Genomic DNA, 57,671 nt, shown 5'->3' with positions numbered 1-57,671 from the left:
TCTTATATAACTTTATCCACTCAATTTTCTGGGGTAAAGAGGCAACACAAAACCCTTGGCAAGCAAATACTTTGGAATGGACAACCCCGGTTGAACGTATCCACGGAAACTGGCCCGGCGAAATACCAAGTGTATACCGTTGGCCATATGATTATAGCAAGCCGGGAGCAGAAGAGGATTTTATATCACAAATTACCCCGCTTTCACAAACCATGAGCTCAAACTTACCGCACGATTTTGAAGATAATCCTGCAGGTTTAGAGGCCCATGCAAAATGGACAAGCGAACAAAAAGCAAGCGAAGAAGTAAAATAATATCAATTTACCGATCTGATCTTTTAGGGTATCTGTACCTGGTGTAAGTTGTGAGTGATGAGTTTTGAGTGGTGAGTTTAAAAGAACTTTTACTCAAAAATCAACACTCAGAACTCAAAACTGAAGGAAACAGGTACCCTAATTTGTTAGAAATATTTAGATGAGCAACCCACAGTCAAAAAACAGATTCAGAAAGACCAATCTTATAAGTATTGCGCTGCTTTTTGTTTTGATATTGGCAGGCGGTGTGGTACGCAGTACAGGTTCGGGAATGGGGTGCCCTGACTGGCCTAAATGCTTTGGGCGATATATACCGCCTACCTCGGCGGCTGATCTGCCCACTAATTACAAAGAAAAGTACGTTGCCGGTCGTCTGGCTAAAAACCAGCGCTTTGCCAAAATATTGGACGTATTTGGGTACAGCGATCTGGCCCGCCGCCTGCGCGAAGATAAATCGATATTAATTCCCGAAGAATTTAACGTGGCCCGCACCTGGACAGAATATGTTAACCGTTTAATAGGCGCCATATCGGGCATATTTTTATTGCTCACTGCTATCTACTCTTTCAGTTATGCTGGTGCCAATAAACTGATCCCTTTTTTAAGTGTGTTTAATTTGGTGCTGATAGGTTTTCAGGCCTGGTTAGGATCAATAGTGGTATCAACCAATTTGGTGGCATGGATCATTACTGTGCACTTGCTATTAGCGCTGGCTATATTGGCTATTTGCATAACCACATATCATTTGGCAAAAGTTTACGGCAGGCCACGGTTAAATGTCAACCCTATAACACATATTGTTACGGTTTTGGCATTGATAATAACTATCCTGCAAATTACTTTTGGTACCGAAGTACGCGAGAAGATAGACGCCGTATCAACCCGTTTACAAGGCGGCTACCGTGGCGATTGGATAAGGTACGCAGGCGATATATTTACGCAGCATCGCGATGTGGCTGCTTTTGTACTGGTGATCAACTTACTATTATTCGGGTTAATGCGCAGGGCATTTAACAGGCACTCGTTACAGCAGCAAATAATGAGCTTTAGCTTTTTAATGATAATGCTGCAAATAGTTACCGGCATGCTATTATCATACTTAGCTGTGCCGCCGTATGCGCAAGCATTGCATATACTATTGGCCAGCCTTGTATTTGGCGCACAGTTTTATTTGATGCTGAATTTATACCGGTCGGTTAATATACATGGGGGGACGCAACGATGAAGTGGGCTGATTTTTCAAAACTGATCAAATTCAGGCTGACGTTTTTGGTAGTATTTTCAGCGTCGATATCTTTTATCATAGCGGTAAAAGCAAACGGGGGCAACACCTGGGGCTCATTATATAGCACCACCATGTGGATGAATTGGCTTAAGCTGGTTGCCGGTGGCTTTTTAGTGACCGCTGCGGCCAACTGTTTTAACGAAGTTATTGAGGTTGACCTGGACAAGCTGATGAAGCGCACTATGGACCGCCCAATGCCTGCCGGGCGCATGACAACCGGCCAGGGCCTCGTGTTAGGTTTAGGTATGGGCATGGCGGGCACTTATATTTTAGGTACATTAAATATCCTTACCGGGTTGCTATCGGTATTGTCTATTTTATTATACGCGTTTGCTTATACACCGTTAAAGCGTAAAACGCCGGTATCGGTATTTGTAGGTGCTATACCCGGCGCGTTACCTGCGCTTATTGGTTATGTCGCCGGGCAGCCGCACGGCCGTATTGATGAGATAGCGTTGATATTATTCTCCATACAGTTTGTGTGGCAGTTTGTGCATTTCTGGGCAATAGCCTGGGTTTTGGATGATGATTATAAACTGGCCGGTTTTAGGTTGTTACCAACCCAAAACCGCGACAGGGCAAGCGCGGTTATTACCGTTATATTTGCTGTGATATTAGTGCCGGTTAGTTTGCTGCCAACTATTTATGGTTATGGCGGTTATTACGTTGGCGGTGTATCGCTAATATGCAGCCTTATATTTTTATACCAGTCAATAGGTTTATTGCGCACGCTGCAAATTGCAGCAGCACGTAAGCTGATGTTTGGATCGTTTTTTTACCTGCCGGTAGTGCAGTTAATGTTTTTATTTGATTTTATAGCGAAGTGATGATGGCGCGGACACAACAAGAAGATAAAGTAAACCTGGGAGCAAAGAAGTTTGTGATGTGGATCTTCATATTTACGTCGTTTATGCTTTTTGCGGCTTTAACCAGCGGCTTTATTGTTTATAGCGGTGGTAGCGGGCATGGTTTAAATATAACGTTGCCGCTATCGTTCAGGTACAGCACAATAGTATTAATAGCCAGCAGTGTTACTTTGTTCCTGGCAGCAAGGGCCGCTAAGCGGTTAAACCTGGCTAAGCAACAGTTAATGTTATGGGTTACTATGGGCCTTGGTGTTGTGTTTTTAATATTGCAGGTTTATGGCTGGTATTACATGGCCTATAAAATGCATATATATTTGGTTGATCCAAATGCAACCCGGTCGTTTGTTTATGTAATGACCTTTCTTCATTTGCTACACATTATTGGCGGTATTGCATGGCTGATAAGCGCTTTAAGCGGTAGCATAAAACGAATACCACAGGTAAAGAATTTATATAGAATGGAAATGACATCTATTTTTTGGCATTTCTTAGATATTATATGGATTTATCTGTATGTTTTTTTACTTTTGAACCAATAAATTAATAACGCTATAGCTAACTACAAATGAGCGCAACAGTATCTAAAATTGATGAACTAAAAACAACACCATGGTCGGGCGGAAGATCTCCGTTTAATGTAGAGTATGGTAAAATGATGATGTGGTTTTTCCTCCTGTCGGATGCATTTACCTTTTCTTCGTTATTGATCTCTTACGGCGCCTTACGTTTTAGCGCACCAACCTGGCCTTCACCGTCATTGGTGTTCCAATCGGTACCTGGTACATCAATAGAGCATGGCGCGCCGCTTGTATTTGTGGGCTTAATGACTTTTATCCTCATCATGAGTTCTGTTACCATGGTATTGGCTGTAGAGGCCGGCCATCGCAACGCAAAAAAAGAAGTTGTATGGTGGATGATAGGCACCATTATTGGTGGCTTTATGTTCCTGGGTTGCCAGGCGTTAGAGTGGAACCACTTACACCACGAAGGCTTTTGGTGGTCGGCAATACCTAATGCAGAGACATTACAGGAGTTTTTTGAGAAGGGTATACCATTGGCGCAGCAACAAATGACATCGCACCAGTTTGCTAATTTGTTCTTTACAATCACAGGTTTCCACGGTTTCCACGTATTTAGCGGGGTAATCATTAATATCATTATAACCATTAACGTGCTTGCAGGTACTTACGAGAAACGCGGCAGTTATTTGATGATAGAAAAAGTAGGCCTTTACTGGCACTTTGTAGATTTGGTATGGGTATTTGTATTTACCTTCTTTTATTTAGTTTGATCATTTTAACCTGATATATATTATGTCATCAGAACCAACAGAAGTTCATCACGCCGAAGGCGAACACGGCGAGACAATGACCCGCAAAAGAATATGGAAAGTGTTTTTCATATTATTAGCTATTACCTGTGTAGAGTTTTTTATAGCGCTTTACATGGTACCTAATGGCCACATGGGTATAAACATTGCTAACCCGGTTTATATTATTTTAACGTTGTTTAAAGCGTTTTATATTGTTGCTTTTTTCATGCACTTAAAGTTTGAAAAAGTAGGCCTGGTATATGCTATTTTAGTGCCTATTCTTTTCATCATCGGATTGATCCTGGTATTGACTAACGAGAGTCACCACTGGATTAACCTGAGGATGTAATGAAGAATTTAAGCCTCGTAAAAAAAATATTAATCCTGGTAATGATATTAGCATTACCGGGATTTTTATATTATCTGCTTACCGCCAAGGGCAAAAACAGGTATAAACCCCTGTCGTATTTTGGCCCTAAAAAACTATCCGGCACCAGTCATAAGTTTCATGGCGAGGTTATCCCGGATACTACTTACCACCAACTGCCCGATTTTAAATTAGTTGACCAAAACGGTGCTATTGTTACCGGTAAAAGCTTTGATGATAAAATATTTGTAGCCAGTTTTTTCTATACGCATTGTCCGTCGGTTTGTAATACGATAAATAAAAACGTTAACGCGCTGCTGTCAGATTACGCTACGAATAAGATGATCTGTTTTGCGTCGATAACTGTCGATCCGGAGCGTGATTCGGTACCGGTATTAAAGAACTACTCTAAGCAGTATAACCCCCCCGCCATAAAATGGTTGTTCTTAACCGGCGATACCTCGGTGATCTACCCGCTGGCCCGCAAAGGTTTTTTGGTAGATGCTGTTAAAGTAAGTAACGATGATTTTATCTACAGCGATAAGCTGATACTGATAGACCAGGAAAAACACATCAGGGGATATTACTCGGGCACATCAGCCAAAGATATCACCAAACTGAATGATGAAATAAAAGTGCTGATAGCCGAAGAGTTAAGAAAAAAAGATAAACCACTGTATTAGTGGTTGAAGATTAGAGATTAAAAATTAGTTAAGAAAAACTAAAATGACCGATAAATTTATTTTTCGTTTTGTAGCCGTTGTAACCGTAGTTGTAATATTGCTGGTTGTATTGCTTAACCGCCACATGATACCCGGGCCTGCCGTAGCGCCTGCATTTACGCCATACCTGCCCATGCTTAACGCCATACTTAATGGCACCTGCACGGTGCTTTTACTAACGTCGCTATACTTTATTAAGCAGGGTAATATTGCAGTTCATAAAAGATTGAATATTCTTACCTTCTGCCTTTCGGCATTATTCCTTGTATCCTACGTATTATTTCATTACTTAATGCGCAATGAAACCGTTTACGGCGATGTAAATGGCGATGGCAAAGTATTAGGTGATGAGATAACCCAATACGGTACAATGCGCAAAGTTTACCTTGCTATTTTAACACCACATATCATACTTGCAGCAGGGGTTTTACCGTTAATACTATTGAGCTTTTACCGCGGCTTGCAAATGCAGGTAGAGAAACATCGCAAACTGGTGCGCTGGGCTTTCCCGATATGGCTGTTTGTTACCGCCAGCGGGGTAGTAGTGTATTTGATGATAAAACCGTTTTATCATTTTTAATCAGCCCCACCCAACCCTCCCCGGTAGGGAGGGCTTTAAAAAAGCGATTAAAGTCTCCCCTACCGGGGGAGATTTAGAGGGGGCTAATATTTTTTGTTAATTTTGGACCGATGAAGATCTACAGGTTATTATTAATTGTTTTTACCGTTGGCATACTGGCTTGCAGTGTTGTGCCGGTTAACGCGCAATGCGCCATGTGTACTACGTCGGTCGAGTCGAACGCTAAGAATGGTAATAAAACAACTAAAGGATTAAATAACGGTATTATGTATTTATTGGCTGCCCCATATCTGGCGGTAGCTGTAGTAGGATATATCTGGTACAAAAAATATCGCCGCAAAAACGTCGACCTTAACATGCGCGACGAGAAACTTCACTTAAATTAAAAAACACTAAGGGCCGCTAAGGCCCTGTTTTATATCATGGCTAAAACATCCAAAACATGGGCAATGTTACATGCCAAATGCCCGCGCTGCCGCAGGGGCAATATGTTTACCGGTAAAGTTTATAGCCTTACCAGCAACCGTATCAATTTAAATTGCCCAAGTTGTAACTTGTATTTCGAGATTGAACCGGGGTATTTTTATGCAGCCATGTATGTTAGTTACGCGCTTAATGTAGGCACATCATTCGCACTGGCTGCGTTAACCTATATTATTACAAACAACACCACATCGCCATGGTTATATTGCGGTGTTATTATAGGCGGATGTTTTATATTTGCCCCTATAATTTTCAGGGCGTCGCGCGTATTGTTGCTATACTGGCTATCGCCCAAAATACATTATAAGCCCAATTTAGATGTAGATGATACAACGGCAAACACTTAACTTTTTAAAAGAGCTTATTGATAACAATAACCGCGAATGGTTCATGGCCAATAAAGCCACCTATGATGCCGCCCGCGAAAACGTTATCGCCTTTACTAACGATTTGCTTAAATTGATGCACAAGGTTGATCCGGCATTGTCGCCCGAGCTGGATGGCAAGAAATGCGTGATGCGTATCTACCGCGATATCAGGTTCAGTAAAAACAAAACACCCTATAAAATTAACTTTGGCATAAGCCTGCCAACAACGGGCACCAAGCTGGGCGGCGCCGAGTATTATATGCAGATCCAACCCGGCGGCAAATCATTTATTGCCGGTGGTTACTGGATGCCCGAGGCTGCGCACTTAAAAGCCATCCGCCAGGAAATAGATTATAACGCACATGAGCTGAAGTCGGTTATTGATAAGCCGGAGTTTGTTAAACTATTTGGCGATTTCCGCGAGCAGGACAAGCTAAAAACCCTGCCCCGTGATTATGCTGCCGATAACGAAAATATTGAACTGTTAAAGCTTAAAAGCTTTATAGCCTGGCATCCGTTAACTGATAAAGAAATAACCAGCAGTAAGCTTGCCGAAAATATAGCGCAACTATGCAGCAGGATCTATCCGCTAAATGTATTTTTGCGCAACGCGATTGTATAACCTATAATCCCTATATAATGAAGATTAAATATTTATTAGTAGCCGCTGTTTTAATAATGAGCATGCAATCGTGCGTGGTGCTATCCACAAAAAAATATAAAGCCATGCTAACCCAGCGCGACTCGTTATTTACCCGCAACAGCAGCCTTGAGGCACAGATAGCGCAATTGCAGGCAGACACCGCGCGCTTGCACCGCGAAATTGCCGGCTTAAAAGGTAATATAGAAGATCAAAAAGGAAGCCTTGCGGCTTTGAAGGCGAGCTACGACGCTTTAAACGGAAGGTATGATGCTTTAAATAATAACCTTACATCAACCAACTCAAAAGTTAACCAGCTGTCAAGCGATCTGCAAAAGCGCGAGAAACGTTTAAAAGAGGTAGAAGATATTTTGCGTAAACGCGATGAGGCTACAAATGCCCTGAAAGATAAATTACAGAAGGCGCTACTTGGTTTCCAGCAAAACGGCTTATCGGTTGATATCAGGAACGGGAAGGTATATGTTTCGTTAACCGATAAATTGCTTTTCCCATCGGGCAGTATTGTTATTGACGAACGCGGTAAAGCGGCTTTAAAGCAGCTGGCTGTTGTAATGAATAAAGAGGCTGATATTAATATGGCTGTTGAGGGCCATACGGATGATAAAAGGATAAGGAACCTTGGCCAGATAAAAGATAACTGGGACCTGAGCGTACTGCGTGCAACATCAGTTACCCGTTACTTAACCGAGGTTGAAAAAATTGATCCTAAACGCCTTACGGCCACCGGTAAAAGCGAGTACCAGCCAATTGACCCAGCCAATACCGACGATGCCCGCACAAAGAACCGCCGCATTGAAATTGTGCTTAGCCCTAAATTGGATGAACTGTATAATTTGATAACGAAGTAAGCCCCACCCAACCCTCCCCGGAAGGGAGGGCTTTAATAATTATATTTTTTTAAGTCTCCCCTACCGGGGGAGATTTAGAGGGGGCTAAAAAGGGCTCACAAAATCTGCAAACGCCGGTAGTAATTCATCCTTTGGCGATATGATAGCATCCTGCTCTGCAATGCCCCAGTTTATAGCCAGGGTAGGGTCGTTCCATTTTACGCCAACCTCGCATTCTTTACTGTAGTAGTCATTTACTTTATATACAAAAATAGTATTGTCTTCTAACGTAGCAAAGCCGTGCAGAAAGCCAGCGGGTATAAAAAACTGCAACTGGTTCTCGCCGCTTAATTCGATAGTTTCATACTGGCCATAGGTGGGCGAACCTTTGCGCGCATCAACCGCGACATCTAAAACGCGGCCCTGTATAACACGTACCAGTTTGGCTTGTGCATGTGGTGCAGACTGGGCATGCAGCCCCCGGGTTGCCCCTTTATGTGAGAAAGATTGGTTATCCTGTACAAAGTCAGTATCTATACCTGCTGCTGCAAATTTTGCTTTGCTGTAACTTTCAAAAAAATATCCACGGCCATCGTTAAATACTTGCGGTTCAATTATTAACAATCCTTTAATGCTTGTTTCTGTGATCTTCATTTTTAGTTTACTGTTTGCATCAAAGTATTAAATAACACAAATTGATTCTCGAATTTTTGCTGATGTATAACCTGTAATTCCTGCAAATGTTTATCGTTAAACAAATTGTATTTTTCGCGGTCGTCTGTTAAGTATTGAATACAATAAGTAACACCCTCGTTAGGCGAGTCGAGCACATTCAATATTTTGTAAGAGTTGAAATGCCCGGTTTTCATTACCCTGGGTATGTATTCAGTCTGCATCCAGTTTAACCATTGTTTATGGATGCCTTCGTCCACAATAATGGTTTCATTATAAATTATCATGCGGCAAAAGTACAAATTAAGCTGATAGGATTTCGCAACTTTAATCAGGAGGCAGTGTCGCCACGTAGTTTTCTGAACCTTTTACGCGCCTCGTTAATATAAAGGCTGCCAGCATAATCGGTGATGATTTTTTGGTAGTAAGTTTTGGCTTGCTCCTTATCATTAAGCTGGTTTTCATAAATATCGCCTAACATAAAAACAGCGTCATCTGCCCAAAGGTCTGAAGGGTGATCGGTAATTATTTTTTTAAGATAAGTAACAGCGTCAGGATATGCCTTTTGTTGAATGGCTATACGCGCTTTTGCCATTGATATATCATCGCTTAGCTGATTGTCTGGAAATTTAGTATTGATACTGTCCAGTATGGCTATTGCTTTTTCTTGTTGTTGGGCAAATATTTGCAGATCGGCACGGGCATACATTTTTAGCGCCTTACCGGTGGTGTCGGCAACTATATTATCGCCAATTAAAAGCGAGAGGTTAAGCGCGTCATTAGCTATCAGCTGGGTTGTTGCCGCCTTTAAAACATCAAGCTGGCCCTTTGCCCACATAAAATCGCCGGTGTAGTAAGCAAACCTGGCGTTCCTGAATTTAGCGTCCTGTCCTACAGGCGTGTTAACAAAATCTTTCTCAACCTGGCTGTACAGCAATGTAGCTTCCCATGGCTGGTTATTTAATAAATATATATCACCCAAATCAAGTTTACAGGCGGCCAACAATGCCGGGCGGATCTGCGGAACCTTTAAAGCATCCTCCAATACTTTTTGTGCATCGTTGAGCTTATGCAGCTTAAAAGTTTGCAGGTTGGCCAGTTTTTGCATAGCAAAGGCAGTGGTAGTATTTTGGCCAAATTCTGTTAACAGGTCTTGGTAGTTTTTCTCCAGCTCAATTAAATCGGCCTGTACATATTTGCCGGCGGTAACCTTTGAGTTTTTTGTGTTTATCAGTTCAATTTTTGATGATATATAGTAGGGGCCTTCCTTGCCTTTGCTTATTAAATATTCATAGCCATGTATAGCAGCATCATAAGCCTCGTTAAAAACAAGCGTGCGGCATAGTTCGTAAATATCGCTGCCATCATTATCGGTTCTGCGGCTTAGCGCCAGTGCCTGGTTAAGAGCCTGGTCAAAATCTTTTTGTTGTAAAAACTGCCAGGTTAATAAATTAACAAAAATGGTTTGCTGCGGATCTTTTTGGATCCGTTTTAACAGGGCTATCCGCAGCATATCGTAATCTGCATCGCCATCATATAAAGTTGACAGCACGTTTTCTGCCTGGCTTAAGTACAGCGGATTTTTTGGCAGGATATTTAAATATTCTTCTGTTAAAGCGGGCTTATCTCTTTTAAAGCGGTAAAGCGTTATCAGTTCGTACGAGAACAGGTCGTCATTATTTAATAGTTTGCGCCCCTGCACAAATGTTTTAATAGCATAATTAGCATTGCTACCCTGGTAAAATTGTGCGGCAAGCATAGCAACGGCGTTCTGATCCGCCGGCATTTTTTTGATCAGGTCATCGTATAATGCGTTGGCTTTCTCCGTTTCACCATGTTGTGTATAGACAGCGCCCAGGGTAATAACATAGTCGGCCGCGGCAGGGTGCCTGCGAATCATTTTTTTTGCCGTGCTTTCGGCCTCGTCAAATTTTTTAAGCGCTAAAAGGGTGCCGATATAATTATTAAAGTAAGCGTCATTATCCTGCTTAAAAAGCTTTTGATATATTTCCAACGCCTTTTGATGTTCGCCGTTGCTGCTATATTGTCTAGCCAGAAGCAGTTCATCTGTCTGTGCAAACGCTGTGGTGATGCCGGTAATAACAAAAAGACAAACTATTAATATCCGCTTCATACGATAAAAATAAATAATTAAAAGTTAAGGATGGCCTATGTTGCCTATTATTTACATAACGTATATGCAGGGTAAAATTGTAGTGACATTTTTAAAAAGCTAACTTATTTACCTAATTTAACCTGATTATAAATACCCCAGTTGTATATTTAGAATGGTGCGGATACTCAAGAATTTAATTTTAATTTTTTTAATTGTTGCGTTTTATTCTTGTAATGAAAACAAAACAACGCAGATACCTATTAACGAATTTTTTAAAACACCCCAAAAGGTTGCCTTCAAAATATCGCCTGACGGCAAGTACATTTCATATTTAAAAAAGTATAACAATAAGCAAAATATCTTCATTAAATCGTTGGCCGACGGCAAGGAAGTAATGGCAACATCGTTTACTGATTTTTCTGTACGTGGCGATTATAACTGGACCTACGAAAACCAAATAGTTTTTGGCCCGGATAGCAAGGACGACCAGCGTTTGCTGGTGTTAGATATACATACGTTAAAAACTAAAACTATCCTGGCAGCAGGAAAGGCCAGCATACATGTTTTAAACAAAAACAAGCATACACCCGATATTATAACCATTAGCATGAATAAGCGCGATTCGGCAAATTTTGACGTTTATCGTTTAAACATTAAAAACGGCGACTTAAAAACATACCTGGTAAATCCGGGTAATATCACCGAGTTTTTTGTAGATGCTGATGGTAAAATACGATTAATAAAAGCTGCCGATGGTGTGGATGAAACCATACTATATCGTGCAAACGACAGGTCGGCTTTTAAGGCTATTATTAAAAACAACTTCAGAAATTATGTAAGGCCGGTAGCTTTTACCGGTGTAAAGAAAAATTTCTATGCCCTGTCAAACGTGGGGCGAGACAAAACTGCTTTTGTAGAGATAAATGCAGAAGATGGTAAAGAAGGGCGAGTTATTTATGCTAATAATACCACCGATGTTAGGAGTGTTGATTATTCGAGAAGTAAAAACCGCCTTGAGTCTGTAGCGTGGGAAGAAGCCAAAATACAACGCCAGTTTTTTGATGCCGATACTAAAGCGCTTTACCAAAACCTGTATAATTTGCTTAAAGGGTATGAAATAAATATTAGCGACAGAGATACAGCCGAGGATAAATTTATTGTGCAGCCGTTTACAGATCGTAGCCCAACCGGTACCTATCTTTATGAACGATCTGCCAATAAATTAACTAAACTAACAGAAAATTCAAGTATCGATCCCGCAAAGTTATGTGCCAAAAAGCCTATTAGCTATACTACCAATGATGGCTTTGTTATAAATGGATATTTAACTTTACCGTTGGGCGATAATCAAACCAATTTACCGGTGATAGTAATGCCGCATGCCGGCCTGTTTGGCATGCGCGACTCATGGAACTATAGTCCTGACGTGCAGTTTTTCGCAAACCGTGGATACGCCGTTTTGCAGGTTAATTACCGTGGATCGTCTGGTTATGGGAAAGTGTTTTATAGTGCCGGCTTTAAAGAGGTTGGCGGTAAAATACAAGAGGATATAACAGACGGTGTAAACTGGCTTATTGCCAACAAAATTGCTAACCCTAAAAAGATAGCCATGTACGGCCGTGGTTTTGGCGGGTTTTCGGCACTGTATGCAGCGTCTTTCAACCCCAAGCTGTACAGCTGTGTCATTGTGCAAAACGGCGTTATTAACTTGTTAACCTATATACAAACTGCTCCGGCATATTACCGGCCACAGCGGCAAAAAATGTACGCTACCATTGGCGATCCGGAAAAAGATCTTAGCTTGTTAAGGGCAATATCGCCGGTTAACCATCCTGATAAACCTAAAGCACCCATATTTTTCTTGCAGGATGCGAATGACTCGCGTGCAAATATTGTCGAGTTAAACCATTACATTCGTGAGTTACAGAAACGAAATATTTCGGTTAAATACTCTTTATATAAAAACGAACGCGGCTCTGTTAGTAGCGAAAACAGGCGAAAGCAAAATTATGCTGATATTGAAAAATTCCTTGAAATCAATATGCATTTTAAACCTTAATCCCTTAAGGTGATGAAAGGTCATACTACAATATATCGTAAAAATTCTTCGCTAATAATTGCTTTACTTACGCTGGTATCGGCTACGCTTATTGTGGGCATTGTGGTGGCTTATAAGTTGACGGTGCAAAATGTAGATAATGATTTTGCTGCCAAAAAGAACAACGTGGTCGATCAAACAGTTATTGGCCCTTACAATGATTTTTACCACAATAAAATATTCGAAATAAACTCATATTCGGGCTTGCTTGATTCTGCCTCAGCTGCAAACTACGCCGATTCCGTGTTTCGTAACTTTGACTTTGTTACTAAAATAGTTTTTTACCAGGTAGTTGTTGGCAATCAGGGCAGGCTCCCCGTTGCCGATAAGGGTTTGGCTATCTCATCAAAAGCGACCGTTGAATTCTTCCCCAAAAAAAGCACGTTAAAAAAACAGGCCAACGACAGCGAGGTAAACGCCAGTGATTTTAAACAAATGGCCGACAAGCTAAGAAACTATGTAGCAAAGTATGATACCGTAAAAGGGCCGGGGCCCGATCAGCCGGGCGTATTTTATAATACCAGGCCGGGTAAGATCAGTTTCTTAAATACCCCATCAAACGGCGATTTTAAAATATACCATGATCTTCAAAAAAACAGCTCACTACAGTCGTTTTATAAACAGAACATGATGACATTTTATTTGGATGCTTATAAGATCAGGATAAAAAATGTACACCCCGAATTATATAGTTCAGTATCCATAAAACAGGTAGCCTACGATCCGGCGGATATAGATCATAGTAAGATCATTACCGATGAGGTTGCACTACCCGGTGCGTTCTCTGATTACAAATTGTATTTTAGTTCGCCCCGCGAGCATTTAAAGGGCGAGATCGTCCGCCGGTTTTTGCCTATAGGTGGTATTATATTGTTAATCTACTCTGTTTTTATGCTGATAGGCTGGCTCATTTACCGCAACCTTAGCGTTAACTTAAAGATGTTTAAGCTGCAGTATGATTTCATTAACAACTTTACGCACGAGTTTAAAACACCGGTAAGTGTTATTAAAATTGCAGGCTCAAACCTTAAAGGCGATAACGAACTAACCGACCGCCAGCGTAAACATTACGGTAAGATCCTGGACGAAGAGGCTGATAAGCTAAACGAGTTGATGAACAAGCTGCTTTCGTTTACGCAGCTGGAAAATAAATCTATCACCATAAAAAAAGACAAGATAAAAATTGAGCCTTTTGTAAAGGGATATATTGATACCTTTAAAATAAAATATCCGCAGTTTAAGCTTGATTATGCTGTGGATAATGAGGCGAAGATTCTTTATACAGATACGGTATTATTGGGCAGTGTTTTCCAAAACCTGATAGAGAATGCTTACAAATATTCGCACCACGACCGAAAAGAGCTTTTTATAAATATTACGCTCGAAAAACGTAATATTATATTTTCGTTTATTGATAAGGGTATAGGGATCCCCAAAAACGAATTGAGTAATATATTCAAGAAATTTTATAGATTAGAGAACCAATATAATCAAAACGGAAGCGTGGGCCTGGGCCTGGCATTTTGCAAAGAACTGGTTAATTTTATGGACGGCGACATAGTTGTTAAAAGTAGGGTTGACGTAGGTTCTGAGTTTATTGTTACGCTGCCATATGCAAATTAAATTATGAATAAAGAGATAAAAATAGCGCTTGTTGAAGATGACGAAAACCTGCGTTTTTTGGTTGCTGAGCGTTTAGGATCAGAAGGATATAAAGTGCTTGAAGCCACTAACGGTGATGATGCCGAGACCTTGATATTGGCCGAACAACCCGACATTGTGTTGTTAGACTGGATGCTGCCCGGCAAACAAGGTGCCGAGGTTTGTACCAGCATCCGCGCTAAAGGGTTTGACGGTATTGTTATAATGACCACTGCCAAACAACAGGATATTGATAAAATAGAGGCTTATGGCTTTGGTGTTTCTGACTATGTAACCAAGCCGTTTAATATGGATGTGGTGGTTGCGTTAATAGAGAATAAGATAAAATTCGCGCTAAACAACGAAAAATCAGAGACGTATGCGTTTGCCAATATGGAGCATCACCCCAACACGCATTTACTGATACGTGATGGCCGAAAAATTGAGCTGACGATATTAGAGAACCGCATACTATTATACTTTCTTAAAAACAAAAACAAGGTTATTAACCGCGAGGAGTTGATGATGGAAGTATGGGGCTACAATGCCGACGTTAATACCCGCACACTGGATATGCACATTGTGCGCCTCCGCAAAAAAATAGAAACAAACCCGGATTATCCGCAGTACTTACAAACTGTAAGGGGCATTGGGTATAAATTTGCATACGTGGTGTAAGAAAAAAAATCGAGGGGTGTCACCCTGAACCCGTCGAACGGTGAGCGTAAAGGCCTTTGCCCGCGTGCTTCGACAGGCTCAGCATGACCCCCTTTTTATTTGCTGAAAACAGCCGACACCACAAACTCCCAAAAAAAAGTTTTCTCAGTAATAACGGAATAATCGTGTTGTTTAAACTGCTGCTCAATGTGCGGGAGGACTGAAGTTTCTATCCCGCATATCGCGCGAAAAAATAAAAACATACTTTTCAATAGTACATTTTGCCACCATCTGCCGGTTAGCTGGAAATCAGTATTCAGCCATAGTCCGCCTGTTTTAAGCTGATGATGTAAGTGGCCAAATACTTTTTGTAATGTTTCTTCTTTAAAATTATCGAACAGGAAGGGGGTGATAACAACGTCGAATTTTTCGGTAAAAATAACGTCCTCAACAGCTTGATTAATATAAGTCACCCTATTATCTCCATAGTTTCTGCTTTTTGATAATGCCATCATTTTTGAAGAGATCTCCACATACGTGATAGTTAGCCCGGTAGGATGGACGCGGGCCAGCTCTTCCAGTATCCAACCCGTACCGCCGCCAACAATCAATACGCTTGAATTGGGCGGCACATAAGGCAACAGGTAAACCTGCGCGTTAACTAACGCCTTGCCATATATTAGTCTTGATAAGCGATCATAGAACCAGGCCGAATTATCGTAGTTAGATGGCATGTTTAATACTGTTAAACACTACCAGCATCACATACTGCAATATCAATACCCCATCAAGGTAAAAAAAGTAGTAATATTCGTTACGTTTCCATTTGGACTTGAAGATGAGCCAGCCGGCCAGTATCGCGGTTAATGTCAGCGCGAAGAAATTAGCATTAAAGCCGTTGTTTCGGTACAAAAATAGCAACACAATATAACCCGCTAATAATATCTGACAAAACAGGTAGGCTCGTTTTTCGCCTATTGCAACAGGTACGGTTTTAAGGCCCGATTCGCGGTCCTCAAACAGATCGCGGATATCAAACGGAACAGTTAATGCTGCAATGAATAAAAAACGCTTAGCAAGCAGGATAGTGGTGTCACGCAGCGTAATGTTGGTTAGGTGCATGTCTTGCGCCTCCAATACGGGTAACAAAACACTGCTCATGGTCCACACCAGGGTTATTAAAAATTGTTTAAGCCCGGGTATATTACGCAGGCCAAATTTTTGATCGCCGAGAGAGAACAATGGTAAGCTATAGGCAAAGGATATTGCTGCCAGGAATATAAGCAGTATCCTTGACTCCATGGATATTAAAAAGAATAATGGAATTAAGGATAGTATAGCTACAATAGTAACCGTAACCATCAGTCTGTGGTGAGCAAAGAACCAGCGTATGCGCCGGTTTTCAGACTTTTCGGGATTTTTGGGTTTGGTTAATAAAATAGAAAAATTATAAATGGCGACAGTCGACACAAATAATAAAGCACATATCGTGTACAAGGGCCGGGAGCCTATCAGGTAAAAAACAACCAATCCCTGCGCCACCGCGCATAAGGCCATAAAAATATTGCTAAACAGCAAAAAATCAAAAACAGGCTGTAATAGTTTTTTCATTTATGATAAACTGCCCACCTATAACTGTCAAGCTTTTTGTAGTAAAGGATCATGAGCAGATCGAAGTGTAAATATCGTAATCTCCGGCAATATTCCAACCCTGCCGGGGATGCCTAAAAATCCATAACCTACATTTACGTACAATTGCTGGGCTCCCTGGCGGTACAATCCGGCCCATTCCTTGTAAATATATTCAACCGGGCTCCACTGAAAATGCTCGGCACGCACACCAAACTGCATCCCGTGTGTATGGCCGGAAAACATGCAGTCTATCTGCGGATATTTCTTCAGTACTTCGGCCTGCCAATGGGATGGATCATGCGATAAGAGTAATTTTACAGGTAGCTCATCAGTGCCTTTAACTGTAGCTTCCATACGGCCATATTTAGGGAAACGGGATAGCTCTCCCCAGTTTTCGCACCCCAGTATGCCTATCTCTTCGCCATTTACTCTTATACGCCGATGCTCGTTCAACAATAAATCCCATCCCATGTTTTTATGAGTGGCTATCAGGTCATCGTGGTTTTTTTTCTTCGCTGCCGGGTTGGGCCACCACGAATAATCCCCATAGTCATGATTGCCGAAAACCGAAAATACACCCAGTGGCGCCTGTATTTTGCTAAATACATCCTGATAGTCGCGCATTTCCGACGCGATGTCATTCACCAGATCACCGGTAAAAAAAATGATATCCGGCTTTTCGCGCAGCAGCATATCAACGCCCCCTTTTACGGCTGTTTTATTATAAAAACTCCCAGAGTGGATATCAGATACCTGCCCAAGTTTAATACCGTCAAAAGCTTTAGGCAGATTGGGCAGGTACAGGGTTTGATAACGCACCCGGTAATCATAAGTACCTGCTACCATACCTATACCTATGGATGCCAGCGGAACAGCCCCCGCTATTAAACCCGCCTGCATTAAAAACTTAGAACGCGGGATGATATCCGAACCGGCTGCCGTTACTTTATTGGCGGATGTTACCGGTTTTTTCCTCAGGCGGATAACGAACCTGCGTACGTCATCGGCCACCACAAAAAATAAGAAAGTAAACTTAATAACCGACAGTACAAAAAATGATAAGAGCACACCTGCACGTACGCCAACCGGTAGTTTAAAGTATATACAAGCTATAGTAGCAAGTATAAGCCCCAGCGAAAATACAATATATAACCGCCTGACGATCTTTTGGATGTGCGCTGCACGCTTTTTAAAGGCAGCGGCAAACCCACCGGCCAAATACAGATCTACCGTAAAAATAACGGCGCCTACTAAAATAATTGTAAATAATTGCCCGTGCATCTATCAGCTATCGTTAGTAACGATCGTCATCTATATCCAGATCGTCATCATCAGGCTGCAAATTAAACAAACTATTAAACATATCAGAAAATGCGAAACCATTATCCAAAAATCCTTTGCTTAGTTGTGAGAACTCGGCAAGTCCATGCAGCACAAACTCCATTAAAATTAGTTGCTGGCTCTCTACCAAACGCGGGTGGATTTTTTTTACCAACTCTTTTAACCCGGTAACCGAGTTCAATACTTTTTTATACTCGGCAAGCGGCAGGTCATCTAAAACAGATAGCGTATTGCCCTCACTAAACCAGTTTATGATCTCGGCATATGGGTTTGGCGCTTTGGCTTTCTTAGCTTTCTCCGGGTCGGGGAAAAATTTAAGCAATAATGTTTTTATGGCTTTGCCGATAAGGATATTGGCAACTTTTGCAGGGCCTTCCAGTTCGCCCTCATAAACCAACTCTATCTTGCCGGTGATAGCAGGGATAACACCCAAAAAGTCGGCGATACGTACAAAAGTTCTGTCCTCGTGGTTAATGATCATCCGGCGTTCGGCATTGCTGATCAGGTTCTCATAGGCCGATATGGTTAAACGTGCAGATACACCTGATTTTTTATCGATATATTCAGAATTACGTGCCTCAAAAGCAATTTGCTCTACCAGGTCCTTTACCAAACCATCGGCTTCTATAGTAACGCGTTGATCTTGTGTAAGCGATGCTTCCTGTTGGGTGATCTTACGCGAGATCTCTACCGAGCGTGGGTAATGTGTTAATATCTGGCTTTCTATCCGGTCTTTTAACGGTGTAACTATCGATCCGCGATTGGTATAATCTTCGGGGTTGGCCGTAAATACAAACTGTATATCCAACGGTAAGCGCAGTTTAAAACCACGGATCTGGATATCACGTTCCTGTAGGATATTGAATAGCGATACCTGGATCCGCGCCTGCAGATCGGGCAGCTCATTGATAACAAATATGCCCCTGTGCGCACGCGGGATCAACCCAAAGTGGATAACTCGCTCGTCCGAATATGTTAGCTTCATGGTAGCAGCTTTAATTGGGTCAACATCGCCAATTAAGTCGGCAACGGTAACATCGGGCGTAGCCAGTTTTTCGGTATAACGCTCGCTGCGGTGGATCCAGGCAATAGGGGTATCATCGCCTTTTTCCTGCACTATATTATGCCCGAACCATGAAATAGGGTTCAACGGATCATCAAACAATTCAGATCCTTCAATATATGGCACATACTCGTCCAGTAAATTAACCAGCAAACGTGCAATACGTGTTTTAGCCTGACCGCGTAGGCCCAGCAATAAAATATTGTGGCGTGATAAGATGGCAGTTTGCAGGTCAGGGATTACCGTATCCTCGAACCCGATAATGCCTTCAAAGCCACCCTCTTCTTTTTTCTTAAGCTGGGTAATTAAATTTCTTCTTAACTCATCCTTAACCGATTCGCTTTTATAGCCCGATTGCTTAAGCTGGCCAAGGGTTTTTATATCTGTTTTATTCATGGTTGTGATTTCACTGATTGGGTGATATTGATTTCACCGATTTTTATATGTTATTATCCTCCCCCTTTAGGGGGCCGGGGGGCTACCTTACATTCTTCCTTCTGTTGCGTGCGTAATCCTCAAAAATATATTCGCCTAAATTGTTTAGGGAGCTATAAAATGCTTTGCCGCCGTTGGTCTCCGTAAACTGCCTTACAAACTGCTGCAGGTAAGGGTCCTTGGCTATCATAAATGTGGTGATAGGTATTTTAAGGCGCTTGCATTGCGCGGCCATGTTAAGCGTTTTGTTAACCACTTTACGGTCCAGCCCAATGCTGTTTTTATAGTACTTGGTGCCTTCCTTTAAACAGGTGGGCTTACCATCGGTAATCATAAAGATCTGCTTGTTGGTTGTTTTACGGCGACGTAGCAAGTCGGTAGCTAACTCTAAACCCGCATAGGTATTGGTATGGAAAGGGCCAACCTGTAAATAGGGCAGGTCCTGCAAGGTAATGGGCCAGGCATCGTTACCAAAAACCACAATATCCAGCGTATCCTTAGGATACTTGGTGCGGATCAGTTCGGCCAGCGCCATAGCTACCTTTTTGGCCGGCGTTATCCTGTCCTCGCCATATAATATCATGGAGTGCGATATGTCGATCATCAGCACGGTAGAAGTCAGGGTTTTATAATCCATTTCCTCTACTTCCAGGTCGCGCTCGGTCATCATAAAATCGCCTATGCCGTGGTTAACCTGAGCGTTGTGGATAGATTGGGTCATGTCTATCTGGTCAAGGCTATCGCCAAATTCAAACTCACGGCGTTCCGAGTTGCGCTCGTCGCCCTGCCCGCTTTGCGGCGAGCGGTGGTTGCCTTTGCCCGATTTTTTAAGCTTACCAAAGATCTCTTCTAAAGCCGACTGGCGGATGCTCTGCTCCGTCTTAGCCGTGATATTAAAATTACCGCTTTGGTTATCTTCGTTCAGGTAGCCTTTTTGTTTAAGCTCGTCAATAAAATCGCCCATGCCGTAATCGTCATTGGTAAGTTTATATTGCTTGTCCAGCTCATTTAGCCAGGCCAGGGCTTCGCCGGCATCGCCCGCGGTATAGTTGAGCAATTCCAGGAATAACTTTAATAATTCTTCAAATCCGCCTTTTGGAATTTGGTTGGGGGTAAACTTCGAAAATCCGAAACCACGCATATTTTGCCTTTCAGTTATAAAATAACGTATTATTTTGCGCAAAAGTTTGATGCAGGCCAGTATTAGTTTGAATTGTTAGGCTGATATGACAAAGGGAAGAGAGATTAGTGATTGGAGGTTTGAGATTAGTTAATGATGATCGCCTGCTATGCTTGTTTCACGAAAATGCGAAACAAATGAAACAAGTGAAACAGGATTTTGAATTAACTTATTAAAAATCAATATATTAAGAAAAATGGGTGAAACAAAATGAAACAACTTTTACGTTAGTACATTTGAGTATGATTTCGCGGGTTTAATTTGATAATCAAGCGATTATAGAAAGACTGCTTTTGCAATTTGAAACCGGGTTTTTGTTTCAATTTTTCATCAGGATGAAACAAGATTTTAATAAGAATAAACTTAAAGGGCTTATACAAAACCGAACGATACGCTGTTCGGTTTTGATACAAGACCTGATTGTAAATTAAATTTAAGTAATTGATTATTAGTTATTTAAATTGATGGCATGGAATTTTGTTAACGATAACATCAATCATCAAAAATATGTTTAAAAACTATTTTAAAATTGGGTGGCGTAACCTTAAAAAACATAAGGTACATTCGTTTATAAATATTGCCGGGTTGGCAGTAGGTATGGCCGTTTCTATGCTAATAGGCTTATGGATATGGGACGAGGTATCGTTTGACCATGTTTTTAAAAACCACGACCGTATCGCGCAGGTAAAGCAACATTTAACCAACAATGGCGAAATGCAAACCTGGGAACAGGTGCCTTATCCGCTGGCGCAGGAACTGCGCAAAAGCTATGGCAGCGATTTTAAATATGTAGTGATGACAGCCGGTTTCGGCGACCATATTTTGGCCATCGACAATAAAAAAATAACCATTAAAGGGGGCTTTATGGAAACACAAGGCCCGGATATGCTTACGCTGGAAATACTGAAAGGGTCAAAAAATGGACTGAAAGATCCGTCATCCATTTTAGTTTCGGCAGCTACCGCTAAGGCTTGTTTTGGTGATGCCGACCCGATAAATAAAACACTTAAAATAGATAACAGTATTAATGCCAAAATAGCCGGTGTTTATAAAGACCTGCCGCAAAACTCCACGTTTTCCGATATGGGATTTACCGGATCATGGGAAATGTATTATAATAATACCGAATGGGTACGCACTATGGGCGAACCATGGCGGCCCAACGCTTTTGGCTTGTATGTGCAACTTGCAGATAAGGCCGACCTGGCAGCCGTATCGTTTAAAATCCGCGATGTAAAGCTGCGTAAACTTAATGCCCAGTTGGCTAAAAAGAAACCTGCGCTTTTTTTACAAGCAATGAACGACTGGCATTTATATAACGAATTTAAGGATGGTAAAAACACAGGCGGGCGGATCCAATATGTTTGGATGTTTGGCATTATAGGTGTTTTTGTGTTACTGCTGGCCTGTATTAATTTTATGAACCTGAGTACTGCCCGGTCAGAAAAACGTGCCCGCGAGGTAGGTATCCGCAAAGCGGTAGGCTCATTACGCAGCCAGCTTGTTTACCAGTTCTTCAGCGAGTCGTTAATATATGTGGCCGTTTCATTTGCATTGGCTTTGCTGTTGGTGGTTTTAAGCATGCCCTATTTTAACGAGGTGGCCAATAAAAAAATGGAGATACTTTGGCAATCGCCGGTTTTTTGGTTATTAAGTATCGGCTTTAGCTTAATAACCGGGCTAATTGCCGGCAGTTACCCGGCGTTTTACCTATCGTCGTTCGAGCCGGTTAAGGTACTTAAGGGGTCATTCAGGGTTGGCAGGTTTGCAGCAATACCCCGCAAGGTGCTGGTTGTAGTACAGTTTACGGTTTCAACCGTGCTTATCATTGGCACTATAGTAGTATTTGGGCAAATCCAATATGCAAAAAACCGGCCCCTCGGTTATGATCGGGACGGATTGGTTGCCATAACCTTACGCACCCCTCAAATTAATAGCCATTATGATGCTGTAAAAGATGAACTGATGAAAACCGGCGCAGTTACCGGGACAGGCATAGGAGATGTAGCCCCTATAGAATATAGCGGCAGTACCAGCGGAATTGAATGGAAAGGTAAGGACCCTAATCTTAGCGTGGATTTTACCAAAGCGGGCGTATCTGTTGGGTATGCTAAAACAGCCGGCTGGAAATTTAAACAAGGGCGTGATTTTTTGCCCGAATTTAAAACAGACTCGAGCGCGCTCATAATGAACGAAGCCGCTATTAAGTTTATGGGACTGAAAAAGCCTGTTGGTGAAACCATCCATTGGTTTGGCCAACCTATGACTATTATTGGTGTTATAAAAGATGTAGTTGCCGATTCGCCTTACGGCCAGGTAAAGCCGGCTTTTTACTATTTTAACCGCGGCGCGGCAGGCAACCTGCTGGTAAAAGTAAACCCAAGAGTAAGCATGGCCCATGCACTTGAAGCTATAGCCCCGGTCTTTAAAAAGTTTGACCCCGAGCAGCCATTTGAGTACAGGATAGTCGATGATCTGTATGCCCAAAAATTTGGTAACGAACAAAGGATAGGTAAACTGGCAGCTTTTTTTGCCAGCCTGGCGATATTGATCAGTTGCCTGGGCCTGTTTGGCATGGCATCGTTTATGACCGAGCAGCGTGTAAAAGAAATAGGCGTGCGCAAAGTATTAGGCGCATCAGTATTTAATTTATGGAGATTATTGTCGAGCGATTTTTTGGGACTGGTGGCTATATCGTTATTAATTGCCAGCCCTGTGGCCTGGTACCTGATGCATAACTGGTTACAGCATTTTGATTACCGCTCAAGCATATCAATATGGGTGTTTGTTGTAACAGGAGCAGGTGCCTTAATAATAACCCTGGTAACGGTTAGTTTTCAAACAATAAACGCATCGTTGGCAAACCCTGTAAAAAGTTTGAAGTCTGAATAGCGTGTTAGCTCCCCTGTCGGCGTCGACTCACCCGGTCGGCGCTTCGCTGGACCTGCCCTCTCTTCCGCAAGCGGGAAAGAGGGCTATTTATCTGGTAATTTACCCTCTTTCCGCCGAAGGCGAAGAGAGGGTCGACAAGCGTAGCGATGTCGGGGTGAGTCGACGCGGACAGGTATTTACTATTTTCTTGCTACCTTTAACCTATGTACGAAGACATCCTGCTAAACAACAATACCGCCCTCCACAACTTTGAATTATTTGTTGACGGGCACCGCGCGTTTATAGACTATAAACAACACGGCGATAAATATTTCCTGATCCACACAGAGGTACCGCCCGAACTGGAAGGCAAGGGCGTTGCCGGCGCGCTGGTTGAAAAAACATTTAAATACCTGGAAGCAAATAACTTTAAAATGGTGCCTTATTGCGCCTATATTAAAACCTATTTAAAACGCCACCCCGAATGGGAGCGGTTGATGGAATGATTATTTCTTCATCAATTCCATCAACCCTTCAACATACAGCGGATTAGCGCCGCGCTTGCTGGCAACAAATGCACCTACCGCGCAGGCTCTTTCTAAAATCTGTGGCATTGGTAATTTATTTAACAACCCAACAATAAAAGTAGCCAGGAACGCGTCGCCGGCACCAACGGTGTCAACTACGTCAACTGTAAAACCCGGGTGCTCATAAAATTCATGATCGTGCCATACAATGGCGCCGTTATCACCGCGGGTTACGCAGATGGTTTGCGCATGATATTTACGGCGGAACTCGTTGATCTTATCTTTCAGGTCGCCTTTTTTAGTGCTGATCAACAAGTTTGCTTCTTCTTCGTTCATCTTTACCACGGTGGCCCTTGCTGCCAGGTTTTGTATGGTCGACAGGGTATAATGCGGCGCCCGCAGGTTAACATCAAACACCCTTAAGGCAGATGTCTCATCCAGCAGGTTAAGTAAAGTATCGCGGCTGGTTGCTTCACGGCAAACCAAACTACCGAAAACAATGGCGGTCGCCGTTTTAGCACATTTAATAAGTTCGGGTTTGGGTTTAATATTATCCCATGATACGGGTTGCGGTATAATATAAGTAGCCTGTTGGTTTTCGTCCAGTTGCACAGTAACCTCACAGGTAGGTAATTTGTCGCCTGTTTGGATCAATTCGCTGTACAGGCGGTTATCCTTTAAAAAATTTATTAATGCTTTGCCCGATGCATCGGTACCTACGCGGCTTGCAAATACAGCCTGCGCGCCTTGCTGGGCCAGGTGGAAAGCCACATTCATGGTTGCGCCGCCGGCTACTTTCTCATCGCCAAACGCATCCCATAAAACTTCGCCGAAACATAGTATAGTTTTCTTCATATAAAGGTCGAACTAAAAAGCCCAAAGCTATAATGTTTTTTTGGCATTAACATTAACTTAATGTTATGATTATTCAGGCAGCACAATAGCCTTTTAATTTATATATTAGGGTTATGAAAAAGCATCTGCTCATTTGCCTGTTTATTTTCTCCCCAAACCGCGGTGACCTTGAGGGAGCTGGTGGTAAGTGGGTGATAGTTTGTGACCATACGAGTTAAGAACAATAATGGGATTATCTAAAAGACCATCACCACTTAAAGTAGTATTAATCGGTTTCGGATTGTATATACTGGTGGAGTTTATCATGGTTATTATCCCTGCTATCAGGAATGGGTTTGATTCGTCGCACACACCCTTGCCGGAGCACACCACTTTACTTACATATTCTGTACAAAGCAAATTACCGCAGGCTTTTGTTTATAAAAGCAAAATTCAAGGGGCGCAGTCAAACTATGTTTTTGCTGACGGTTTCCATTTTACGATTTATCAAGTTGCTTTGAAAATCAATCAACCACTGAGCCGGATATTAAAGCTAAACGACAAAGAACCAAATAGAACTTACGAGGTTTTTAGCCCCTATCAGGAAAGTGAGTTTTTAAAAATGACCAAATCTACAAGTGCGGTAGATAGCGTCTCGGCAGTGTACTTCAGATATAATGGGCAATTAATAAAAAGTTTTGTCCAGAACGATAGCCTGGCTTATTATCATTTAAAATATAACAAGTTCTCTATATCGTATGATGATGCCGGCAATGATGTTTGGAGTATTGCAAAGCAGTCTTATCAACCGTCAATCAGCGTAGCTTTTATAAAAAAGGAAAAGACGTTGTATGTAGTTATGTTATACAGGACCGAAAATGAAAATCTCGACTTCCCGGCAGATAAGCTGTATAATATGCTAAAAAAGTAGTTGTAATCACCTGGGCTCACTATTAGCCAGCGCCCTATCGGCACGTTTAACTGCCAGGCGCTCACGATACCGGGCATATTTGCCTTTAAACGCCATCTTAAATAAACTATCCAAACCACCCTTTATGGCAAGGTTGTATACACTGGCCGCTTTACGCGTTAGCGAACTATCCCATGCCCGCAGGCTTAATGAATAGCCTCCGTCTAAATATTTCATCCAATGCCAATAGCCGGTTGGCATAAACAGGGTATCGCCATGTTCTAAAAATACTTCAATGCCTTCAACACCGTCAAGCGCGGGAAATTTTTTAACATCCGGGTTGGCTACATCATAATCCTCGAGCGCATAGGTTGCATTGGGCAGGCAGTAAAGGCGGCGCTTCCATTTATTTTCAAAAAGGATAACGTGCTTGCGGCCATGGAAATGGGTATGGAAAATATGCGGCAAATCAATATCATAATGCAAAAACGTAACCGAATCTGAACCGCCAAAAAACATGGCCGGCATGCTTTCTAAAAAGCCGCCCATCAGGTCTTTGGGTAAATCAATATCATTAAGTAGTTGGGGCGCCTGTTTAAATATATTGAAAAAGAAAATACGAAGCTCGGTAGGCTGGCTCATTATCAAATCTATATACTCGTCAAAAGGCATCTCGGCCGCGGCCGAATTGATGGGTTTTGATGGGTCGGCTTTGGCATTATCATATAAGGGGACAACCTGCTTGCCCACAACTTGCTTTAAATATTCGGGTGTCCATTTTTGGCGGGCGGGCCAATTGGTGGTAAGGCCTTTAATAACCAACGGCCGGCGGGCGTCTAAGTAATTCTTTTTAAAATCAGCAGGGGTTATAGAATCAACAGTATTAATAGGGCGCAGTTTAAAGCTCATAGCTGAATTTTAATGGGATCGCGAACTAATGGTGTCGCGTTACCCTAAACCAACAAATAAGCAAAACAAATGCAAACTCTGCGTTAAGCTATTATTAAATATAAAACGTTGTTGCGGCTGATAATTCTTTGACGCAAAAAAACCCGGCGCTGCGCAACCGGGTTTTCCCATTTTGTGAGATAGATTTAAATAATTATGACTACGGTTTCAATTCTGCCAACGAACTACGGCAAATTGCTTACCGCCAAATCATAAGGTCTTTATTTAGGCATTAATACCGTATTTATTACATGTATTACGCCATTGCTTTGGTTAACGTCGGCAATGGTTATCCATGATTTGCCTCCTTTTTCATCAACCAGGTATAATTTTTTACCTTGGGCTTTTACCCAAAATTTACCACCTTGTACGGTTGTTAATTCGGTTTTGCCCATGCCGGTTTTTACTTTCGCCCACAAATCGGCAGCGCTCAATTTACCAGCCACAACGTGGTACGTTAAGATTTTTGTAAGCGTTGCTTTGTTCTCTGGTTTCACCAGGGTTTCTACCGTGCCTTTTGGTAACTTGTTAAATGCTTCGTTAGTTGGAGCAAATACAGTAAACGGACCGGCAGATGATAACGTCTCTACCAAACCTGCAGCTTTAACAGCGGCAACAAGCGTGGTGTGGTCTTTAGAGTTTACAGCGTTCTCAACAATGTTTTTTGTTGGATACATGGCAGCACCGCCAACCATTTTGGTTTGGGCATAAGTGTTAGGAGCAATTGCAATAGCCACTAAAGCAAGTGCCGAGATAATTAATTTTTTCATGTTTTTGATTGTTGTTATTTGGGAGGAGATACGGTAGCCCACCGCACCCGGTTTTAAGTTTATTAGAGCCGCAGGTGCTAACAGTTTAAAAACCGAAATGCCTGAGTGTGCGTAGGTACGCCACTTTTAAAAAGCTTATTTTTCGTCCCCTCAGGGTCTCTCGGCGAGGACCCTGAGGTTGCACTTAGGTCCTCAGGGTCCTTTTCAAGAGACCCTGAGGGGACATCGGAATTATTTTAAAAGTCTCCCCTACCGGGGGAGATTTAGAGGGGGCTAAAAAAGAGTTCGGCAGCAATATGGTCGGCATATAATTTGCCGGTTTGGGTGAGATTGATTTTGCTGTCTTTTTTTTCGATCCAGCCCTTGTCCAGGAATGGTTGGGCTTCTTTTAATAGCAGGGCCGCCGTACCGCCGGCGATGTTATTTAAATGATCAATATCTAAACCCCAGCTGGTGCGCAGCGAGGTCATGATATATTCATTCAGCCGGTTAGTTTCTGTTAAAACTTCTGTCTCGGCCGGCAATTCATTGTTATAAATGGCTTGGATGTATTTTGCGTTGTTGGCAATGTTCCACTGCCGGGCCCCGCCATTGTAGGAGTGTGCCGATGGGCCTATCCCCAAATAACTTACACCACGCCAGTAATTAGAATTATGCCTGCTGTAATGGCCGGGCTTACAAAAGTTCGAGATCTCATAATGCTCAAAACCTTTCTCCTGCATAGCGTCCATCAACAGGTTAAACTGTTCGGCGCTTTGCTGCTCGTTCATGGCGGGCTGTTTTTTGTTGCGGATAAACGATGCAAGGGCAGTTTGCGGCTCAACCGTCATGGAGTAGGCTGATACATGGGGCACATCCAACTCAAAAACTTTATTGACGTTATGCTTCCACTTTTGTTCGGTAAGCAGCGGGTAGCCATAGATCAGGTCGACGGTAATGTTCTCAAACCCGCTATCCTGCGCGCGTTTTACTGATGCCTCGGCTTCGTTGGCGCGATGCACGCGGTTCATCCATTGCAGATCATCATCAAAAAAAGATTGGATGCCTATGCTAAAACGATTGATGGACGTTTGGCGCAAGGCTTGCAGTTTGGCTTGGTCCAGGTCGTCAGGGTTAGCTTCGAGGGTAATTTCGGCATCGGTTGCTACAGTATGTAAACCCGTGATGGTATCTAAAAGCAGGTTGATCTCGCTTGCTTCCAGTATTGAAGGTGTGCCACCGCCAAAGTAAATAGTTTCGATAGTTTGATTTTGCAGGTAGTTTTTTTGCAGCTGTATTTCTTTTACCAAAGCCTGCAGCATATCGTCTTTATACTTTAACGAAGTGCTGAAATGGAAATCGCAGTAATGGCAGGCTTGTTTGCAAAAGGGAATATGTAGGTAGATGCCGGCCAAAATGTAAAGTTTATATGAAGTTTAAGATCGGTAAATATTATACCATTTCGTGCCTGGCAATATACAGATCGTATTCCATTTGCATACTCAACCAATGGCTGGCGCTTATTTCTAAAAGCTTTTCAATCTTTAGGGCAAGCTTGGCTGATATATGCCTTTTACCAGCAAATATTTCGCTTAAATGGTGTGGTAAAATATCCAACTCTTTAGCTGCATCTTTCTTTAACAGGCCTCTCTCTTCAATTTCTTCCAGCAAAAATCCACCGGGATGAAAGGCCTCTATTTCAATTTCATTGCCATTATGATCTAATACTTGATTAACCATAGTAATGTACACGCCCCCTGGCGCATGTTATGAGTAATGATTGGAAATTTCTTCAATAGAAATAACTTCAAAATTACCCTGTTTATCTATTCCGAATATGACACGATAAGCAATATTCAATCTAATGGAATATTTATCTTCATATCGTTTTTCTTTCAATTTTTCAAAATGAAGGCTTTTGTTATTTCTTAAGTCTTGCGTATTCCTTGCATTCTTTATTTGAAATATACGTTTCTTGTAAGCCTTAATAACTTCATCAGAAAACTTTTGCTTTCCCAATAGTGCCTGATCTTTTGCCAGTTCTTCTAAGTAACTGTCTTTAAAGTTTATTGTCATTTCAAAAAATTTAAGCCCCTTCCTTGAAAGAGCAGGTTTGCAAACCGTTATGCTACGTTAGATAGCCAGCTTTAATTAGTAATTTCATTTTTGTCATCGCATCCAATTTTGATTAAAGGTTCAATTGTAATAGGTTATTAGTGTAAAGGTAAAATAAGTTTTTGAAATAACCAAATTTTGGTAATATTAATCATGAACTCTTTGCGGCGCGCCGCCTTTTATTCTTTATATTTCTATTGGTACCGTATTAATTGTAGCCAAAAAGTATCTCTCAATTTCGTTTACCGCATTTTCAAGCCCCTTCTCATTCCTTATCTTTTGACCCATGATAGCCACCTGATCCTTAACCTCCCTTGTTTGAACTTTCGTTATCGCCGAAAGTAACCTATTCGCATCGAGTTTTTTGACCGGGATATGAACTCCCAAATTTCTCCGTTCTACAATCTTCCCCCAGGTTGGCTGATCAGTATAAAATGAAATAATAATTACCGGCAAATTGTGGCGTAACATAGCTGCCAGCGTGCCTGCACCACCATGAAATACGCCCGCCTTACATTTTGGTAAAACCGCCCCATGGTTTACATATTTTGTTACGAATAGGTTTTTATGTTCGGGCAGGTTTTTAAACAATGACCAGCCTGTACAAAATAGGATCCGTTCATCGGTCTCATTTAAAATAGAATTTAAAATGTTTGTAAACTTTTCAATATTGCCTACCCCATTACTCCCAAATCCCATGTATATAGGTTTATCTCCCTGCTGTAACCACTCGTCTAATCCGTGTGGGTTTTCCTCCGGGAAATCATTCGGTTTTTGTCTTTCGGGAACTGTTAAAAAGCCGGTTATTTTATGACTGTCGTCCCAGTCTTTGGGTTGCGGTATCAGGCTTGGGCTTAGGCAATGCAAATCAAGTGGTTTTTGTCTGCCAACATAAGCTAAAAGATTTTCTTTTAAAATTGGCAGGCCTAATTCCTGCCTGAACCCATTTACTTCACTCTTTAAAAATCTCCAGAAAAACAGGTGTGCCAGCTTATAAGTCAGTTTGTTATACAAAGGGAAATTCAGGAAATCAAAGTCGCCCAATGGAAATTCAGTAGTCGGGATCACCGGGGGCATAAAATAAGTAAACGCAAGTTTCTTGTTTTGTTTTTCGGCAATTGCACTTGTAATTGGAACTGTAGCGGCATTTGCTATAATGAAATCCACCTTGCTAATCCCCTCGATAAAACTTTTGCGTAGCGGTACCCTTATTTCATGCATTAAGCTAAAAAAACACTTCATCAGCTTAATGGTGTTCGCCGTTTGTAGCAGGCCCTGCCCCTCGGCCGCATTCATTCCTTCCTCGGCATTACCATACAACGGATGGAAGGTAATGCCAAAACTCTCTACTAATTCTTTAAAATTTTCAGGGGCCGCTATCAGTACCTGGTGCCCATTTTCCATAAGCCCCAATGCCAAAGCTATATATGGCTGTACGTCGCCCCGCGTTCCGTAGGTGAAAATTCCTATATTCAATTGTGATTCAAATTTAGTAAGAATGTGAGATAGTTTCAAAAGCAAGCGTGTCCTTTTCAAAAAGCACTCTGATGTTGCTTTCCATAGGATATCCATTTGTAAAATATCCTCTGTAAATAACGGTGTCCTTCTTTGTGTTTTTTACATGCAATATATAATGTCCGTCAATCTTCGGATTTTTTTTAAAGCATAACGGTTTTGTTTGGGACGCATTACAATCAGCACTAATCACTACCGAGTCTGTACCGTTTGATACCGTTAAATTCGATTGGGTAGCTGATTTGTTAATGAAAATGAAATTAACCGCAGCGTCACAGTTAAGGTTTTTCTTATTGGCACAGCCAATTAACAATAACAACGCGCACAGGGTAATTAATTTCATAATGGTTTAGTTTAAATTTAGATAGCCACTATGGTAATTAGTTACAAATGCTAAAACCGCCCCACAAAACCGCCACCTGGCGCTAACTTTATAGTCAGCGTGCTATTAGGCCCCAGTGTTTGCTCTTTGCGATTAATAGCGGTGTTAATATCCTTATCATCATATATTAAAGTCGCTTTTACAGATTTTTTCAAAAAACTTAGCGGAATCTTTATTTCCTGTTCGGTATCACCATTCATAACCCCCACCCACCAGGTAGTACCTTTACGACGGGCATAAGCAACTACTTCGCCCATTTTGGTAACGGGCAAAACGCGTGTTTCATCCCAAACGGTAGGCACTTGCTGGAACAGGTCGAACATCGGGCTTTCCAGGTAAAACTTATACTGATCAGAAAAGTGAGTAATTGGCGACAGGTATACAATAGCCTGCGCAAACTCATGCGCCCAGGTAAATTTGGTGGATGTAAGTTGCTCGGGATCCAGCATCACCGGGGTAATATCCGCCGCGCCGGCCATCAGCCGGGTAAACGGCAGCGATACATCCTGCTCAAAAGGTTCTACCCGTTTATACCTGGTCATGTGCCATTCATTACCGCGCACGGCTTCGCGGGTAATATCGTTAGGATAAGTGCGGCGTAACCCGGTGGGCTTAACGCTTCCATGGAAGTTTACCATTAATTTCAGTTCGGCACAATCCTGCAAGGCACCCATGTACCATTGCATAATATCGGTAGTAGCCTGCGGGATAAAGTCTATTTTAATGCCTGTTGCGCCCAGCGCTTTTATCTTTTCCAAATAAACCCGTCGTTTTTCGCCTTCGCGCATTTCCTTCGAGTCTACCCAAACAATTGATTTTACGCCAACGCTTTTGCCGTAAGCAATTACTTCGCCAAGCAATGCCCATTGGTCTTTACCCGGGGTGCTCCAGGTACGCCAGCCATCATCAACCAGGTAATATTCCCATTTTAATTTTGCTGCCGCGTCATACCAGTTTTTCTGGTCCTCGTAAACCGGGCTGCCAACGCTCCACCATTGCCACATGCAACGGCCGGGTGCTACCCAGCTAAAGTCCTGGCCTTTGGCAGGCGGGGGGCAAAGGTTCATTAACAAGTCAGAGTTTATTAAGCCGGTTAAATTGTTAGCGATGATGGTTGTCCGCCAAGGCGATACCTTTTCGCCGTTGTAAGTGCCGTTTAAAAATTCCGGCCTGTTATCTGCCCGCTCCTTAATATCCCATCCCTTTTTTGCAAAAGGGAAGTAAGCCTTAAAAGCATTACCGTTTCGCATAAAACACATGTCCGAAAAATTCTCACAATCGGCTTCAGAGATAGAAAGATAATGCCCGGCAACCTGCATCGTGATCGGCCCCATAAGCGTACTATCCTGCGGAACATCGTCAAGTCCGGTCACCTTGCTCAAAGCCTCATAGGAAGCATCGTACCCCGACCATGCTACCTTGCTTGTTTTTGCAGGCAGGTTCCAGGTGGTAGTTTCGCCATTTATCTTTTTTGAGCCTGCAGGCAGGACATACCTAATGCCAATGCCATCGTTATAAACCCTAACTATCAGCTTAAATATTTTACCCGAGGTTTCAACCGGGATGGACGCTTCGTTAGCTTTACTTGTAGCTACGCTATGGTTGCCTGGTAAAGTATAGCTGTCATTAATTTTAGTAATTATAGGTGCCCACCTTAGTTTAGCGCCGCTGCCCAGGTCAATATCATCTATGGTTATCCCCAATGGCGATGGTGCCAATAGCTGTACGTTTTTACTGGTAACAGTATAGGTAAGGCGGCCATCGGGTGCAATGTATACTTTTACGATAAGCTGTTTATCGGGGCTGGTTATACTGATGTAAGTAGCAGCAAAAGCTGTATTTGCGCCTGTAATTAAACATAGGGCGGTAATAATAACTTTAAACAGTTTCATCATTTGTGGGCTCGTTAAGATGTATATAATGTAGGTTATGCTAATTGCAAGGTGCTCAAATATAATGTATTTGCGAAAGGTAATTGATAAGTAGCCAGTGCCTAACGCATTAAAATTCGAATTGGCTTAAGGAGGCTCCGCCGGAGCCTTTGATTATAATGTCTAAACCACCGCCTTTGGCGGTAGGTTAGGGGTGGAGGCTATGCTAGAACCATAAGCTCAGTTTCTGAAGCGACTATGATTGTTTAGGTGAGATTGCTCACAGGACATTTAAAGCCACCACCTTAGGTGGTGGTTTTTTACTTCTGTTGGTTGTGCTATAAACAGGCGACTCCTCCGGGGTCAACGCTACAATAGAAAAGCTCCGGAGGAGCTACCTGTTTGTAGAAACAGAGTTCAAAAATTCTCTTAGGCTCCAGCGGAGCCCCCTGTTATGTGCTTGATTTTGAAAGCGATTTTCCCGCTTCCTCCCGGTTTTAATTTTTCACCCCTTAATTATTAAAACCGATATCTTATCTTTCCAAAACCAAAATAAACGTACGTTAATGAAAAAATATAGCCTGTTCCTATCTATACTCTTGGCGGGTATCAGCCTAAAAGCCCAAAAGCTTGGCGTACAATACGATCCCACTATCCAAAGCACTAAAAACCTGCAATACTGGCGGCCCAAAGGCAATTTATTTGTGGGCGATTGTATGCCTTTTTATCGCAATGGCGTATTCTCTATGTACTGGTTGTTAGACTCGGCACACCATGCCAGCCTAGGCGGCTTGGGCGGCCACCAATGGGCGCTAAGCACAACTACCGACCTTAAAACATGGAAACAGCAACCTGTTGTTTTAGGTATCGATGAACCCTGGGAAAAGTCTATCTGCACCGGTTCTGTCGTTTATTATAAAAATAAATATTATGCTTTTTACGCCACCCGTTTAATTAACGACGGCAAAGTAAACGAACAGCTAAGCTATGCCATAAGTAATGACGGTATCCACTTTGATAAGCAAAAACCCAACCCGTTCTATACCTCGGCACCGGGCTACAGCAAGCGCGATTTTAGGGACCCTAAAGTTTTTGTGGATGAAAAAACCGGCGAGTTCCACCTGTTTGTATCCAGCTGGAAAGAAAACCCAACCCTGCGCCATGCCGGCGGGGCGCTGGTACACATGGTATCAACAGACTTAAAGAACTGGACCGTACTTGAACCGGTGCTAACCGGACAGGGATCAGTACCCGAGTGCGCTGATTACTTTTTGTGGAACGGTTGGTACTATTTGGTTTATGGCGATAACGGTGATACCTATTATGTGCAATCGCGCCATCCATACGGCCCATGGCAGGAGCCTGAATACCAGGCGCTGAATGAGTCGTGGACAAATGTGGCAAAAACGGCAGCGTTTAAAAATGGCCGCCGAATTGAAGGCGCATGGATACCCTGGCGTAATCAGGCCAGGGACAACGAAGGCGAGCGCTTTGGCGGCAATATGATATTTAGAGAGCTAACCCAGGGAGTTGATGGTACATTGTCGACCAGGTTCCCTGCTGAGATGATCCCCGAAACCGGCGCGCCGTTAAAGCTGAGCATTAAAACCGATGTTGACAGTAAGCTTGACGCGATGAAGGATTTAGTGGTCAATACCGTAAGTGGTGTAGGTTCTGCCCATTTAGAAAACGTACCGGTAAACTGCCGCATAACGCTGGAAATTGATCCAGCCACATCAATAGCCGAGTACGGTTTGTATTTACGTGCCGACCAGGACGCCGATCGGGCTTATCGCCTTAACTTTTCGCCAAATGATAAAACAGTTTGGCTGGGTAACACAGGTATAAGGGCAGTTGATGGATTGGATAAACCGGTTAAGGTAGATATCATCATGAAAGACGACCTGATAGATGTATCCATTGGCGGCAAGCGCTGTATAGTTAACCGCGTGCCCGAACAAAAGGGCGGTTACTTGTGGTTTTACGCCAAACATGGCAATGTTAAATTTAAATCGATAAAGATCAGTCCGCTTAAAGAAGATTAACCAATTATGTTATTAGGTTTTGACATAGGAGGCACTAAATGTGCCGTAGTTATAGGCAGCGCCCCAGGCGACGGGCCAATGGAAATTATTGATAAAGTGATAGTGCCTACTACGCAGCCACCTTATGAAATGATAGAGGCGCTATTTACAGCTGCCGAAGAATTACTGGCAAAACACAAGGTCTTAAATGCCGGTCTGCGTGGTATCGGCATTAGCTGTGGCGGCCCGTTAAATAGTAAAAAAGGGTTGATATTATCGCCGCCTAATTTACCGGGCTGGGATAACATCCCGATGGTTGAAATGACCGAAGCCCGTTTCGGTAAAAAGGCATTACTGCAAAATGATGCAAATGCCTGCGCCGTTGCCGAGTGGAAATATGGTGCCGGCAAAGGGTATGAAAACGTAATATTTTTAACCTTCGGCACCGGAATGGGGGCAGGGCTGATCTTAAACGGACGTCTTTATTCGGGTACAACAGATTTTGCCGGCGAGGTTGGCCATTTACGTTTATCGGATATGGGGCCGGTGGGTTTTGGCAAGGCGGGCTCGTTTGAGGGTTGGTGTAGTGGTGGGGGCATTGCCCAATTGGCGCAGATAAAAGTACGCGAGCGTTTACAGATGGGCGAAAAGGTGTCGTTTTGCAACAGCCCGGATGATCTGCCCAAGCTTACCGCCAAAGTTGTTGCCGAAGCAGCGCACACCGGCGACGAGCTGGCCATAGCAATTTATAATACCTGTGCCGAATACCTGGGCAGGGGATTGTCCTTACTGATAGATATCCTTAATCCCGAGGTAATTATAATGGGCAGTATTTATGGACGCGCCAGGTCTTTGCTTGATGCCAGGATGATGCAGGTGATTGAGCGTGAAACTTATATTGGTTCGCGCAGTGTCTGCAAAATCGTCCCCGCCGGATTAGGCGAAAATATCGGCGACATGGCAGCGCTAAGTTTAGCAATAATGAGTGCGCAATAATGTGTGTTAAAAACGGTAAATAACCGGTAAAAAACGGTGTTTATATGGGTGTTATTTGTGTGAAAACAGGTGGTTTTTTGGGTGTTTTACGTTGTATATACAGGTGTTAAAATTAACTATTTGTTAATCCCGTTTTTTTATCAAAATGTAGTAGTTTTATCGCCATGAAAATCAAACTTAAATTATTGCTTTTAGCTGCTTTTTTATTATCTGCCTGTAATGTGTTCGCCCAGGAAAGGTATACCCATTCGCATAATGATTATGCCAATAATACTCCTTTTTACAAGGCTTTTAATAATGGGTACAACTCGATAGAGGCTGATATATTTTTGGTTGACGGCGAGCTATTGGTATCGCATAGCGATAAATATCTTTTCCCCGAGCGTACGTTAAAAGGCATGTATCTTGACCCTATTTTATATGCATTACGCAGGGACACAACCCGCCGGCTATGCTTGTTAGTTGATATTAAAGCTGATTATGCTAAAGTATTACCCAAGCTTGAAAAAGAGTTAACCCCGCTACAGCCTTACTTAATGAGCAGAGATAACCCAAAGGGACGATTGAAGATTTTAATAAGCGGCAACAGGCCGCAAGGTGCTGATTTTCACAAATACGCATCAATATTTTGGTTTGATGATGACCTGGTGTACCCGCATGCACCTGCCCAATGGGCAAGGATAGGGCAGGTGAGCCTTAATTTTGAAAAATGGTCTAAATGGAAAGGTGTTGGCACCATACCCGAAGCCGACAGAAGAAGATTACAAAAAACGGTAGACAGCGTACACACCAACACCGGCAAGCTGGTAAGGTTTTGGGGCGCACCAGATACCCCTGAGGCTTGGGAAACCCAGCTTAATTTTGGCGCAGATATTATTGGTACCGATAAAATTGAACAGTTAGCCGCTTATCTTGAAAAGAAAGCATTACGCAAACCCGTTACTGCAGCTATTCCCAATAAGCAATAGAAATAGATTTTTAGCTATCAGCATAAAACAACCAATAATTCGGGTATTTTTGCAATAGTATTAACCTGGTCGTTTATAATGCGTTTTATTGTAATTTGTTTCTTGTTTGTAGTTACCGGCTGTTTGGCGGGGTATGCGCAAGAAGATACTCCACTACGCCCGGCACCGCGCATTATAACCCCGGCGCAGCCCGGTAGCATGCAGGTGCTTGATTCGGTGATACTGGCAACAGCGGCACGCAAAAAGTTTGTTGAAGACTCATTGGCTTTTCAATACATCAAATATCCCGATTCGACCGTCAGCAAAGAGGTCGCGCAGCAATACCTTAATGATCATCTGTATCGTGGTAATGGCTTTTTGGATATTCCGTTCAAATCAAAAAGTACGTTGCGTAACGGGCATACCCGCCAAACCCGCGATCAGTGGATAATAATTATCATAATTGGCCTGGTATTATATGCCGCTTTGCTCAATATTATATTCAACAAAAACATCAAAAACGTATTCCTGTCGTTTTATAGTAAGCGTGCATTGGTGCAGGCCGGTAAGGACGACGCGCAGATAAATTTCTGGGCCTTTATAGGTTTATTTTTATTGTTTGGTTTAACCTTTGGGTTATTTTTATACCAGTTGGCTTCTTATAAAAGTATTTACTATAGCGTTAGCGGTTTTAGGTTATTTACATCGTTTGTGCTGGTAATATTGCTGCTATTTGCGATGAAATTTTTAGTGTTAAAGTTTGTAGGATTTATTTTTGATATCCAAAAACTGGTAACAGAGTATGTTTCAATCCTTTACCTAACCTACTTTAACATAGCATTTGTGTTTTTACCGGTTACTGTGTGTTTTAGCTTACTGGCCGCGCAATTTATACCTATATTGCTGGCAATTGCCATTGTATTAATAGTAATAATTTTTACCTGGCTTTACCTGCGCAGCAGTGTTAATATTATTTCAAATTTACGATTTCATAAATTTTATTTATTTATCTATCTTTGTGCCCTCGAAATTTGCCCTATTTTAATATTAATTAAGGCACTGAATATATAATTTTTAGATTTTATAACAACAGATTTGGAAGATAGAAAGAAAAAGGTAAAAAGTATATTAGTTACTTTAGCTAAGCCCGAAAACGATAAAAATCCATATACTGAACTGGCTAAGAAGCATAATCTTAAAATTGACTTCAGGTCATTTATTCATGTTGAGGGTGTACCGGCCAAAGATTTTCGTAAGGATAAGATCAACCTGGCAGATTTTACCGCGGTTATATTTACCAGCCGCAACTCGGCCGATCATTTCTTTCGTATTTGCGAAGAAATGCGTTTTGAGGTGCCTGTAGAAATGAAATATTTCTGCTTATCTGAAACGATTGCGTTATATCTTCAAAAATATATCCAGTACCGTAAGCGCAAAATATTTTTTGGCAAACAAACCGCCACCGACCTGGCCGAAGTGCTTAAAAAGCATTCGAACGAAAAATTCCTTTACCCTTGTTCTGACGTAGCCGCCGAGGAAACCCAACGCTTTTTGTTAGAGAATGGATATAATTTCACCCCTGCGGTATTGTTCCGTACAGTATGCAGCGATCTGAGCGACCTGGCCGAGGTGTTTTATGATATAATAGCGTTCTTTAGCCCGTCAAGCATCCAGTCGTTATACAAAAACTTCCCTGATTTTAAACAAAATAACACCCGCATAGCTGCATTTGGTGCTACAACCCATAAGGCGGTGCTTGAAGCGGGGTTAATTTTGGATATTCCCGCCCCAACCCCGGCTGCCCCATCCATGACAATGGCTATAGAGCAGTACTGTAAACAGGTAAACAAATAATTTTTAGCGATTTTTTGATCTCATTGCAACATTTTTCGTACTTTACCGTATAATAGCCCAGTAAAACAGTTACAGTTATAACTAATTAATTTAAAGGGTTTTGGCATAAAACACCAATTTGTTCTTTCGTTAATGAATTTGCTTTATAGTTAAAAATGTTATTTTTATTTAAAAAACATTTTTTACGTTTGATTGTAGCAAATTTTATATATTCGGGGGTCTTTTTGGGTTGTATTATTATAGCCAGATTTTGATTTGTAAAAAATGAAGCAGATATACTTTTTAATAATAGCTTTTGTTGGTGTAGCGGTTTTAGAGGGGTGTCCCCTAATAGGAGGCAAAGGGAATAACCGTGGTGAAGCCATTGGTGTTAAATACAGCTCATCAGCAAGTTCAGAAGTACCTTATGGCATGGCTTACATCCCCAGTGGTACCTTCTTAATGGGACAAACCGATCAGGACATAACCTTTGCCCAGATAGCCCAAACCAAACAGGTTACCATACCGGCATTTTTCATGGATCAGACAGAAATATCAAACAGCCAGTACAGGCAGTTTGTAAACTGGGTTAGAGATTCAATAGCCATTACATCTTATTTAAATGATCCTAAATATTATGTAGGTGCAAACGCCAAAGGCGCTGCAGCAGCTAATCCGACAGGTAAAAAATATATTAACTGGCAATATGTGACCCAACACCCGGTATGGGGCAGGGGCGCTAAAAAAGGCGTTGATGCCACTGCAGCTAAGTTGCAAAGTATGTATTACCAGGGCGATGACCGTGTGTTTGACCGTAACGAGTTAGACGTACGCTTATTAAAATACAATTACGCTATGCCTTTATTGCGCGAAGCGGCCAATTACAGAAACGACAAAACAAAAAAACGTTCAGATTTTATATTGCGTGATACTGTAGCGGTTTATCCTGATACACTGGTTTGGTTAGCCGATTTTTCGTATGCTGCCAATGAGCCAATGGTTGAGGGTTATTTCTCGCATCCATCATTTAAAGATTACCCGGTAGTGGGTGTTACCTGGAAACAAGCACGTGCATTTACTATTTGGCGTACGCGCTATAACGAAGCTTACAAACAATCAAGGCACCTGGCTAAACGCGATGCTTACCAGCTACCAACCGAGCAGGAGTTTGAATATGCTGCGCGCGGTGGCAGGATAGGGACGGATTACCCTTGGGGTGGCCCTTATATCAAAAATGCAAAAGGCTGTTTATTGGCAAACTTTAAACCGGGTCGTGGAAATTACTCAGACGATGGCGGAACCTATACTGTTAAAGTAAGATCTTATTTCCCTAACGATTTCGGCCTGTATAACATGGCCGGTAATGTTGCAGAGTGGACCCAATCTGCATTCGATCCGTCAGCATCGACATTTGTGAATGACCTGGCACCTACGTTTAACTATGAAGCAAAGAAAAATGATGCCGAAGTAATGAAACGTAAAGTAGTGCGCGGTGGTTCATGGAAAGATGTTGGTTACTTTCTGCAAAACTCTTCACGTAGTTATGAATACCAGGATAGTGCAAAATCATACATCGGTTTCCGTTGTGTAACACATTTCCAGGGCCGCGACTTAAGAGATAAGCGCTAAATAATAATCCAAAAACTTAAAAAATATACTATAATTTTATGGCAGGTACAGGTAAGAAACAACCATGGGGAATTAATAATGTTGTATCCTGGGGTGCAACAATAGTTATTGTTGGTTTATTATTTAAAATCCAGCATTGGCCAAACGGCGGCTTATTTATAACGATTGGATTAGGGGCAGAAGCGATTTTGTTTTTTATACTCGGATTTCAGCGTGAAGAAGTGGAGATAGACTGGACAAGAGCTTATCCGGAATTAGCACATGATTTTAATGGTGAATTGCCAAAGGCGATAAGCAGAGGCGGCGATGTCAGTGGTGTGTCAACCACAGCAGCACTGGATAAAATGTTAGAAGAAGCCAAGATCGGCCCTGAGCTGATTGGCAGCCTCGCCGAGGGTTTAAGAACTTTTGGCGATAAGGTTAACTCTATATCAAAAGTTACTGATGCCGGTGAAGCTACTATCGCGTTTACGCAAAAAGTTAAAGCCGCAACGCAAAGCTATGATAATTTAACCTCATCATTTGAGAAAGCATCGGGCAACTTAATGGAGCTGGCCAATACTAATGTCGATTCAAAAGCATACCATGACCAGGTAAACAGTTTAGCTAAAAACCTATCGGCATTAAACGCGGTTTACGAGTTAGAACTGCAAGACTCAAGCGCGCATTTAAAATCAATGAATAAGTTTTACCAAAACTTATCATTAACCATGAATAACTTTAATGAGTCGTTAGAGGACTCTAAACAGTTTAAAGAGGAGGTGGGTCGTTTAGCTAAGAACCTATCATCATTGAACGCGATTTATGGCAATATGTTAACGGCAATGAACCAGCCACGCCAGGCGTAATTGAATAAACTAACAAGATTTTGAATAATACAAAAAAAGATATATAACAAATGGCTGGAGGTAAACAAACCCCAAGGCAGCGGATGATGGGTATATTATACCTGGTATTGCTTGGTCTTATTGCTCTTGAGGTTCCTGAAAACTTGCTTGACGCTTTTAAAAATATCAGCGACAGTTTAACGGCTTCAAAAGCAAATGTGCAGGTAGGTATTGATAATACTTTTGGCGCTTTTGAAAAAACAAAATTAAAGGAGCAACCTGATAGGGCAAAGCCTATTTATGACAGGGCCAAACAAGCAAGTAAATTGACAAATGATTTGAATACTTATGTTGAATCATTAAAAAGTAAATTGGTTGAGGAGACTGGTGGCTTTGATGAGGCAACAAACGATTACAAAGGCAGAGATAATTTAGATGCAACTGTTGACCTGATGGTTGACAGAAGAAAAAATGCTTTCGATTTATCAAAAAAAATAAATGAAACCCGTGAAGCTTTATTAGCATTGTTGCCGGCAAAAGATAGGATAGGTGTTAAATTATCTTTAAATACAACGCCTCCTGTTAAAAGAAAGGGGTTCCCTAATAAATCGTGGGAGCAGGCCAATTTTGGTGAGGGGGTACCGATGGGGGCAGCGATGACCGCATTTGTAAAAATACAATCGGATGCAAAAAATGCCGAGAATGAGGTTGTCAAAAAAATATTGGGTGAAGTAGACCAGGCCGTGGTTAATCTGGATCAGTTTTCAGCAGTGGCGGTTGCCCCAACAAGTTATGTTTTAGTTGGACAGCCGTACACCGCCGAAGTATTTTTAACTGCGTCTGATTCTAAATCTTCACCATCAATTTCGGTTGATGGTAGCAGGGTGCCTACGGAAGCAGGCCGTGGCAAATATAGCGGGAGCACAGCAAGTGAAGGTGTGCATACCTGGATAGGAACTATTAGCGTTAAAGACAATACAGGTAAAGTAACAGAATACAAAACGCAACCGCAAACTTATACGGTAGCAAGGCCATCGGCAGTAGTATCGCCTGATAAAATGAACGTATTGTATATTGGTGTGCCAAACCCGGTTTCGGTATCGGCACCCGGTATCGCTAAAAAAGATTTGAAAGTAAGCATGACAGGTGGTAGTATTACGCCATCAGGTAATGGTTATATTGCTACGGTAACTACCCAGGGCACAGCTACAGTTAATGTATCCGGCGAGGTATCCAAAGGAAAAGTTATGGCATTGGGCTCAACTTTATTCCGTGTAAAACGTATACCAGATCCAAAGGCAGAGTTTGCCGGTAAATCTGGCGGCACAACCAGTTCTGCTAATATTAAAGCTCAGGACGCTGTTTTTGCCAAATTAGAAAATTTTGAATTTGATGCTAAGTTTAACGTTACACGTTTTACTTTATTGATAATTAAACCACGCCAGGATCCGTTAAGTTATGCAGGAACCGGCAACCAGTTGACCAGCGCCATGCATGCAGCAATGAACGGCATATCACCAGGGTCAACGGTAGTGTTTAAAGATATTGTTGCAGTTGGTCCTGATGGTACACAACGCGGATTAGATAATATAGTGTTATTTGCAAATTAGAAGCCTATGAAAAGGAGATTATTAATAGTTGTACTTTGTTTAGCTAGCGTGGCGTCGTTCGCACAAACAAAAGGTAAAAAAACAACTACTAAAAAGCCGGGTGTAAAAACAGGTGCTAACGCCAAACCTACAAACCCTGCTGTAACAGATGCAGCTGCTAATAAGCAGACATCAACAGTTGATACATCCAAAAAAATAACAGATGCGCCTATAACTGCTGATCCGGCTAAGCCGTTTGACAGGCCTTTAGATGGCTATTACAAAAAGAGCAATATAGCGCATAACAAAGTAACACCTTATGCTAACCTGCGCGAATCGGATGTGGTTTTTCAAAAACGTGTTTGGGAGGAAATTGATCTTCGCGAGAAAGTTAACGCTTATTTAGCATCGCCAAAGGCGAGATTAATTGATGTTTTAATGGATGCGGTAATGGCCGGCGAATTAACTGCTTATGATCCCATCCCTACTAAAGATGACCCTAATGGTGACGGCTTTGCTATTCCGTTAACTCCTGCAAAAGCTAAAGCTAAAATGGCTGATAGTTCATTGGTAAACACGATTAATGCAAACGGTGAGAAAACAGGCTCAAGAATGGTGGCCGGTGAGTTTCAACCTGATAGTATTATTAAGTTTAGAATTAAAGAAGATTGGGTTTTTGATAAGCAACGCTCTGTTTGGGAGCCGCGTATTATTGGTATAGCGCCAATGATAAAACAAAAAGTTGATGGTGCAAATCTTGCGTTAGACTATCAGCCGGCATTTTGGATATATTTCCCGCAGGCACGTGCTGTGTTGGCTACCAAGGAGGCATTTAACCGGAATAACGACGCTACTGACCTGAGTTTTGATGACGTGTTTCTGAAACGCTTATTCCATGGGTATGTAGTTAAAGTATCAAACGATAAAGACGAACGTATAAAAGATTACGCCGTTGGTATTGACAGGTTATATGAGTCTGAACGAATAAAGAAAGGCCTGATGGATTGGGAGCTTAACCTGTGGCAATATTAAGTTAGAGATTACTTAATTGGTGATGAGAGATTAATTGCCAATAGAATATAAAAGAAAAGCCTTTAGGAAAGTAAAGGCTTTTCTTTTATACATTTTGTCATTTATTCCTGGATGATACTTAGAACAACAGCAATTCTTTAATTTTGAGTTTCTAGGCCGCCGCTATTAAAATAATCTAATATAGCTTTGGCTTGTTTGGTGTTTACTACTTCCATCAGAGTTTCCTCATTTGCTTCGCGGATCTTTTTGACAGATTTAAAATATTTCAATAGTTTTTCGGCTGTAGTTTTGCCAATGCCTTCAATCAATTCCAATTCGGTAGCCAATGTTCCTTTATCGCGTTTTTTGCGGTGGAAGGTTATTCCGAAACGGTGGGCTTCGTCGCGCAGCTGTTGGATTACTTTTAATGTTTCTGATTTTTTATCGAGGTACATCGGGTATTGATCGCCGGGATAGTATAATTCTTCAAGGCGTTTAGCTATGCCGATAATGGTAACTTGTTTCTCGATACCCAACAGCTTTAAACTCTTCATTGCTGATGATAATTGGCCCTTACCACCATCGATCACGATCAACTGAGGCAATCCGGTGTCCTCATCCAAAACACGGCGATATCGCCTTAGAACAGCCTCTTCCATCGTGGCAAAATCATCTGGGCCGACAACGGTTTTAACATTAAAATGGCGATAGTCTTTTTTGGAAGGCCTGCCATCTCTAAACACCACAATTGCCGATACCGGGTATTTACCCTGGAAGTTGGAGTTATCAAAACACTCGATATGCCGTGGCAGCTGGTTCATCCGGAGATCCTTCATCATTTGCGTAAGCAGGCGCTCGGTGCGGATCTCAGGGTTTAATTTTTCGTATTGATCTATCCGCTCCTTTTTAAAGAACTGCACATTTTTTTGCGACAGGTCTAACAGCTTTCTTTTCTCGCCCAGTTTGGGTACCGTAAATTTTAGCGCATCATCATCCAGATCAATTTTAAATGGTACAATTATTTCTTTAGATGTGCTATTATAGCGGGTTCTGAACTCGCCGATGGCTAACTCCAACAGCTCTTCATCGCTTTCATCCAGCCGCTTTTTAAGTTCGATAGTTTGGGTTTGGATAATGGTGCCATTCATTACTTTCAGGAAATTTACAAATGCTATTTTTTCCTCAGAGGCGATACTGAAAACATCCACATCGGTTATGGACGAATTAACTACAGTTGATTTACTTTGGTAGTTCTCTAACAGATCAAACTTACGCTTTAAACGATGTGCCAGCTCATAGTTCATGCTGCCTATGGCGTTAGTCAATTCGGATTTCATCCGGCGCAGCACCCCGCCAATTTTTCCGTTTAAGATATCCGTAATCTCTTCGATGCTGTTATCATAATCATCCTCTGACTGATAGTTTTGACAAGGGCCCTTGCAATTACCTAACTGGTACTCTAAACAAACCTTAAACTTACCTGCATCAATATTTTGCCGGGTAAGTGCAAGATTGCAGGTGCGCAGGGGGTAAGTTTCTTTTATCAACCCTAAAATAGCATGCATCATGCTTACAGACGCATAAGGGCCAAGGTATTTAGACCCATCCTTAACAATACGCCTTGTCCAGAATATGCGGGGGAAACTTTCGTTTTTTATAATGATCCAGGGATAAGTTTTATCATCCTTGAGCATTACGTTATAGCGGGGTTGGTGCTTTTTTATCAGGCTGTTTTCCAGCAACCAGGCATCAATTTCAGTATCAACAATGGTAAATGTAATGTTGCGGATCTTGGATACCAGCACGCGCGTTTTGGCATTTACGTTGGTGTCTTTATTAAAATAAGATGTTACGCGATTACGCAGGTCCTTTGCCTTACCTATATAGATGAGTTCTTTCTCCTCATTCCAGTATTGGTATACGCCCGGTTTATGAGGGATGTTTTTTAAAGCAGCACGGTAATCAAAATTGTTCATTAGTTCACTGGTTCATTAGTTCATTAGTCTGGCTTGGTGGAATTAGCTTTACCAATAAACTTAAGATAGGCGTTTAATTTAAGGTGAATACTTTGGAGTTTTTCAAATAACTCACTAAACTGTTCTTCGGATAATAAGCTCCTTGTTTTCGACTTTTTTAGCCAGCCTTTGGTCTCTATTATTGATCCTCTGCTGAAATAGCAGAAGTTTCTATTTTCTTTATAATGAAATCTGCCATAGCCTTCTGCTATGTTTGCGCCGATTGAGTCGGCAGAGCGTACAATTTGTTTTCCAACTGTGTCCTTTGCAAAGTAATCCCATTCATGCACTATGAACCAAATTTCATCACTAAAACTTTCGGCTAATTGATAAACTTCTAAATCTTCCAGATTGTGATAACTCATAAACAATCAATTTATCAAACTATCCACCAATGAACTAATGAACCAGTGAGCTAATGAACTAATTTAAAAGCTTAACTTCTTCTCTACCTCATTAATGCCCTTTTGCTGCTGGCTGTAAACACTGCAATCTAAAATGGTAGTAAGCGGTGTTTTTGGCAAGTCAAAGTCTATATCTTTTCTGATACCTAATGACTGGTCGGCATAAACTTTTTGCATATAAAGCGCAAATACAGGTAATGCAGCGTTAGCGCCCTGCCCGGTATGGGTAGATCGGAAGTGAAAATCGCGCTTTTCACAACCCGTCCAAACGCCTGTAACCAATTTTGGTGTTACGCCCATAAACCAACCGTCAGAGTTATCATTTGTTGTCCCGGTTTTGCCGGCCACAGGGTTAGTTATTTTATAGGTGCCACGCAATCTCCAGCCCGTACCTTCGGTTATTACGCTTTTCATCATATCAATCATCACATAAGCAAATTGTTCATTCATTACCTGCTTTACTTTTGGTGTATAATTATAAATTACATTACCATTCTTGTCTTCGATACGTAACAAGTAAGTAGGTTCTGTCCATATACCATGGTTGGCAAATACGGAGTATGCAGCCGTCATGTCCATTACCGTTGCGTCAAATGAACCCAGGCAAATACTTGGATATGGTGGTACCGGGGTATGGATACCCATTTGTTTTATCAGTGTCGCAACATTCTCCGGCCCAACTTCATTTATAACATAAGCTGTAACCCAGTTTTGTGAGTGGGCCAGTGCCGTGCGAAGCGTTATCATGCCTGGTACGGTTTCTTCTAATGATGAACCGGGTATCCAGTCCGGGCTGCCAGCACTGTGGATAGTGATAGGCACGTTGTTTACCTGCATGCACGGCGAATACCCATTCTCGATAGCCACAGAATAGGTAAAAGGCTTAGCTGTTGAGCCAACCTGCCTGGCACCGTCTTTTACCTGGTCATATTTAAAATGCTCAAAATTAATACCGCCTACCCAAGCCTTAATATAACCTGTAGTGGGGTCCATACTCATCATGGCATTACGCAAAAGCATTTGGGAGTAAACAACCGAGTCTATCGGTTTCATCAATGTATCAAGATTTCCCTTCCAGGTAAATATGTTCACCTTATCCGGTGTATTAAAATTCTGTATGATCTCATTTTCTGACTGACCTTCCAATTTTAACTGCCTGTAACGATCTGATTCGTGCATGCCCTGATCTATGCGCAACTTATAATTAGTTATCCTGGCAGATAGTTTTACACCTTTCCACTCCGCATTAAACTGTGCTTGTAGCTTTCGCATCCACTCGCGTTGCGCTTCCTCTGCATATAGTTGCATGTTTGCGTCAATCGTAGTATAAATATTTAAGCCGTCACGGTCAATATCATAAGGCGTGCCATCAGCTTTGGTTATATTGGCAAGGATTTTTTTTACCTCTCCTCTTAATACCGCTCTAAAGTAGGGCGCCAAGCCTTCTGTGTGGTTTGTTGGGTGATAGTCAAGCCCTAAAGGTTTGGCTTTACATTTGTCAGCCTCCTCTTGCGTTAAATAGCCTTCCTGAACCATACGGCCCAGCGTGAAATTACGATTACCCAACGCCCTTTCCGGGTGACGTACAGGCGAATTTGCCGTAGGCGCGGTAAGCATTTGTATTAAGGTGGCAGCCTGGTCGGGTGTTAGCTTTGCCGGCGTGGTATTGAAATAGGTTGAAGCTGCCGAACTGATGCCAAATGTATTTGAACCAAAAGGCACCGTGTTTAAATACATGGTGATGATCTCTTGCTTGGTATAATGTTTTTCTATCCGTACAGCAACAATCAGCTCCTGCAGTTTCTGAACAATACGTTTAATGGGATTATGCGCCCTTGTTTGCCCGGTAAATAAATTTAAAGCGAGTTGCTGCGTTAGGGTACTGCCACCTTGCCTGCTACCGACTAAATTGTAAGCGATAATAGAAAATGTGCGCCAGAAATCAATCCCCGAGTGCGCATAGAAATGATTATCCTCTTTAGCTACTAAAGCGTTTATCACGTTAGGCGAAATATCTTTAAAAGGAACGCTCGACCGGTTTTTTGTATAATATTTACCCAAAACCTGCTTGTCAGACGATAAAATTTGCGATGCCTGATCGCTTTTAGGGTTTTCCAGATCGCGCAACGTCGGCAACGTGCCAAACACGCCAAGTGTGGTAGTGCCTATAAGTAATATAACAAATGCAAAGCAGCCTATAACAAACTTCCAGATATACCAGTTGTACTTCTTTATATCCTGGGGTGATAATTTAGCGGTCATTATTTTAATATGGTTTGTTGGTAATATTCAATATAATCATCCAATAACTTCTTGCCGGCTAATTTATCCAGATTTTCTTGGGTTATGATAAAAAAACTGTATTTATCCTTCGGAAGCTTCATTATATCCGGCATTATAGGGATAATAGCATTTGCATAATCTTTTACAGTTTTAAGGCTATAAAAACGCCCTACATAAATCAGCTGATTATCAGCCCCCACATTTTTTAAATTATGCCTTATCGTACCTGCTTGAAAATTTGCCCGGTTAAATTGCCCTATCCCAAAACGTGATGACGACAGATCTGTTGTGCCCGTGCTTACATTTACTACAAAATAGTACTTGGTACTATCGCGCTCATTAAAGTGTACCGATACAAATTTAGGGGCAGGCTTAGTTATAGTCTGGGGCGAGGTTACTGCTGGCGCATCTGGCTTTGTTACCACCGGCTGTGCAGATTTAACAACAGGTGTTTCTATTACCTGTACCTGGGCAAATGTACGGTTACGATTAAACACGGCATCTTTCTGATATTCCACCGGCGGGGTAAATAGTGCGCCTACGGTATCGGTGCTCATTATTGCAAATGTTTGAGTGGCTAATTCTGCAGCATTTGCATCAACATAAGCCAGGTGTTGTTTAACTAGTGGTGTTATCAGTTGGTCATCAGGGTAGGTAGTAGCTATTTGCTGCAATTCAGTACGGAAAGATTCCACCTTATGTAAATGCCCCAGCGAAATTGCGCGCAGGTAATATAATTGTACCAACAGTTTGTTATTGGGATATTGTTTTACCAAACTATCTGTGCTGCTAATAACCTGCGCATATTTTTTTTGACTGTATAGCGTATATACCCCGTTGTATGCATCAGTAAGCTGTGAATCTTTATCATCAAGCTTTTTGCTGTAATCCGGGTCGATGATAACTTTAGCAAAAACAGTTTCTGGATACTCTTTTAATAAGCTGTTTTTATAAGCGGTTGATTTTGCCGGATCGGTATCGCTATACAACCTGTAAAGGCTATAATATATTTGCGCCTTGTTTGGATCGTTAGGGTATTTAGCTAAAAGTAACTCGTAGTTATTAATGGCTTCTTTTTTGTCTTCTAATATATCGCGGTAAAAATTGGCTATATCTAAATAAGCGCTGTATATCCGTGTGTTTGATTGTGCAAGCAATACAGGTGTAAGCGGTACATTTTGTAAAAGCCCCTGCCTGTAGGCCCCGGCCGTGGTGTTAGTTTTATTAGCTATGGCAGCACCTGCAGGTATCGCGTCAGGGTCGGCCAGAGAGGCAGCAGTTTGTACCCCGTTTAAATTGTTAGGGTTACTTGCCGGGTTACCATTGGTTTTATTGGCACGGCGCCAGTTATCCTCCAGTTTACGGTTGCCCCATTTGCGCTTAAAATCGTTTGATCCCTGGCTTACTGCCGCGGCGTTATAAAAATAAAAGCTGCTTCCCGTAGTGGCTACTGCTAAAGGTGCTGCACCTCGGTTATTGGGGTTGTTAGCTGCCGCGATATTATTGTTAGCTATTATAGCTTGCTGTAAAATATGGGCATTCACCATCGAGTCGATCGTTTTAAGGCGCGTTGGCTCATCCAGTTTAGCTAATCGCTGTAAGGTGTCTTCCCGTGCTATTAGCTGCAACCTGTCAACCAATAACTGTAAATTATTGCTTTTCTTTTGGATAAGTTGATACCCCGGATAGTTAGGCGAGAGGTTGGTTAGCGTGCTATCATAATATTTTTTAGCATTAACATAATCGGCTTTAATATTAAAGTCTATATCAGCAAGGCGCAGGTAGGACAGCCCTTTCTGGTTCTGATTTTTTAAGCTGCTGCTTGCAGATAACCGGTAATATTTTAAGGCATTGGTAATGTCTTTATTAGCCGCATATATTTGAGCTACCTGGTAATAGATCTGGTCGTTAAAATCTAAATTGTTCTCGTTCTTTAACAAGCTCAGCAAAAGGCTAACGCGATCTCTTTTAATACCGTCGCGCATATCCTCTACCCGGATACGGTTTAAGTTGGCGTTAAAAGCCATCTCGAACGATGAATTGCTTTTTGCGATACGGGTATAGCTGGTCACCGCACTGGTGGTTTCATTATTCAGCTCGTGTAGTTGGCCCAGGATAAATGTCCAGCGCAGTTTTTCATTATTATCCTTAGTATAATATATGGCTTTTTTGGCTGCTGCTTCGGCGTCAGTATAATTTTTGGTGTTGATATCATACTGTAACGTTGCCGCGTACACCTCGGTAGAGATATTTTTTTTTGGCGGGATGTTGGCATAAGCCGAATCTAATGCCAGCCTGGCTTCGGGCTTATTATTTAAATATAACAGGCCGCGCACTTTCCAGGCAGCGGCTTCCTGGGTAAGGTTAAAGTTTTTTGGGTACGATCTTATTACATAACTAAAAAACTCTACCGCGTCAAAATATTTACCGGCTAAAAAATTGGCTTTACCTAAAACCAGGTAAGCATCGCCAACATAACGGCTTTGCTCTTTTTCATTAATAATACTGTTGGCTTTAAATATTACGGCATCCAGTTCTTTATCAACCGCGTCGGTGTGTGCAACGGTATCCTGGTAAACACTTAAAATATTGCCGTAATCGTCAATATAGGTATTGGCATAGGTTTCCAGTTTTTGGCGCAATATCTCGTTGGCATTATATAAGGTATTATAATGCGCCGTTAAATTTTGCATGGCGCGATTAAAACCCGTTTTTTTTTCGAAAGAGCAGCCTGCGGCCAGCAGTACGAGTACTAATCCTAAAAAACTAACTTGCTTATTTATAGTAGATATGTAGCTCCGCCTCAAATTCAAACTGTGGTTATAAAAGCATTGCTAATTTAGTAAACATTATGCAATAGGATTTAATAAATTTGCGGATGGCAAAAAACGAACAAAATACCGGCCCCGATGCTAATAGCACCGGCACTAACTATGGCAAGTTTATAGGAATAGCTTTCCAGATGCTGGCCATTATAGGTCTGTTTACTTTTGCAGGCTATAAAATTGATGAAAGCGCAGGCCACGCCACCAAATGGGTTACAGCAGTAATGTCGCTTGTAGGTGTATTTATTTCATTATTCATCATTATCAGATCCGTAAAAAATTGAACAAAGCCCTGTCTCAAATCGTCCCGTTTTTAATATTTACTGTGTTCTTGGCAGCAGGTCCTTTGTGTTTAAAATACACAGGTAACCAAAACTGGCTGGTATCGCAGTTTTGGTTAATGTTTTGTTTTATTAGTTTTTTAACCCTTGCTACACTTATAGCCGTGCTGATATCACAAAGCCTGATACCTGATTTTTATGCCCAGATATTTATGGGGGCTACGGTTTTTAAGATGCTGGCATGCCTTGTTTTTATGCTTGTTTTGGTGCTAAAAACTAAGGTTGACAAGCCCGTTTTTGTGGCCGATTTTTTCTATTTATATTTCTTAAATACGGGCTTTGAAGTTTATGTTTTGTTGCGTAACTTGCGCAACCAAAATTTAAAGTAAAAAACTTTATTTAGATGTATAAAAGCTCAATTTTGAAATCAAAAATTTTTACACAACTGCAAATTTTCTGCGTTTTTTTAGCGCTGATCGCGTTTTCTGTTCCTGCGTTCTCGCAGGAAAATGCCGCTGAAACTGCTAAACACGCTACCGATACTGTTGCCACCGGAGTTGCCCACGCAACCGAAGAAGCTGTAGCTACTGAGGGCGGCGAACATGGCGAGAAAAAATTTGAACCAAGCGAAGTCATTTTAGAGCACATTGCCGATTCGCACTATTTCCACATTGGTGGCGAAACCGCTTTCCCGTTGCCTATTATATTATATACTGATAAAGGGTTAGAAATATTCTCGTCTGCTCATTTCGAGCATGGCCATGCAGATTATACCGGTAAATATTATACCTACCGTTTAGTTAACGATAAAATAAATGTTGTTGGTACAGGTAACGAATTAAGGCCAAGTTCTACTGTATTTAAATCAACAGGTGTTACTGATCTTTCAATTACCCGTAACGTAGTAAGTATGTGGATGTCTATCCTATTCTTGCTTATTATATTCTTAGCTGTGTCATCAGCCTATAAAAAGAATGTGGGTAAAGCGCCAAAAGGTTTACAATCTTTCATGGAGCCAATTATATTATTTGTGCGCGATGATATTGCCCGCCCAAACATTGGTTACAAATACCAAAAATTTATGCCGTTGTTGTTAACCATATTTTTCTTTATATGGATAAACAACCTTATTGGTTTGGTTCCTTTTTTTCCGGGTGGTTCAAATTTAACAGGTAATATCGCGGTAACCTTAGTTTTATCGGTTATTACTTTAATAATAGTTAACCTTAACGGCAACAAGCATTACTGGGGACACATTTTTGTACCTGCAAGCGTGCCAAAATGGATCTGGCCTTTATGGTGGGTAATTGAGCTGGTAGGTATTATATCACGCCCATTTGCATTAATGATTCGTTTGTTTGCTAACATTACAGCAGGCCACATTATTGTGTTAAGCTTAATTGCGTTGATATTTGTTTTTAAATCATTATACATAGCACCTGTATCAGTAGCATTCGTAGTATTTATGGATGTGCTGGAATTATTGGTTGCTGCATTACAAGCCTTTGTGTTTACGTTGCTTACTGCCTTATTTATAGGTTCGGCAACCGAGGAGGCTCATCACTGAGTAAATAACTATAATACATATATTAACTTTTAAATTTAAAACAATGATTGGAAGTATCGCTGCATTAGGTGCAGGTTTAGCAGTAATCGGAGCCGGTATCGGTGTTGGTCAAATCGGTGGTAAAGCCGTTGAAGGTATCGCACGCCAGCCAGAAGCTGCTGCAAAGATCCAAACTGCAATGATCATCGCGGCTGCCCTTGTTGAGGGTGTTGCTTTGTTCGGTGTGGTAGTATCATTCTTAGGCTTGAAATAATTCACCCTAAGTGCAAAATTTAACCGTACCTGTAGCGGTTGGCAACAGGTACGGTTATTTAAATTGATTTTTTAAATATATTATCATATAAAAAAATGAATCCGTTAGTAACCCCGGAAATTGGCTTGTTAGTTTGGACCACCGTATCCTTCGTGATATTGTTTTTCCTGCTGGCTAGGTTTGCCTGGAAGCCTATCATGGCTGCCATTTATTTAAGAGAGCGTTCTATCGAGGACTCATTGCTTAAAGCAGAAGCGGCTAAAGAAGAAATGTCTCGTTTAACCAGCGAGAACGAAGCTTTATTAAAACAAGCTCGTGCAGAACGCGATGTGATCTTGCACGAAGCTAAAAAAGTTAAAGATCAGATAATTGCTGATGCTAAAGAAGCTGCGCACACCGAAGGTGCACGTATGATTGAGATGGCACGTATCGAGATCAACAGCCAAAAGGCTATTGCTATGGCTGATGTTAAAAACCAGGTAGCATCATTGTCATTAGAGATTGCTGAGAAAGTATTGAAACTGCAATTAGCAGATCAGCAAAAACAAGACGAGTTGGTTAGCCAGCTTTTAAAAGAAGTTAAATTATAGTACTGAGTAGTGAGTGATGGGTAGTGAGTTAAAAAAACTCATCACCCACTACTCACAACTCATCACTCACAAAAATATGTCAGAATTAACGGTAGCAGCCAGGTACGCCAAATCAATCATTGACCTTTCGCAGGAGCAAAAAGCGCTTGAGGACGTAAAGAATGATATGGAGTTTTTCCTGAAAACCTTGCACGCAAACGCGCAGTTAGTTGCGGTGTTAAGTAACCCTATCATATCACATCAAAAAAAATTAGCCATTCTTACCGCTTTGTTTGAAGGTAAGATGAATAAGGTAACGCTTGCATTTTTTAAACTGATGATAAACAAAGGCCGTGGTAATGTATTGCATACCACCGCGCACGAGTTTGTTAACCAGTATGATGTTTTAAAACATATTACACAAGCTACCGTAGTATCGGCAACCACATTGTCTGAAGCTAATAAAGCTAAGATCCTGGCCGAGGTAAAAACAGCAGTAGGCGGCGAAGTAGTGTTGGAAGCTAAAGTTGACCCTGAATTAATTGGCGGTTTTGTTTTAACCGTTGGCGACAGGCAGATTGATACCAGTATTGCAAGTAACTTGAAAAAAATGAAAAAGAACTTTGCCCAAGGCATTGTTTAATTGAATAATTAAAATCTCAAAATTAAAATAAACTATGGTAGAGGTAAGACCAGATGAAGTATCGGCAATTTTGCGTCAGCAATTGGCGGGTTTCAAGTCAGAATCTGAATTAGAAGAAGTAGGTACCGTGCTCCAGGTGGGTGATGGTATTGCACGTGTTTATGGTTTAACAAAAGTACAATCGGGAGAGTTGGTTGAGTTTGAGAACGGTCTGCAAGGTATCGTTTTGAACTTGGAAGAGGATAACGTAGGTGTTGTATTATTGGGCCAGTCTGACGAAATTAAAGAAGGTGATACCGTTAAACGTACCAAAAAAATTGCCTCAATCAGAGTAGGTGAAGGTATGCTTGGTCGTGTTGTTGACACGTTAGGAAGCCCTATCGATGGTAAAGGACCAATTACAGGCGAGACTTATGAGATGCCGTTAGAGCGTAAAGCTCCGGGTGTTATCTATCGCCAGCCGGTAACCGAGCCTTTGCAAACAGGTATCAAAGCTATCGACGCGATGATCCCTATTGGCCGTGGCCAGCGTGAGTTGGTTATTGGCGACCGCCAGACAGGTAAAACTGCGGTTTGTATCGATACCATTATCAATCAAAAAGAATTTTATGATGCCGGTAAACCGGTTATCTGTATATATGTAGCTTGCGGCCAAAAAGCTTCAACCGTTGCCAACATCGTTCGCGCGTTAGAAGAAAAAGGTGCAATGCCGTATTCAATCATCGTTGCTGCAAACGCGTCAGACTCTGCTACCATGCAGTTTTTCGCTCCGTTTGCAGGTGCTGCTATCGGCGAGTATTTCCGCGATACCGGAAGACCTGCTTTAATTGTTTATGATGACTTGTCAAAACAAGCGGTGGCTTACCGTGAGGTTTCCTTGTTATTACGTCGTCCACCAGGCCGTGAGGCTTATCCTGGTGACGTATTTTACCTGCACAGCCGTTTATTAGAGCGTGCCGCCAAGATCAACGCCAATGATTCTATCGCGCAAGCGATGAATGATTTGCCTGAGTCTATTCGTCACATCGTTAAAGGTGGTGGTTCATTAACCGCATTGCCTATCATCGAAACACAAGCAGGTGACGTATCGGCATATATCCCAACCAACGTAATTTCAATTACTGATGGTCAGATCTTCCTGGAGTCTAACTTGTTTAACGCAGGTGTTCGTCCGGCTATTAACGTAGGTATTTCGGTATCACGTGTAGGTGGTAACGCGCAGATCAAATCAATGAAGAAAGTAGCAGGTACTTTAAAACTTGACCAGGCTCAATACCGCGAGTTGGAGGCTTTCTCTAAATTTGGTTCAGACTTAGACGCTTCAACTAAAAACGTATTAGATAAAGGTGCCCGTAACGTAGAGATCCTGAAACAAGGTCAATACTCACCGGTATCTGTTGAAAAACAAGTAGCTGTTATTTACTTAGGTACAAAAAACCTAATGCGTAGCGTACCGGTAAACAAGATCCGCGAGTTTGAAAGCGAATATACAACCCAGTTAGAACAACGTCACCCGGAAGTACTTGCTGCATTAAAAGCAGGTAAGCTTGATGACTCAATAACAGGCGTACTGGAAACAGTAGCTAAAGAACTGGCAGCGAATTATAACTAATTAGTATTGAGTAATGAGTTGTGAGTGTTGAGTGAAATACTCAGAACTCACAACTCAAAACTCACCACTCAAAACAAAGAATGGCTAATTTAAAAGAAGTAAGAAACAGGATATCGTCGGTATCGTCAACGCAGCAGATCACCAAGGCTATGAAAATGGTTTCGGCGGCTAAGCTTAAACGTGCTACCAACGCTATTGTACAATTACGCCCTTATGCAAATAAGCTGAAGGAATTATTATCAAACTTGTCATCAAGTTTAGAGGATGGTTCATCACCTTTTTTACAGCAGCGCGAGCCGGTGCGTGTGTTGGTGGTAGTTGTATCATCAAACCGTGGATTGGCCGGTGCTTTTAATGCTAACGTTATTAAAACAGCCAATAACCTGATAGCCGAGAAATACACCGACCAGTTAAAAGCAGGTAACGTTTCAATTGTTGCTATCGGTAAAAAATCGCAGGAGTTTTATGAGCGCCGTAAATACAACGTTATTGGTAACAATACAGAGTTGTATAACGACTTAAACTTTGCTAATGCTTCCTTGATTACCGAAAGTATTATGGAAGGCTTTTTAAAGGGACAGTATGACCGTGTTGAGATTGTATACAATCACTTTAAAAATGCGGCTATGCAGTTTTTAATCACCGAGCAATTATTGCCGGTGCCAAAAACAGAGCTTAAAAAGGACGAAATAAAAACAGCGCAAGTTGATTATATCCTGGAGCCTTCGCAAGAAGAGATCATAGCGCAACTGATACCAAAAAACATCAAGATCCAATTGTATCGCGCGGTGTTGGATTCGGTAGCATCAGAGCATGGCGCACGTATGACGGCCATGGATAAAGCCACAGAAAACGCAGGCGACTTGTTGAAAGCCCTAAAACTTTCATACAACCAGGCACGCCAGGCGGCCATCACCACCGAGCTTACCGAGATTGTAAGTGGTGCAGCAGCTTTATCAGCAGACTAACACCCCTCTAAATCTCCCCGAAGGGGAGACTTTAAATAAAGAAAGGCTTACCG

The 57,671-nt window shown here is 41.8% G+C and carries 56 protein-coding genes (1 of these 56 running past the window's edge); 35 read left to right on the top strand and 21 right to left on the bottom strand.

Annotated features, from left to right (window positions below; genetic code table 11):
- The 12 genes from ABIB50_RS22720 to ABIB50_RS22665 form a co-directional block, all read left to right on the top strand.
- Positions 1-314: the 3' portion of a cytochrome c oxidase subunit I gene (locus ABIB50_RS22720; protein WP_429383551.1), read on the top strand. Its footprint begins 1,570 nt before the window's first position; only the last 314 of its 1,884 coding nucleotides appear in the window; its start codon lies beyond the left edge, outside the window; it ends in the stop codon at positions 312-314.
- A 160-nt stretch (positions 315-474) separates the two neighbouring features.
- Positions 475-1,539: a COX15/CtaA family protein gene (locus ABIB50_RS22715; RefSeq protein ID WP_429383550.1), complete on the top strand. Its 1,065-nt coding sequence runs from the start codon at positions 475-477 to the stop codon at positions 1,537-1,539.
- On the top strand, positions 1,536-2,426 hold the full coding sequence (cyoE, locus tag ABIB50_RS22710) for a heme o synthase (protein ID WP_429383548.1): 891 nt from the start codon (positions 1,536-1,538) through the stop codon (positions 2,424-2,426). Before ABIB50_RS22715 ends, cyoE begins: the two co-directional genes overlap by 4 nt.
- Positions 2,426-3,004 (top strand): cytochrome c oxidase subunit 3, encoded by a 579-nt coding sequence (locus tag ABIB50_RS22705; protein WP_429383546.1) that lies wholly within the window; start codon positions 2,426-2,428, stop codon positions 3,002-3,004. The genes cyoE and ABIB50_RS22705 overlap by 1 nt, the downstream gene beginning before the upstream one ends.
- A gap of 26 nt (positions 3,005-3,030) precedes the next feature.
- A complete protein-coding gene (locus tag ABIB50_RS22700) occupies positions 3,031-3,756 on the top strand; it encodes a cytochrome c oxidase subunit 3 (RefSeq protein ID WP_429383544.1) in 726 nt (241 codons plus the stop codon).
- 22 nt (positions 3,757-3,778) lie between these two features.
- Complete coding sequence (locus tag ABIB50_RS22695; protein ID WP_429383542.1) at positions 3,779-4,126, top strand: cytochrome C oxidase subunit IV family protein; 348 nt, start codon at positions 3,779-3,781, stop codon at positions 4,124-4,126.
- Positions 4,126-4,827: an SCO family protein gene (locus ABIB50_RS22690; protein ID WP_429383541.1), complete on the top strand. Its 702-nt coding sequence runs from the start codon at positions 4,126-4,128 to the stop codon at positions 4,825-4,827. The genes ABIB50_RS22695 and ABIB50_RS22690 overlap by 1 nt, the downstream gene beginning before the upstream one ends.
- A 43-nt stretch (positions 4,828-4,870) precedes the next feature.
- Complete coding sequence (locus ABIB50_RS22685) at positions 4,871-5,446, top strand: DUF420 domain-containing protein (RefSeq protein ID WP_429383539.1); 576 nt, start codon at positions 4,871-4,873, stop codon at positions 5,444-5,446.
- 110 nt (positions 5,447-5,556) lie between these two features.
- On the top strand, positions 5,557-5,832 hold the full coding sequence (locus ABIB50_RS22680) for a hypothetical protein (protein WP_429383538.1): 276 nt from the start codon (positions 5,557-5,559) through the stop codon (positions 5,830-5,832).
- Between the two features lie 36 nt (positions 5,833-5,868).
- On the top strand, positions 5,869-6,276 hold the full coding sequence (locus ABIB50_RS22675; protein WP_429383537.1) for a DUF983 domain-containing protein: 408 nt from the start codon (positions 5,869-5,871) through the stop codon (positions 6,274-6,276).
- Positions 6,254-6,919, top strand: coding sequence for a DUF2461 domain-containing protein (locus tag ABIB50_RS22670; RefSeq protein ID WP_429383535.1), 666 nt, complete (start codon positions 6,254-6,256; stop codon positions 6,917-6,919). Before ABIB50_RS22675 ends, ABIB50_RS22670 begins: the two co-directional genes overlap by 23 nt.
- 17 nt (positions 6,920-6,936) lie before the next feature.
- Entirely contained in the window at positions 6,937-7,806 is an 870-nt protein-coding gene (locus ABIB50_RS22665) for an OmpA family protein (RefSeq protein WP_429383534.1), read from the top strand.
- An 84-nt stretch (positions 7,807-7,890) separates the two neighbouring features.
- Here the strand turns inward: ABIB50_RS22665 and rfbC are convergent, their stop codons facing one another.
- From rfbC to ABIB50_RS22650, 3 genes are read right to left on the bottom strand one after another with little or no spacing between them, the layout of a single operon-like run.
- The gene (gene rfbC / locus ABIB50_RS22660) at positions 7,891-8,439 is read right to left on the bottom strand and encodes a dTDP-4-dehydrorhamnose 3,5-epimerase (RefSeq protein WP_429383532.1); all 549 of its coding nucleotides are present in this window, start codon (positions 8,437-8,439) and stop codon (positions 7,891-7,893) included.
- Positions 8,440-8,441: 2 nt separating this feature from the next.
- Entirely contained in the window at positions 8,442-8,744 is a 303-nt protein-coding gene (locus ABIB50_RS22655) for a DUF4286 family protein (protein ID WP_429383530.1), read from the bottom strand.
- A 44-nt stretch (positions 8,745-8,788) separates the two neighbouring features.
- On the bottom strand, positions 8,789-10,591 hold the full coding sequence (locus ABIB50_RS22650) for a tetratricopeptide repeat protein (protein WP_429383529.1): 1,803 nt from the start codon (positions 10,589-10,591) through the stop codon (positions 8,789-8,791).
- 154 nt (positions 10,592-10,745) lie between these two features.
- Here ABIB50_RS22650 and ABIB50_RS22645 point away from each other — a divergent pair, with 154 nt between their 5' ends.
- From ABIB50_RS22645 to ABIB50_RS22635, 3 genes are read left to right on the top strand one after another with little or no spacing between them, the layout of a single operon-like run.
- Complete coding sequence (locus tag ABIB50_RS22645; RefSeq protein WP_429383527.1) at positions 10,746-12,632, top strand: prolyl oligopeptidase family serine peptidase; 1,887 nt, start codon at positions 10,746-10,748, stop codon at positions 12,630-12,632.
- Positions 12,633-12,644: 12 nt separating this feature from the next.
- Complete coding sequence (locus ABIB50_RS22640; protein ID WP_429383525.1) at positions 12,645-14,294, top strand: sensor histidine kinase; 1,650 nt, start codon at positions 12,645-12,647, stop codon at positions 14,292-14,294.
- A 3-nt stretch (positions 14,295-14,297) separates the two neighbouring features.
- Positions 14,298-14,990, top strand: coding sequence for a response regulator transcription factor (locus ABIB50_RS22635; protein ID WP_429383524.1), 693 nt, complete (start codon positions 14,298-14,300; stop codon positions 14,988-14,990).
- A gap of 95 nt (positions 14,991-15,085) precedes the next feature.
- Here the strand turns inward: ABIB50_RS22635 and ABIB50_RS22630 are convergent, their stop codons facing one another.
- The 5 genes from ABIB50_RS22630 to ABIB50_RS22610 all read right to left on the bottom strand — a co-directional run bounded on the left by ABIB50_RS22630 (position 15,086) and on the right by ABIB50_RS22610 (position 20,581).
- Positions 15,086-15,703 carry a class I SAM-dependent methyltransferase gene (locus ABIB50_RS22630; RefSeq protein WP_429383522.1) on the bottom strand — a complete coding sequence of 206 codons (618 nt, stop codon included), beginning with the start codon at positions 15,701-15,703 and terminating at the stop codon, positions 15,086-15,088.
- The gene (locus ABIB50_RS22625) at positions 15,693-16,580 is read right to left on the bottom strand and encodes a UbiA family prenyltransferase (RefSeq protein WP_429383520.1); all 888 of its coding nucleotides are present in this window, start codon (positions 16,578-16,580) and stop codon (positions 15,693-15,695) included. The genes ABIB50_RS22630 and ABIB50_RS22625 overlap by 11 nt, the downstream gene beginning before the upstream one ends.
- A 27-nt stretch (positions 16,581-16,607) precedes the next feature.
- Entirely contained in the window at positions 16,608-17,882 is a 1,275-nt protein-coding gene (locus tag ABIB50_RS22620) for a metallophosphoesterase (RefSeq protein ID WP_429383518.1), read from the bottom strand.
- A gap of 13 nt (positions 17,883-17,895) precedes the next feature.
- Positions 17,896-19,401: a sigma 54-interacting transcriptional regulator gene (locus ABIB50_RS22615; protein ID WP_429383516.1), complete on the bottom strand. Its 1,506-nt coding sequence runs from the start codon at positions 19,399-19,401 to the stop codon at positions 17,896-17,898.
- Positions 19,402-19,483: 82 nt separating this feature from the next.
- Positions 19,484-20,581: a vWA domain-containing protein gene (locus tag ABIB50_RS22610; protein ID WP_429383514.1), complete on the bottom strand. Its 1,098-nt coding sequence runs from the start codon at positions 20,579-20,581 to the stop codon at positions 19,484-19,486.
- A gap of 546 nt (positions 20,582-21,127) precedes the next feature.
- Between ABIB50_RS22610 and ABIB50_RS22605 the strand changes: the two genes are divergently transcribed.
- Both ABIB50_RS22605 and ABIB50_RS22600 read left to right on the top strand, forming a co-directional pair.
- Complete coding sequence (locus ABIB50_RS22605) at positions 21,128-23,512, top strand: ABC transporter permease (RefSeq protein ID WP_429383512.1); 2,385 nt, start codon at positions 21,128-21,130, stop codon at positions 23,510-23,512.
- Positions 23,513-23,715: 203 nt separating this feature from the next.
- Positions 23,716-23,997, top strand: coding sequence for a GNAT family N-acetyltransferase (locus ABIB50_RS22600; RefSeq protein ID WP_429383510.1), 282 nt, complete (start codon positions 23,716-23,718; stop codon positions 23,995-23,997).
- Here ABIB50_RS22600 and ABIB50_RS22595 read toward each other — a convergent pair whose 3' ends face one another.
- Positions 23,998-24,873: a carbohydrate kinase family protein gene (locus ABIB50_RS22595; protein WP_429383509.1), complete on the bottom strand. Its 876-nt coding sequence runs from the start codon at positions 24,871-24,873 to the stop codon at positions 23,998-24,000.
- A gap of 226 nt (positions 24,874-25,099) precedes the next feature.
- Between ABIB50_RS22595 and ABIB50_RS22590 the strand changes: the two genes are divergently transcribed.
- A complete protein-coding gene (locus tag ABIB50_RS22590; RefSeq protein WP_429383507.1) occupies positions 25,100-25,783 on the top strand; it encodes a hypothetical protein in 684 nt (227 codons plus the stop codon).
- A 6-nt stretch (positions 25,784-25,789) separates the two neighbouring features.
- Here ABIB50_RS22590 and ABIB50_RS22585 read toward each other — a convergent pair whose 3' ends face one another.
- From ABIB50_RS22585 to ABIB50_RS22550, 8 genes are all read right to left on the bottom strand, one after another.
- Positions 25,790-26,671 carry a cupin-like domain-containing protein gene (locus ABIB50_RS22585; protein WP_429383505.1) on the bottom strand — a complete coding sequence of 294 codons (882 nt, stop codon included), beginning with the start codon at positions 26,669-26,671 and terminating at the stop codon, positions 25,790-25,792.
- Positions 26,672-26,931: 260 nt separating this feature from the next.
- Positions 26,932-27,480: a fasciclin domain-containing protein gene (locus ABIB50_RS22580; RefSeq protein WP_429383504.1), complete on the bottom strand. Its 549-nt coding sequence runs from the start codon at positions 27,478-27,480 to the stop codon at positions 26,932-26,934.
- 263 nt (positions 27,481-27,743) lie between these two features.
- A complete protein-coding gene (hemW, locus tag ABIB50_RS22575) occupies positions 27,744-28,874 on the bottom strand; it encodes a radical SAM family heme chaperone HemW (protein ID WP_429383502.1) in 1,131 nt (376 codons plus the stop codon).
- A gap of 37 nt (positions 28,875-28,911) precedes the next feature.
- A complete protein-coding gene (locus tag ABIB50_RS22570) occupies positions 28,912-29,199 on the bottom strand; it encodes a HigA family addiction module antitoxin (RefSeq protein WP_429383500.1) in 288 nt (95 codons plus the stop codon).
- 27 nt (positions 29,200-29,226) lie between these two features.
- Positions 29,227-29,535 (bottom strand): type II toxin-antitoxin system RelE/ParE family toxin, encoded by a 309-nt coding sequence (locus ABIB50_RS22565; protein ID WP_429383498.1) that lies wholly within the window; start codon positions 29,533-29,535, stop codon positions 29,227-29,229.
- Between the two features lie 225 nt (positions 29,536-29,760).
- Complete coding sequence (locus tag ABIB50_RS22560; protein ID WP_429383497.1) at positions 29,761-31,050, bottom strand: glycosyltransferase; 1,290 nt, start codon at positions 31,048-31,050, stop codon at positions 29,761-29,763.
- 13 nt (positions 31,051-31,063) lie between these two features.
- Complete coding sequence (locus tag ABIB50_RS22555) at positions 31,064-31,432, bottom strand: hypothetical protein (protein ID WP_429383495.1); 369 nt, start codon at positions 31,430-31,432, stop codon at positions 31,064-31,066.
- Between the two features lie 50 nt (positions 31,433-31,482).
- On the bottom strand, positions 31,483-33,366 hold the full coding sequence (locus tag ABIB50_RS22550) for a glycoside hydrolase family 97 catalytic domain-containing protein (protein ID WP_429383493.1): 1,884 nt from the start codon (positions 33,364-33,366) through the stop codon (positions 31,483-31,485).
- A gap of 542 nt (positions 33,367-33,908) precedes the next feature.
- On the opposite strand from ABIB50_RS22550, the gene ABIB50_RS22545 reads away from it, so the two are divergent.
- The 9 genes from ABIB50_RS22545 to gldN all read left to right on the top strand — a co-directional run bounded on the left by ABIB50_RS22545 (position 33,909) and on the right by gldN (position 44,219).
- The gene (locus ABIB50_RS22545; protein ID WP_429383492.1) at positions 33,909-35,387 is read left to right on the top strand and encodes a hypothetical protein; all 1,479 of its coding nucleotides are present in this window, start codon (positions 33,909-33,911) and stop codon (positions 35,385-35,387) included.
- 6 nt (positions 35,388-35,393) lie between these two features.
- Positions 35,394-36,362 (top strand): ROK family protein, encoded by a 969-nt coding sequence (locus ABIB50_RS22540; RefSeq protein ID WP_429383491.1) that lies wholly within the window; start codon positions 35,394-35,396, stop codon positions 36,360-36,362.
- Positions 36,363-36,526: 164 nt separating this feature from the next.
- Positions 36,527-37,330: a hypothetical protein gene (locus ABIB50_RS22535; protein ID WP_429383490.1), complete on the top strand. Its 804-nt coding sequence runs from the start codon at positions 36,527-36,529 to the stop codon at positions 37,328-37,330.
- A 78-nt stretch (positions 37,331-37,408) separates the two neighbouring features.
- A complete protein-coding gene (locus tag ABIB50_RS22530) occupies positions 37,409-38,380 on the top strand; it encodes a DUF4271 domain-containing protein (protein ID WP_429383488.1) in 972 nt (323 codons plus the stop codon).
- 24 nt (positions 38,381-38,404) lie between these two features.
- A complete protein-coding gene (locus ABIB50_RS22525) occupies positions 38,405-39,163 on the top strand; it encodes a uroporphyrinogen-III synthase (RefSeq protein ID WP_429383487.1) in 759 nt (252 codons plus the stop codon).
- 264 nt (positions 39,164-39,427) lie between these two features.
- Positions 39,428-40,771: an SUMF1/EgtB/PvdO family nonheme iron enzyme gene (locus ABIB50_RS22520; protein WP_429383486.1), complete on the top strand. Its 1,344-nt coding sequence runs from the start codon at positions 39,428-39,430 to the stop codon at positions 40,769-40,771.
- Between the two features lie 38 nt (positions 40,772-40,809).
- Entirely contained in the window at positions 40,810-41,619 is an 810-nt protein-coding gene (gene gldL, locus ABIB50_RS22515) for a gliding motility protein GldL (RefSeq protein ID WP_429383484.1), read from the top strand.
- Positions 41,620-41,669: 50 nt separating this feature from the next.
- Complete coding sequence (gldM, locus tag ABIB50_RS22510) at positions 41,670-43,208, top strand: gliding motility protein GldM (protein ID WP_429383483.1); 1,539 nt, start codon at positions 41,670-41,672, stop codon at positions 43,206-43,208.
- A gap of 6 nt (positions 43,209-43,214) precedes the next feature.
- Positions 43,215-44,219: a gliding motility protein GldN gene (gene gldN, locus ABIB50_RS22505; RefSeq protein ID WP_429383481.1), complete on the top strand. Its 1,005-nt coding sequence runs from the start codon at positions 43,215-43,217 to the stop codon at positions 44,217-44,219.
- 137 nt (positions 44,220-44,356) lie between these two features.
- Here the strand turns inward: gldN and uvrC are convergent, their stop codons facing one another.
- The 4 genes from uvrC to ABIB50_RS22485 form a co-directional block, all read right to left on the bottom strand.
- Entirely contained in the window at positions 44,357-46,174 is a 1,818-nt protein-coding gene (gene uvrC / locus ABIB50_RS22500; protein WP_429383480.1) for an excinuclease ABC subunit UvrC, read from the bottom strand.
- 23 nt (positions 46,175-46,197) lie between these two features.
- Positions 46,198-46,578, bottom strand: coding sequence for a four helix bundle protein (locus ABIB50_RS22495; RefSeq protein ID WP_429383479.1), 381 nt, complete (start codon positions 46,576-46,578; stop codon positions 46,198-46,200).
- Between the two features lie 63 nt (positions 46,579-46,641).
- The gene (locus ABIB50_RS22490) at positions 46,642-48,879 is read right to left on the bottom strand and encodes a penicillin-binding protein 1A (RefSeq protein WP_429383477.1); all 2,238 of its coding nucleotides are present in this window, start codon (positions 48,877-48,879) and stop codon (positions 46,642-46,644) included.
- Positions 48,879-51,593: a tetratricopeptide repeat protein gene (locus ABIB50_RS22485; RefSeq protein WP_429383476.1), complete on the bottom strand. Its 2,715-nt coding sequence runs from the start codon at positions 51,591-51,593 to the stop codon at positions 48,879-48,881. The genes ABIB50_RS22490 and ABIB50_RS22485 overlap by 1 nt, the downstream gene beginning before the upstream one ends.
- Before the next feature lie 185 nt (positions 51,594-51,778).
- Here ABIB50_RS22485 and ABIB50_RS22480 point away from each other — a divergent pair, with 185 nt between their 5' ends.
- From ABIB50_RS22480 to atpG, 8 genes are all read left to right on the top strand, one after another.
- Positions 51,779-52,009, top strand: a complete 231-nt coding sequence (locus ABIB50_RS22480; protein ID WP_429383475.1) for an AtpZ/AtpI family protein — start codon at positions 51,779-51,781, stop codon at positions 52,007-52,009.
- Between the two features lie 47 nt (positions 52,010-52,056).
- A complete protein-coding gene (locus tag ABIB50_RS22475) occupies positions 52,057-52,395 on the top strand; it encodes a hypothetical protein (protein ID WP_429383473.1) in 339 nt (112 codons plus the stop codon).
- A gap of 32 nt (positions 52,396-52,427) precedes the next feature.
- Positions 52,428-53,573 (top strand): F0F1 ATP synthase subunit A, encoded by a 1,146-nt coding sequence (atpB, locus tag ABIB50_RS22470; RefSeq protein WP_429383472.1) that lies wholly within the window; start codon positions 52,428-52,430, stop codon positions 53,571-53,573.
- Positions 53,574-53,616: 43 nt separating this feature from the next.
- Positions 53,617-53,826: an ATP synthase F0 subunit C gene (atpE, locus tag ABIB50_RS22465; RefSeq protein ID WP_429383470.1), complete on the top strand. Its 210-nt coding sequence runs from the start codon at positions 53,617-53,619 to the stop codon at positions 53,824-53,826.
- Positions 53,827-53,921: 95 nt separating this feature from the next.
- Positions 53,922-54,416 (top strand): F0F1 ATP synthase subunit B, encoded by a 495-nt coding sequence (atpF, locus tag ABIB50_RS22460; RefSeq protein WP_429383469.1) that lies wholly within the window; start codon positions 53,922-53,924, stop codon positions 54,414-54,416.
- Between the two features lie 76 nt (positions 54,417-54,492).
- On the top strand, positions 54,493-55,038 hold the full coding sequence (gene atpH, locus ABIB50_RS22455) for an ATP synthase F1 subunit delta (RefSeq protein WP_429383468.1): 546 nt from the start codon (positions 54,493-54,495) through the stop codon (positions 55,036-55,038).
- A gap of 34 nt (positions 55,039-55,072) precedes the next feature.
- Positions 55,073-56,650 carry a F0F1 ATP synthase subunit alpha gene (gene atpA, locus ABIB50_RS22450; RefSeq protein ID WP_429383467.1) on the top strand — a complete coding sequence of 526 codons (1,578 nt, stop codon included), beginning with the start codon at positions 55,073-55,075 and terminating at the stop codon, positions 56,648-56,650.
- An 80-nt stretch (positions 56,651-56,730) separates the two neighbouring features.
- Positions 56,731-57,618, top strand: a complete 888-nt coding sequence (atpG, locus tag ABIB50_RS22445) for an ATP synthase F1 subunit gamma (protein WP_429383465.1) — start codon at positions 56,731-56,733, stop codon at positions 57,616-57,618.
- Positions 57,619-57,671: the final 53 nt, after the last annotated feature.

Source organism: Mucilaginibacter sp. UYCu711, assembly GCF_050433825.1.
In the GTDB taxonomy this organism is placed as follows: Bacteria; Bacteroidota; Bacteroidia; order Sphingobacteriales; family Sphingobacteriaceae; genus Mucilaginibacter.
The sequence above is the reverse complement of the archived record's forward strand: the minus strand, read 5'-3'. Positions and strand labels throughout refer to the sequence as shown.

Coding starts and splice junctions, on each gene's coding strand:
- ABIB50_RS22715 (WP_429383550.1), top strand. CDS start 475: ATGAGCAACCCACAGTCAAAAAACAGATTCAGAAAGACCAATCTTATA.
- cyoE (WP_429383548.1), top strand. CDS start 1,536: ATGAAGTGGGCTGATTTTTCAAAACTGATCAAATTCAGGCTGACGTTT.
- ABIB50_RS22705 (WP_429383546.1), top strand. CDS start 2,426: ATGATGGCGCGGACACAACAAGAAGATAAAGTAAACCTGGGAGCAAAG.
- ABIB50_RS22700 (WP_429383544.1), top strand. CDS start 3,031: ATGAGCGCAACAGTATCTAAAATTGATGAACTAAAAACAACACCATGG.
- ABIB50_RS22695 (WP_429383542.1), top strand. CDS start 3,779: ATGTCATCAGAACCAACAGAAGTTCATCACGCCGAAGGCGAACACGGC.
- ABIB50_RS22690 (WP_429383541.1), top strand. CDS start 4,126: ATGAAGAATTTAAGCCTCGTAAAAAAAATATTAATCCTGGTAATGATA.
- ABIB50_RS22685 (WP_429383539.1), top strand. CDS start 4,871: ATGACCGATAAATTTATTTTTCGTTTTGTAGCCGTTGTAACCGTAGTT.
- ABIB50_RS22680 (WP_429383538.1), top strand. CDS start 5,557: ATGAAGATCTACAGGTTATTATTAATTGTTTTTACCGTTGGCATACTG.
- ABIB50_RS22675 (WP_429383537.1), top strand. CDS start 5,869: ATGGCTAAAACATCCAAAACATGGGCAATGTTACATGCCAAATGCCCG.
- ABIB50_RS22670 (WP_429383535.1), top strand. CDS start 6,254: ATGATACAACGGCAAACACTTAACTTTTTAAAAGAGCTTATTGATAAC.
- ABIB50_RS22665 (WP_429383534.1), top strand. CDS start 6,937: ATGAAGATTAAATATTTATTAGTAGCCGCTGTTTTAATAATGAGCATG.
- rfbC (WP_429383532.1), bottom strand. CDS start 8,439: ATGAAGATCACAGAAACAAGCATTAAAGGATTGTTAATAATTGAACCG.
- ABIB50_RS22655 (WP_429383530.1), bottom strand. CDS start 8,744: ATGATAATTTATAATGAAACCATTATTGTGGACGAAGGCATCCATAAA.
- ABIB50_RS22650 (WP_429383529.1), bottom strand. CDS start 10,591: ATGAAGCGGATATTAATAGTTTGTCTTTTTGTTATTACCGGCATCACC.
- ABIB50_RS22645 (WP_429383527.1), top strand. CDS start 10,746: ATGGTGCGGATACTCAAGAATTTAATTTTAATTTTTTTAATTGTTGCG.
- ABIB50_RS22640 (WP_429383525.1), top strand. CDS start 12,645: ATGAAAGGTCATACTACAATATATCGTAAAAATTCTTCGCTAATAATT.
- ABIB50_RS22635 (WP_429383524.1), top strand. CDS start 14,298: ATGAATAAAGAGATAAAAATAGCGCTTGTTGAAGATGACGAAAACCTG.
- ABIB50_RS22630 (WP_429383522.1), bottom strand. CDS start 15,703: ATGCCATCTAACTACGATAATTCGGCCTGGTTCTATGATCGCTTATCA.
- ABIB50_RS22625 (WP_429383520.1), bottom strand. CDS start 16,580: ATGAAAAAACTATTACAGCCTGTTTTTGATTTTTTGCTGTTTAGCAAT.
- ABIB50_RS22620 (WP_429383518.1), bottom strand. CDS start 17,882: ATGCACGGGCAATTATTTACAATTATTTTAGTAGGCGCCGTTATTTTT.
- ABIB50_RS22615 (WP_429383516.1), bottom strand. CDS start 19,401: ATGAATAAAACAGATATAAAAACCCTTGGCCAGCTTAAGCAATCGGGC.
- ABIB50_RS22610 (WP_429383514.1), bottom strand. CDS start 20,581: ATGCGTGGTTTCGGATTTTCGAAGTTTACCCCCAACCAAATTCCAAAA.
- ABIB50_RS22605 (WP_429383512.1), top strand. CDS start 21,128: ATGTTTAAAAACTATTTTAAAATTGGGTGGCGTAACCTTAAAAAACAT.
- ABIB50_RS22600 (WP_429383510.1), top strand. CDS start 23,716: ATGTACGAAGACATCCTGCTAAACAACAATACCGCCCTCCACAACTTT.
- ABIB50_RS22595 (WP_429383509.1), bottom strand. CDS start 24,873: ATGAAGAAAACTATACTATGTTTCGGCGAAGTTTTATGGGATGCGTTT.
- ABIB50_RS22590 (WP_429383507.1), top strand. CDS start 25,100: ATGGGATTATCTAAAAGACCATCACCACTTAAAGTAGTATTAATCGGT.
- ABIB50_RS22585 (WP_429383505.1), bottom strand. CDS start 26,671: ATGAGCTTTAAACTGCGCCCTATTAATACTGTTGATTCTATAACCCCT.
- ABIB50_RS22580 (WP_429383504.1), bottom strand. CDS start 27,480: ATGAAAAAATTAATTATCTCGGCACTTGCTTTAGTGGCTATTGCAATT.
- ABIB50_RS22570 (WP_429383500.1), bottom strand. CDS start 29,199: ATGGTTAATCAAGTATTAGATCATAATGGCAATGAAATTGAAATAGAG.
- ABIB50_RS22565 (WP_429383498.1), bottom strand. CDS start 29,535: ATGACAATAAACTTTAAAGACAGTTACTTAGAAGAACTGGCAAAAGAT.
- ABIB50_RS22555 (WP_429383495.1), bottom strand. CDS start 31,432: ATGAAATTAATTACCCTGTGCGCGTTGTTATTGTTAATTGGCTGTGCC.
- ABIB50_RS22550 (WP_429383493.1), bottom strand. CDS start 33,366: ATGATGAAACTGTTTAAAGTTATTATTACCGCCCTATGTTTAATTACA.
- ABIB50_RS22545 (WP_429383492.1), top strand. CDS start 33,909: ATGAAAAAATATAGCCTGTTCCTATCTATACTCTTGGCGGGTATCAGC.
- ABIB50_RS22540 (WP_429383491.1), top strand. CDS start 35,394: ATGTTATTAGGTTTTGACATAGGAGGCACTAAATGTGCCGTAGTTATA.
- ABIB50_RS22535 (WP_429383490.1), top strand. CDS start 36,527: ATGAAAATCAAACTTAAATTATTGCTTTTAGCTGCTTTTTTATTATCT.
- ABIB50_RS22530 (WP_429383488.1), top strand. CDS start 37,409: ATGCGTTTTATTGTAATTTGTTTCTTGTTTGTAGTTACCGGCTGTTTG.
- ABIB50_RS22520 (WP_429383486.1), top strand. CDS start 39,428: ATGAAGCAGATATACTTTTTAATAATAGCTTTTGTTGGTGTAGCGGTT.
- gldL (WP_429383484.1), top strand. CDS start 40,810: ATGGCAGGTACAGGTAAGAAACAACCATGGGGAATTAATAATGTTGTA.
- gldM (WP_429383483.1), top strand. CDS start 41,670: ATGGCTGGAGGTAAACAAACCCCAAGGCAGCGGATGATGGGTATATTA.
- gldN (WP_429383481.1), top strand. CDS start 43,215: ATGAAAAGGAGATTATTAATAGTTGTACTTTGTTTAGCTAGCGTGGCG.
- uvrC (WP_429383480.1), bottom strand. CDS start 46,174: ATGAACAATTTTGATTACCGTGCTGCTTTAAAAAACATCCCTCATAAA.
- ABIB50_RS22495 (WP_429383479.1), bottom strand. CDS start 46,578: ATGAGTTATCACAATCTGGAAGATTTAGAAGTTTATCAATTAGCCGAA.
- ABIB50_RS22490 (WP_429383477.1), bottom strand. CDS start 48,879: ATGACCGCTAAATTATCACCCCAGGATATAAAGAAGTACAACTGGTAT.
- ABIB50_RS22485 (WP_429383476.1), bottom strand. CDS start 51,593: ATGCAAAATTTAACGGCGCATTATAATACCTTATATAATGCCAACGAG.
- ABIB50_RS22480 (WP_429383475.1), top strand. CDS start 51,779: ATGGCAAAAAACGAACAAAATACCGGCCCCGATGCTAATAGCACCGGC.
- atpE (WP_429383470.1), top strand. CDS start 53,617: ATGATTGGAAGTATCGCTGCATTAGGTGCAGGTTTAGCAGTAATCGGA.
- atpF (WP_429383469.1), top strand. CDS start 53,922: ATGAATCCGTTAGTAACCCCGGAAATTGGCTTGTTAGTTTGGACCACC.
- atpH (WP_429383468.1), top strand. CDS start 54,493: ATGTCAGAATTAACGGTAGCAGCCAGGTACGCCAAATCAATCATTGAC.
- atpA (WP_429383467.1), top strand. CDS start 55,073: ATGGTAGAGGTAAGACCAGATGAAGTATCGGCAATTTTGCGTCAGCAA.
- atpG (WP_429383465.1), top strand. CDS start 56,731: ATGGCTAATTTAAAAGAAGTAAGAAACAGGATATCGTCGGTATCGTCA.